This window comes from Nonomuraea sp. bgisy101, assembly GCF_057708945.1.
This window is the reverse complement of sequence record NZ_JBYITD010000028.1, coordinates 55227-111987: the sequence shown is the minus strand read 5'-3', so window position 1 is coordinate 111987 and position 56761 is coordinate 55227. Positions and strand designations below refer to the sequence as shown.

At 69.3% G+C, this 56761-nt stretch carries 50 protein-coding genes, 2 tRNA genes and 1 pseudogene (2 of these 53 only partly in view); 19 read left to right on the top strand and 34 right to left on the bottom strand.

Annotation, left to right across the window (positions count from 1 at the left end; translation table 11 throughout):
• Nucleotides 1-587 carry the 5' portion of a DUF2268 domain-containing putative Zn-dependent protease gene (locus tag AC3EO4_RS40195; protein WP_379580730.1) on the bottom strand. It extends 298 nt beyond the left edge of the window, so only the first 587 of its 885 coding nucleotides appear in the window; it begins with the start codon at nt 585-587; its stop codon lies off the left edge, out of view.
• 419 nt (nt 588-1006) lie between these two features.
• On the opposite strand from AC3EO4_RS40195, the gene AC3EO4_RS40190 reads away from it, so the two are divergent.
• On the top strand, nt 1007-2056 hold the full coding sequence (locus AC3EO4_RS40190) for a glycerophosphodiester phosphodiesterase (RefSeq protein WP_431900688.1): 1050 nt from the start codon (nt 1007-1009) through the stop codon (nt 2054-2056).
• A gap of 221 nt (nt 2057-2277) precedes the next feature.
• Here AC3EO4_RS40190 and AC3EO4_RS40185 read toward each other — a convergent pair whose 3' ends face one another.
• Both AC3EO4_RS40185 and AC3EO4_RS40180 read right to left on the bottom strand, forming a co-directional pair.
• Nucleotides 2278-2445: a DUF488 family protein gene (locus AC3EO4_RS40185; protein ID WP_379580728.1), complete on the bottom strand. Its 168-nt coding sequence runs from the start codon at nt 2443-2445 to the stop codon at nt 2278-2280.
• A gap of 220 nt (nt 2446-2665) precedes the next feature.
• On the bottom strand, nt 2666-3061 hold the full coding sequence (locus tag AC3EO4_RS40180) for a RidA family protein (protein ID WP_379580790.1): 396 nt from the start codon (nt 3059-3061) through the stop codon (nt 2666-2668).
• A gap of 120 nt (nt 3062-3181) precedes the next feature.
• Here AC3EO4_RS40180 and AC3EO4_RS40175 point away from each other — a divergent pair, with 120 nt between their 5' ends.
• Complete coding sequence (locus AC3EO4_RS40175; protein ID WP_379580727.1) at nt 3182-4156, top strand: helix-turn-helix transcriptional regulator; 975 nt, start codon at nt 3182-3184, stop codon at nt 4154-4156.
• A 542-nt stretch (nt 4157-4698) separates the two neighbouring features.
• Here AC3EO4_RS40175 and AC3EO4_RS40170 read toward each other — a convergent pair.
• On the bottom strand, nt 4699-5319 hold the full coding sequence (locus AC3EO4_RS40170; RefSeq protein WP_379580726.1) for a TetR/AcrR family transcriptional regulator: 621 nt from the start codon (nt 5317-5319) through the stop codon (nt 4699-4701).
• Between the two features lie 255 nt (nt 5320-5574).
• Between AC3EO4_RS40170 and AC3EO4_RS40165 the strand changes: the two genes are divergently transcribed.
• Complete coding sequence (locus AC3EO4_RS40165; protein ID WP_379580725.1) at nt 5575-6711, top strand: FAD-dependent oxidoreductase; 1137 nt, start codon at nt 5575-5577, stop codon at nt 6709-6711.
• A gap of 21 nt (nt 6712-6732) precedes the next feature.
• Here AC3EO4_RS40165 and AC3EO4_RS40160 read toward each other — a convergent pair whose 3' ends face one another.
• A complete protein-coding gene (locus AC3EO4_RS40160; RefSeq protein ID WP_379580724.1) occupies nt 6733-7644 on the bottom strand; it encodes an AraC family transcriptional regulator in 912 nt (303 codons plus the stop codon).
• 189 nt (nt 7645-7833) lie between these two features.
• Between AC3EO4_RS40160 and AC3EO4_RS40155 the strand changes: the two genes are divergently transcribed.
• Nucleotides 7834-8667 carry an IS630 family transposase gene (locus tag AC3EO4_RS40155; protein WP_379580723.1) on the top strand — a complete coding sequence of 278 codons (834 nt, stop codon included), beginning with the start codon at nt 7834-7836 and terminating at the stop codon, nt 8665-8667.
• 226 nt (nt 8668-8893) lie between these two features.
• Here the strand turns inward: AC3EO4_RS40155 and AC3EO4_RS40150 are convergent, their stop codons facing one another.
• The gene (locus tag AC3EO4_RS40150; protein WP_488186374.1) at nt 8894-9460 is read right to left on the bottom strand and encodes a TetR/AcrR family transcriptional regulator; all 567 of its coding nucleotides are present in this window, start codon (nt 9458-9460) and stop codon (nt 8894-8896) included.
• A gap of 91 nt (nt 9461-9551) precedes the next feature.
• Here AC3EO4_RS40150 and AC3EO4_RS40145 point away from each other — a divergent pair, with 91 nt between their 5' ends.
• From AC3EO4_RS40145 to AC3EO4_RS40130, 4 genes are all read left to right on the top strand, one after another.
• Complete coding sequence (locus AC3EO4_RS40145) at nt 9552-10394, top strand: SDR family NAD(P)-dependent oxidoreductase (protein ID WP_379580720.1); 843 nt, start codon at nt 9552-9554, stop codon at nt 10392-10394.
• A 303-nt stretch (nt 10395-10697) separates the two neighbouring features.
• Nucleotides 10698-11555: an alpha/beta fold hydrolase gene (locus AC3EO4_RS40140; RefSeq protein WP_379580719.1), complete on the top strand. Its 858-nt coding sequence runs from the start codon at nt 10698-10700 to the stop codon at nt 11553-11555.
• Between the two features lie 18 nt (nt 11556-11573).
• Nucleotides 11574-12851, top strand: coding sequence for an FAD-dependent monooxygenase (locus AC3EO4_RS40135; protein ID WP_431900683.1), 1278 nt, complete (start codon nt 11574-11576; stop codon nt 12849-12851).
• A 916-nt stretch (nt 12852-13767) separates the two neighbouring features.
• A complete protein-coding gene (locus AC3EO4_RS40130; protein ID WP_431900681.1) occupies nt 13768-14070 on the top strand; it encodes a hypothetical protein in 303 nt (100 codons plus the stop codon).
• 124 nt (nt 14071-14194) lie between these two features.
• On the opposite strand, the gene AC3EO4_RS40125 is transcribed toward AC3EO4_RS40130, so the two are convergent.
• The 3 genes from AC3EO4_RS40125 to AC3EO4_RS40115 all read right to left on the bottom strand — a co-directional run bounded on the left by AC3EO4_RS40125 (nt 14195) and on the right by AC3EO4_RS40115 (nt 15851).
• Nucleotides 14195-14266: transfer RNA gene (locus tag AC3EO4_RS40125), tRNA-Pro, on the bottom strand.
• Nucleotides 14267-14278: 12 nt separating this feature from the next.
• A tRNA-OTHER gene (locus AC3EO4_RS40120) sits at nt 14279-14352 on the bottom strand.
• 83 nt (nt 14353-14435) lie between these two features.
• Nucleotides 14436-15851 (bottom strand): hypothetical protein, encoded by a 1416-nt coding sequence (locus tag AC3EO4_RS40115; protein WP_431900679.1) that lies wholly within the window; start codon nt 15849-15851, stop codon nt 14436-14438.
• Between the two features lie 378 nt (nt 15852-16229).
• On the opposite strand from AC3EO4_RS40115, the gene AC3EO4_RS40110 reads away from it, so the two are divergent.
• Nucleotides 16230-17210 carry a serine hydrolase domain-containing protein gene (locus tag AC3EO4_RS40110; RefSeq protein WP_431900676.1) on the top strand — a complete coding sequence of 327 codons (981 nt, stop codon included), beginning with the start codon at nt 16230-16232 and terminating at the stop codon, nt 17208-17210.
• 352 nt (nt 17211-17562) lie between these two features.
• Here AC3EO4_RS40110 and AC3EO4_RS40105 read toward each other — a convergent pair whose 3' ends face one another.
• The 4 genes from AC3EO4_RS40105 to AC3EO4_RS40090 form a co-directional block, all read right to left on the bottom strand.
• Nucleotides 17563-18411 (bottom strand): CU044_5270 family protein, encoded by an 849-nt coding sequence (locus tag AC3EO4_RS40105; protein WP_431900674.1) that lies wholly within the window; start codon nt 18409-18411, stop codon nt 17563-17565.
• Nucleotides 18404-18976 (bottom strand): RNA polymerase sigma factor, encoded by a 573-nt coding sequence (locus tag AC3EO4_RS40100; protein WP_431900672.1) that lies wholly within the window; start codon nt 18974-18976, stop codon nt 18404-18406. The genes AC3EO4_RS40105 and AC3EO4_RS40100 overlap by 8 nt, the downstream gene beginning before the upstream one ends.
• A 956-nt stretch (nt 18977-19932) precedes the next feature.
• Nucleotides 19933-20676, bottom strand: a complete 744-nt coding sequence (locus AC3EO4_RS40095) for a DUF3592 domain-containing protein (RefSeq protein ID WP_431900669.1) — start codon at nt 20674-20676, stop codon at nt 19933-19935.
• Nucleotides 20677-20960: 284 nt separating this feature from the next.
• Nucleotides 20961-21419 carry a MarR family winged helix-turn-helix transcriptional regulator gene (locus tag AC3EO4_RS40090; protein WP_379580710.1) on the bottom strand — a complete coding sequence of 153 codons (459 nt, stop codon included), beginning with the start codon at nt 21417-21419 and terminating at the stop codon, nt 20961-20963.
• Nucleotides 21420-21502: 83 nt separating this feature from the next.
• Between AC3EO4_RS40090 and AC3EO4_RS40085 the strand changes: the two genes are divergently transcribed.
• On the top strand, nt 21503-21907 hold the full coding sequence (locus tag AC3EO4_RS40085) for a hypothetical protein (protein WP_431900667.1): 405 nt from the start codon (nt 21503-21505) through the stop codon (nt 21905-21907).
• Between the two features lie 337 nt (nt 21908-22244).
• Here AC3EO4_RS40085 and AC3EO4_RS40080 read toward each other — a convergent pair whose 3' ends face one another.
• Both AC3EO4_RS40080 and AC3EO4_RS40075 read right to left on the bottom strand, forming a co-directional pair.
• On the bottom strand, nt 22245-24884 hold the full coding sequence (locus tag AC3EO4_RS40080; RefSeq protein WP_431900664.1) for a hypothetical protein: 2640 nt from the start codon (nt 24882-24884) through the stop codon (nt 22245-22247).
• 289 nt (nt 24885-25173) lie between these two features.
• The gene (locus AC3EO4_RS40075) at nt 25174-25653 is read right to left on the bottom strand and encodes an AAA family ATPase (protein ID WP_379580707.1); all 480 of its coding nucleotides are present in this window, start codon (nt 25651-25653) and stop codon (nt 25174-25176) included.
• A gap of 76 nt (nt 25654-25729) precedes the next feature.
• On the opposite strand from AC3EO4_RS40075, the gene AC3EO4_RS40070 reads away from it, so the two are divergent.
• On the top strand, nt 25730-26122 hold the full coding sequence (locus tag AC3EO4_RS40070; protein WP_379580706.1) for a nuclear transport factor 2 family protein: 393 nt from the start codon (nt 25730-25732) through the stop codon (nt 26120-26122).
• Between the two features lie 666 nt (nt 26123-26788).
• On the opposite strand, the gene AC3EO4_RS40065 is transcribed toward AC3EO4_RS40070, so the two are convergent.
• From AC3EO4_RS40065 to AC3EO4_RS40055, 3 genes are read right to left on the bottom strand one after another with little or no spacing between them, the layout of a single operon-like run.
• Nucleotides 26789-27115: a DUF1048 domain-containing protein gene (locus AC3EO4_RS40065; protein WP_379580704.1), complete on the bottom strand. Its 327-nt coding sequence runs from the start codon at nt 27113-27115 to the stop codon at nt 26789-26791.
• Nucleotide 27116: 1 nt separating this feature from the next.
• Nucleotides 27117-27473: a DUF1048 domain-containing protein gene (locus AC3EO4_RS40060; RefSeq protein ID WP_431900660.1), complete on the bottom strand. Its 357-nt coding sequence runs from the start codon at nt 27471-27473 to the stop codon at nt 27117-27119.
• Nucleotides 27470-27796 carry a PadR family transcriptional regulator gene (locus tag AC3EO4_RS40055; protein WP_431900658.1) on the bottom strand — a complete coding sequence of 109 codons (327 nt, stop codon included), beginning with the start codon at nt 27794-27796 and terminating at the stop codon, nt 27470-27472. Before AC3EO4_RS40055 ends, AC3EO4_RS40060 begins: the two co-directional genes overlap by 4 nt.
• Before the next feature lie 67 nt (nt 27797-27863).
• Between AC3EO4_RS40055 and AC3EO4_RS40050 the strand changes: the two genes are divergently transcribed.
• Entirely contained in the window at nt 27864-28151 is a 288-nt protein-coding gene (locus AC3EO4_RS40050) for a hypothetical protein (RefSeq protein WP_431900656.1), read from the top strand.
• A gap of 321 nt (nt 28152-28472) precedes the next feature.
• Here AC3EO4_RS40050 and AC3EO4_RS40045 read toward each other — a convergent pair whose 3' ends face one another.
• Nucleotides 28473-30134: a TROVE domain-containing protein gene (locus tag AC3EO4_RS40045; protein ID WP_431900654.1), complete on the bottom strand. Its 1662-nt coding sequence runs from the start codon at nt 30132-30134 to the stop codon at nt 28473-28475.
• 781 nt (nt 30135-30915) lie between these two features.
• On the opposite strand from AC3EO4_RS40045, the gene AC3EO4_RS40040 reads away from it, so the two are divergent.
• Both AC3EO4_RS40040 and AC3EO4_RS40035 read left to right on the top strand, forming a co-directional pair.
• A complete protein-coding gene (locus tag AC3EO4_RS40040; protein WP_431900652.1) occupies nt 30916-31131 on the top strand; it encodes a hypothetical protein in 216 nt (71 codons plus the stop codon).
• 493 nt (nt 31132-31624) lie between these two features.
• On the top strand, nt 31625-32464 hold the full coding sequence (locus AC3EO4_RS40035) for an alpha/beta fold hydrolase (RefSeq protein WP_431900650.1): 840 nt from the start codon (nt 31625-31627) through the stop codon (nt 32462-32464).
• A gap of 30 nt (nt 32465-32494) precedes the next feature.
• On the opposite strand, the gene AC3EO4_RS40030 is transcribed toward AC3EO4_RS40035, so the two are convergent.
• The 6 genes and pseudogenes from AC3EO4_RS40030 to AC3EO4_RS40005 all read right to left on the bottom strand — a co-directional run bounded on the left by AC3EO4_RS40030 (nt 32495) and on the right by AC3EO4_RS40005 (nt 38031).
• Nucleotides 32495-33151 carry a hypothetical protein gene (locus AC3EO4_RS40030; protein WP_431900647.1) on the bottom strand — a complete coding sequence of 219 codons (657 nt, stop codon included), beginning with the start codon at nt 33149-33151 and terminating at the stop codon, nt 32495-32497.
• Between the two features lie 292 nt (nt 33152-33443).
• On the bottom strand, nt 33444-34214 hold the full coding sequence (locus AC3EO4_RS40025) for a DUF899 family protein (RefSeq protein ID WP_379580695.1): 771 nt from the start codon (nt 34212-34214) through the stop codon (nt 33444-33446).
• Entirely contained in the window at nt 34211-34687 is a 477-nt protein-coding gene (locus AC3EO4_RS40020) for an aromatic-ring hydroxylase C-terminal domain-containing protein (RefSeq protein WP_431900645.1), read from the bottom strand. Before AC3EO4_RS40020 ends, AC3EO4_RS40025 begins: the two co-directional genes overlap by 4 nt.
• A gap of 87 nt (nt 34688-34774) precedes the next feature.
• The gene (sigJ, locus tag AC3EO4_RS40015) at nt 34775-35665 is read right to left on the bottom strand and encodes an RNA polymerase sigma factor SigJ (RefSeq protein WP_431900642.1); all 891 of its coding nucleotides are present in this window, start codon (nt 35663-35665) and stop codon (nt 34775-34777) included.
• 412 nt (nt 35666-36077) lie between these two features.
• Nucleotides 36078-36779: pseudogene (locus AC3EO4_RS40010) on the bottom strand (NAD(P)/FAD-dependent oxidoreductase); the annotation flags it as partial.
• 322 nt (nt 36780-37101) lie between these two features.
• Complete coding sequence (locus tag AC3EO4_RS40005; RefSeq protein ID WP_379580691.1) at nt 37102-38031, bottom strand: oxidoreductase; 930 nt, start codon at nt 38029-38031, stop codon at nt 37102-37104.
• Nucleotides 38032-38113: 82 nt separating this feature from the next.
• Between AC3EO4_RS40005 and AC3EO4_RS40000 the strand changes: the two genes are divergently transcribed.
• On the top strand, nt 38114-38731 hold the full coding sequence (locus AC3EO4_RS40000; protein WP_379580690.1) for a TetR family transcriptional regulator: 618 nt from the start codon (nt 38114-38116) through the stop codon (nt 38729-38731).
• A 4-nt stretch (nt 38732-38735) separates the two neighbouring features.
• Here AC3EO4_RS40000 and AC3EO4_RS39995 read toward each other — a convergent pair whose 3' ends face one another.
• Nucleotides 38736-39941 (bottom strand): MFS transporter, encoded by a 1206-nt coding sequence (locus AC3EO4_RS39995; protein WP_431900639.1) that lies wholly within the window; start codon nt 39939-39941, stop codon nt 38736-38738.
• Between the two features lie 123 nt (nt 39942-40064).
• On the opposite strand from AC3EO4_RS39995, the gene AC3EO4_RS39990 reads away from it, so the two are divergent.
• Nucleotides 40065-40985, top strand: a complete 921-nt coding sequence (locus tag AC3EO4_RS39990) for a GlxA family transcriptional regulator (RefSeq protein ID WP_379580688.1) — start codon at nt 40065-40067, stop codon at nt 40983-40985.
• Between the two features lie 932 nt (nt 40986-41917).
• Here the strand turns inward: AC3EO4_RS39990 and AC3EO4_RS39985 are convergent.
• The gene (locus AC3EO4_RS39985; RefSeq protein WP_431900637.1) at nt 41918-45046 is read right to left on the bottom strand and encodes an AfsR/SARP family transcriptional regulator; all 3129 of its coding nucleotides are present in this window, start codon (nt 45044-45046) and stop codon (nt 41918-41920) included.
• A gap of 123 nt (nt 45047-45169) precedes the next feature.
• Here AC3EO4_RS39985 and AC3EO4_RS39980 point away from each other — a divergent pair, with 123 nt between their 5' ends.
• Together AC3EO4_RS39980 and AC3EO4_RS39975 are read left to right on the top strand one after the other, a co-directional pair.
• Nucleotides 45170-46315 carry a serine hydrolase domain-containing protein gene (locus tag AC3EO4_RS39980; RefSeq protein WP_431900634.1) on the top strand — a complete coding sequence of 382 codons (1146 nt, stop codon included), beginning with the start codon at nt 45170-45172 and terminating at the stop codon, nt 46313-46315.
• A gap of 25 nt (nt 46316-46340) precedes the next feature.
• Nucleotides 46341-46892, top strand: coding sequence for an SDR family oxidoreductase (locus tag AC3EO4_RS39975; protein ID WP_379580685.1), 552 nt, complete (start codon nt 46341-46343; stop codon nt 46890-46892).
• 51 nt (nt 46893-46943) lie between these two features.
• Here the strand turns inward: AC3EO4_RS39975 and AC3EO4_RS39970 are convergent, their stop codons facing one another.
• The 7 genes from AC3EO4_RS39970 to AC3EO4_RS39940 all read right to left on the bottom strand — a co-directional run bounded on the left by AC3EO4_RS39970 (nt 46944) and on the right by AC3EO4_RS39940 (nt 55208).
• On the bottom strand, nt 46944-47768 hold the full coding sequence (locus tag AC3EO4_RS39970) for a carbohydrate ABC transporter permease (protein WP_431900631.1): 825 nt from the start codon (nt 47766-47768) through the stop codon (nt 46944-46946).
• A complete protein-coding gene (locus AC3EO4_RS39965) occupies nt 47758-48687 on the bottom strand; it encodes a carbohydrate ABC transporter permease (protein ID WP_379580789.1) in 930 nt (309 codons plus the stop codon). The genes AC3EO4_RS39970 and AC3EO4_RS39965 overlap by 11 nt, the downstream gene beginning before the upstream one ends.
• Nucleotides 48687-49919: an ABC transporter substrate-binding protein gene (locus tag AC3EO4_RS39960; protein ID WP_379580683.1), complete on the bottom strand. Its 1233-nt coding sequence runs from the start codon at nt 49917-49919 to the stop codon at nt 48687-48689. The genes AC3EO4_RS39965 and AC3EO4_RS39960 overlap by 1 nt, the downstream gene beginning before the upstream one ends.
• Nucleotides 49920-49938: 19 nt before the next feature.
• The gene (locus tag AC3EO4_RS39955; protein WP_431900628.1) at nt 49939-51522 is read right to left on the bottom strand and encodes an FAD-dependent oxidoreductase; all 1584 of its coding nucleotides are present in this window, start codon (nt 51520-51522) and stop codon (nt 49939-49941) included.
• Nucleotides 51509-52504 carry a LacI family DNA-binding transcriptional regulator gene (locus AC3EO4_RS39950; RefSeq protein WP_431900626.1) on the bottom strand — a complete coding sequence of 332 codons (996 nt, stop codon included), beginning with the start codon at nt 52502-52504 and terminating at the stop codon, nt 51509-51511. The genes AC3EO4_RS39955 and AC3EO4_RS39950 overlap by 14 nt, the downstream gene beginning before the upstream one ends.
• Nucleotides 52505-52609: 105 nt before the next feature.
• Complete coding sequence (locus AC3EO4_RS39945) at nt 52610-54448, bottom strand: hypothetical protein (protein WP_431900624.1); 1839 nt, start codon at nt 54446-54448, stop codon at nt 52610-52612.
• Between the two features lie 367 nt (nt 54449-54815).
• Nucleotides 54816-55208: a VOC family protein gene (locus AC3EO4_RS39940; protein ID WP_379580679.1), complete on the bottom strand. Its 393-nt coding sequence runs from the start codon at nt 55206-55208 to the stop codon at nt 54816-54818.
• Between the two features lie 281 nt (nt 55209-55489).
• Here AC3EO4_RS39940 and AC3EO4_RS39935 point away from each other — a divergent pair, with 281 nt between their 5' ends.
• A protein-coding gene (locus AC3EO4_RS39935; RefSeq protein ID WP_431900620.1) for a leucine-rich repeat domain-containing protein crosses the window boundary here: on the top strand, nt 55490-56761 show its 5' portion. Its footprint extends 81 nt past the window's final position; the window shows 1272 of its 1353 coding nt (coding positions 1-1272); it begins with the start codon at nt 55490-55492; its stop codon lies off the right edge, out of view.

The window sequence follows — 56761 nt, the reverse complement described above, 5'->3', positions numbered from 1 at the left end:
TAGAGCTGTCGGGCGAAGGCGTCGGCCAGGCCCTCGGAGACGATGTGGTCGCCGACCGTGACGGTCATCGGGTCCCACACAACCCCGCCTGGGCCGAACCGCAGGTTGTGGTTGAGTTCGTGCACGGCGGTGGCCTCCAGCCGCTCCACGTTCTCGGGGAAGGGCCAGAGCGTGATCACGATGTGGCCCGAGATGCCGCCGAACCCGGTCACTCCTTGGCAGGGGCCCATGAAGTGCTCGTCACCCGGATCGCCGAGCACGAACAGAACGGTGATGTCCGGGGCCTCCAGCCGCGGCGTCGCCTCCAGCAGTACGGTGAGAGCCTCGTCGAGGGCGCGTTGCATCCGCTCCCAGGCCCCGGCGGCCGCCAGGGTTTCGAGCGCGTCGAGGCAACGCTCCTCGTCGCGGTCGATGGGGAAGCCTGACGCTCCGAGGTGCATGGCCACCAGGTCGACCTCGCCGGGGTGGTAGCGGTACATGCCCCTGATGGGCTCCAGCATCGAACGCAGCAGGTCAACGCGGTCCGCGACCGGGGCCAGCAGGATCCGCCTCATGGCGGAGTAGGTGTCAAGAACAGTGATCGACATGGCCCCGATGCTAGAAGTTGACGCAGCGTCAAGGTCAAACCCGCGGCGCTCTCCGTCGAGGTACTGCCGGCATGCCGACACCCGGTCCCGTCATGACCCGCCCAGCCGTGCATCGGCCGCGCCTGCTCGGGAGAGCCCGCTGCCTGCCCCCCAGTGGGCCGGCGATGGAATCGACGCCGTACGGCGCGTCGTGGTCGAGGACGCACGCGATCACCAGGTCGGGGGCCTCGACCGTCTCCCGCGGTGACGCGGCCCGCGCGGCCCCGCCCGCCCGCCTTCGACCCGGGCGGCCGAGCAGGTGACCGGTATCGGCCGCTCCGTCTCCAGGCTCTCCTGATCGGCATTCCTCACGGAGGCTTCGTCTCACGCTCACCTCCAGTACGTCCGGCCGCCTCGATGATCGCCGATTATCAAGACCCATGAAGAGATCGCGTGTGGGCACGATTGCCACGATTGTCAGTGCCGCCGTCGTGGCGTTGCCGGGGGCGGCGCATGCGGGTGGGGTCAAGCACACCTTCGACCTGCAGGCCCACCGGGGTGGGCTGGGCCTGGTGGTGGAGGCCACGCTGCCCGCGTTCGCCAACGCGCTCGAGCTGGGGGTCAGCACGCTGGAACTCGACGTGCAGATCACCGAGGACGGCCAGGCGGTCGTCACGCACGACCGGCGGATCAGCAACAGGAAGTGCAGGGACACCGCGCCTGCCGTACCGGGAGATCCCGAGTTCCCCTACGTCGGCAAGTACATCAACACGCTCACGCTCGAGCAGGTCAGGACGATGGACTGCGGCTCCATGACGCTGCCGGAGTTCCCAGCTCAGCGGCCGGCGCCCGGCGCCAGAATGGCGACGCTGCGCGAGGTGTTCGAGCTGGTCGACCGCTACCGTGCGCGCCGCGTCATGCTCAACGTCGAGACCAAGGTCGAGGCGGGCGCGCCGCACGAGACGGCGCCCAGGGAGCAGTTCGTGCAGGTGACGCTGGCGGAGATCCGGCGGGCCGGGTTGCTGCGGCAGGTCACCGTCCAAAGTTTCGACTGGGGAGCGCTGATGCGGATGCGCCAGGTCGAGCCGAGGCTGCCGATCGTGGCCCTGACCAACCGCGACTTCCTGCAGACCGGGAAGCCGGGCGCTTCGCCGTGGCTCGGCGGCATCGACATCGACGACTTCGGCGGCGACCCGCTCAGGGCCGTCAAGTCGTTCGGCGCGGACGCCTTCTCGCCGGTGCACGGGTTCCCGCAGAACGGCAAGGTGACGGACCCCGGCTACCAGCCCTACGTCACCAAGGAGATGGTGGATCAGGCGCACGGCCTGGGCATCAAGGTGATCCCGTGGACCATCGACGACGAGCCCACCATGAGCAAGCTCATGGACGACGGCGTGGACGGGATCATCACCGACTACCCGGACCGGTTGCGGCAGCTCATGGCCGAGCGCGGCTTCAAACTGCCCAGGCAGTACCGCGTCAAGGAGTGACGGTCCCGGCGCCGGCAACCGCTTCGAGAAGGCCGGGCGCCTTCTCGTCCCCGGGCCTGCCTGCCGGAAGTAGGACCCCCGCGTCACGCAGGGACTCCACGGCGCAGGGTTGCCCTGCCCAGCCAGTGGTTCGAAGGGCTGCTCGCCAGACGCATCAGCGACGGCTCGGCCGCATTCAGCGGTCAAGCCGTCGCCAGCGCCCTGCCGCTTCGCCGAAGCGATCAGGACCGACCCTTCGTCGCCGCTCTGTTTCCTTCGCTTCCCTTCAGCGGCTGGGCGATCAATGAGCGGTAGCAGGCCTCAGGGTCGCGCTCGACACAGAGCGGCGCTGTGGTCCCGCTGCTCGACAGCGCCGACACGATCGGCGTGAGATCGGCGGTGTCGAGCATCTCGGTGGTGTAGCCGCCTGCAGCCGGAGTGAGTTCGCCCAGGCGTCCTCGGGTCCACGGACACCACGGACACCACGGCGCCGGCGTACGTCCGCATGTCGCAGCCGTTGCAGGAAGGACTGGCCGCCGAAGCCATGGACGCCGATTGTCACCATTCTGAGCACCGCAAACCACTACTCGTGCCGCCTCCGGCAGCCCTGCCGGAGGCGGCGGGGTCGCTTCACGCGACGGCTGTCCCCTCGAGCTCCACCATCAGGTCGGGGATCGCCAGCCGTGTCACCCCGAGCATCGTGGTGGACGGCGCCACCCTGGCGGCGCCCAACCGCGCCGCCAGCACGCCATAGTGCTGGAAGAGCAGATCGACGTCGGTGGTGTAGACGTTGAGCCGGACGAGGTTCGCCAGAGACATGCCGGCCTCGCCGAGCACGGCCTCCAGGTTGTCGAGGCTCAGCGCCAACTGCGCCGCCATGTCATCGGCATGTTGGGGCTTGCCGTCGCCGCTCATCGCGGTCTGCCCGGAGACGTACAGGGTCCGGGTGTGCCCGGAGACGATCTCACCCTGGTTGTACCCCAGCTCCGTCGACCACGCCCACGGGTTGACCGCCGTTCGCTCCATTGCCACATCAGCTCCATTCGATTCGTCGACATGACGTACGCCACCGGCTTTGACGTCGTGTCGACAAGCCTCCCGGCAAATCACGACATCCTGTGTCGTGTATCCCGGTAGAGTTTTCGTGTGCGCGCCGACCGGTTGGTCTCGCTGGTGCTGCTGCTGCGACAGCACGGTCGGCTGTCCGCGGTCACGCTGGCCCGCGAGCTGGAGGTATCCACCCGCACCGTGCTGCGCGACATCGAGGCGCTGTCCGCAGCTGGCGTCCCGGTCTACGCCGAACGCGGCCGGCACGGCGGCTTCGCGTTGTTGCCCGGTTTCCGGACCGAGCTCACCGGACTGAACCACGACGAGGCCCTTGCCCTGCTGATCGCCGGATCGCGGCGCGGCGCGCAGGCATTCGGCCTCGGCTCGGCGCTCGCTTCGGCGATGCTCAAGGTGGTTGACGCGCTGCCCGAAAGCTATCGGGACACCGCGGCCGGCGCGTCCGAGCGATTGCTCATCGACCCGGAGACCGACCTCCTCTCGCGCCGGCTGGTCGCTGAGGAGGTGCCCGACACCGTGGTGGCCGAGGTCCGGCGCGCGGTGCTCGCCGGACACAAGCTGCGCATCCACTACGCGGCTGTGGACCAGACCCCGAAGTGGCGCACGGTGGACCCGATCGGCCTGGTCACCGTACGCGACCAGGGCTACTTGCTGGCCACGAGGTCTGGCGCGGACCGCACCTACCGGCTGTCCCGGGTCTTGGCCGCCAAAGAACTCGCCGAACCCGCACAGCGACCAGACCGGGTCGATCTGGACCGGGCCTGGCAGGAGCGCAGCACGCGGTTTCGGACCGGCGGCGACCAAGTCAGCGTGCTGGTCCGGGTGGACCCGGCGCGGCGGGAGGACCTGGTGGGCACCGCGCTGGCCGTCCGCACCGAAGAAGCCGACTCAGACGGCTGGCTGCGGCTGGAGGTGACCTTCCAAGACTCGAGACACGCCGAATGGGCGCTGTGGCAGCTCGCCACGGACGCGGAAGCCCTGGCCCCGCAGTGGTTGCGCACCTCCCTGCGCAACCGCGCCGCCGCGATCGCCACCCGTTACGGAGTGTCGTCCTGAGAGTTGTCGCCTTCCGCGGGCCGCCGCCGAGTCGCAGTGCTGGTCGCCCTGCCGGTTGTAGCGCACGGAGGCCTCAGTGACGGCCCGCTCCGCGGCCGGCGCGTCGATCACCGAGCCGCCCGTGTCAGCCACGCTGGGCGGCGCGGTGACATGCAGGCTGTGACCCTGTCCGCGGCGCCCGGTCCGGTCAGTGTCTGGGGCACGCCGGGGACGGACGCCACGGACGCGCCCTGGCCAGAGCTGGGCGAGGTGGCGTGGGCGCTGTCTCCGATGAGCACCACCGAGCCGTTGTGCCAGATCGGGGTCGAGGGCAGGTCGTTGGCGTTGCCGGGCCCGTACTGCAGGTCGCCGGCCTCGACAGGTGCGGCGACCGGCGACGACCCGCGTGAGCAGGGTGGCGAGGTCGGAGCGCTGGATGGTACGGGCGGCGGTGCCGTCGGGCAGTACACCGTTGGAGACCTTTGCGAGAAGGGGCCGAACTCGCCCGACCGGATGCCGAGGAGGTCAGCGCCGCCCTCGGCCCGGTCCGTCCGGAGCTCCCGTCAGATGGCGGTCGCGGAACCGTTCGCGGACGCGGTGGTGGGAGCGCTCGGTGGTTGCCAGCCGTGGGTGAGGATGTCGAAGCAGGTCTGGATGGCGGCTGTGAGGTCGCGTCGTCCGCGGACGAGGGCGGGGATGTCCAGGACGTAGCGGGCGAGGGTGGCACAGGCGAGGTCGTCGTGGTCGACGCCGAACTCCTCGGCGATGACCGCGGCGAGGGCGCTGGTGTGCCTGGTCCACATGCGTTCGGAGTAGGCCCGCAGCTCCGGGGTGGAGTCCACGAGGCGGGTGAACGCGGCCCGCTGGGGATGGGTCTCGATCGGCGGCAGGGTGTCCAGGGCGTGCTCGCGGAGGGCGTCCAGGATGCTCTGGCCCGCGGGACGTTGCCGTACCACGGTGATCAGTTCGGCTTCCTGGTCCTGGTCCTGGTCGAAGACGAGCGCCTCTTTGCCGGTGAAGTGCTTGAACACCGTGGTCTTCGACACGTCGGCGGCGTCGGCGATGTCGCTGATGCTCACCTGGTCGTAGCCGCGCTCCAGGAAGAGCTCCAGGGCGGCGTCGGCGATCGCTTGCCGGGTGGCCGCCTTCTTGCGTTCGCGGCGGCTGACAGGGGACACGGTCATGGGGCAAGCCTATACGATTGCAGCCTCAGCCAACTTGTGGCTTGAGTTCATTAGTTGACTCAGTTCACTTTACTACTTAGTCTTCGTTGCGAGGGGCGGCGAGCACCTCGCGCGGCACACCTCCCAGGCATGTCCGCCGCTTGGCCGGGCTGCCAGTCGCGCCCCCGCCATCACGGGCATGCGCGAGCGCCGAGGTCGACAGCGCCGCGCTCACCCCTTGAGCCCGTGTCCCGTTCTTCGAAAGGAATTTCCGCGATGACCTCTCCCGCACCCGCGAAGGCCCGTATCAGCGTCATCGGCGCCGGCCCCGGTGGCCTGGCCTGTGCCCGCATTCTGCAGAGACACGGCCTGGCGGTGACCGTCTATGACCGTGACGCGGACCGGAACGCCCGCGACCAGGGCGGCACGCTGGACCTGCACGCCGATGACGGCCAGATCGCGCTGCGCGAGGCCGGCCTGCTGAAGGAGTTCTTCGCGCTGGCGCGTCCGGAAGGGCAGGAGATGCGGCAGATGACCTCCGCCGGCGAGATGGTGATGCATCACGTGCCCGAGGAGGGAGAGCGCTTCAAGCCGGAGATCGACCGCGGCCAGCTCCGCGACCTGCTGCTGGACTCGCTGGAGCCGGGCACCGTGCGGTGGGGCCGCGCTCTCGACAGGGTCGGCGGGCCCGCCGACGGGCCGCGGCTGCTGCACTTCACCGACGGCACAGCCGTCGAGACCGACCTCGTCATCGGCGCTGACGGCGCCTTCTCCCAGGTCCGGCCGGCCGTCTCGCCCGCCGTCCCCGCATACACCGGGGTCAGCTTCCTGGAGGCGTGGTTCAACGACGTCGACGCCCGTCATCCCGAGATCGCCGACCTGGTCGGCCATGGCGGCGCGGCCGCGGGCGACGGCGACAGAGGCCTGTTCGCCCAGCGCAACAGCGGCGACCACACCCGCGTCTACATCATCCGGCGCGTCCCGATCGACTGGATCAGCCAGAGCGGCCTTACCGTCGCCGACACCGAAGGCATCCGCGTCAAGCTCCTGAAGGAATACGCCGACTGGTCTCCCCGCCTGCAGCGGCTGATCAGCGACAACGACGGCCCCTACGTCGACCGCCCCATCTTCGCCCTCCCGGTCCCGCACACCTGGGAGCACAACCCCACCGTCACCCTGATCGGTGACGCCGCCCACCTCATGCCCCCGCTCGGCGTCGGCGTCAACCACGCCCTGCTCGACGCCAGCGAACTCGCTCTCGCCCTGGCCGGCTCCGCCACCCTCGACGAGGCCATCCGCACCTACGAGGCGACCATGCTGCCCCGCTCGACTCAGACCGCCAAGCTGCTGGAAGGCGGCGCCGAGCAGTTGCTGTCTCCTGAGGTCCCCGACTTCAGTGACGACGAGCACTGAGGAGGACTCGACCGCGCGACATCACGCTGAGCGGGCCTGCCTGGCCACCGCCGGCCGGCGACCGTGCCGGAGATCCGTGGAGACGTGAGGCTTGGCGGGTGTTGCGCGGCTGGGCCATGCGATGTCGTCAACGGCGAGAAACGGCTCGCCGGCCACGGTCGCGGGGGTCGCCCCGGTGAACGCCACGACGTCCCGATGCAGGTGGGACTGGTCGGCGTAGCCAGCGTCGGCCGCGACTCGGGCCGCGCCTTCACCCGCGACCAGGCGGTGGGCGGCATGGTCGAAGCGGACCAGCTTCACGGCGCGCTTGGGCGGCAGGCCGAGCTGCGACCGGAACCGGGACCACAGCCGCTTGCGGCTCCACCCGACCTCGGCCGCGAGTCCGTCGACCCGGGCCAGGCCACGGCTGCCGACGATCCGGTGCCAGGCCCAGGCCACCTCCGGATCCACTGGCGGCCCCGCCTCATGCCGGCGGGCGAGCAGCGCGTCCATCAACGCGAAGCGATCCTGCCACGACGAGACCTCGCCCAGTTGCTCACGGATCCGGGACACCTTCCGGCCCCACAGATCCTCGAGGGCCACCACGGCGCCGTCCAACTCGGCCGGAGAAACGCCCAGAACCGCGCGTGCGATCACCGGGGACAGGCGCACCTGCACGCACTCGACGTTCTCACCCCACACCCGGACCGCGCCGCCGGACCCGAGCCCGGGCCCGGCGACCATGCTTCCCCGCTGCTGCCGCCCGGCGGCACAGTCAAGGACGGGCGAACCGGCGCCGAACTCCAGAAGCAGCGTCACGGCCGGGTGCGGGACCATCCGGAGCGCGTCCAGGTCACGGACACGGAACCCGGCCATGGTGACACCGGCCACCCGGCTGGGCCGCCGCGGGCACGCGACGCCCCACACAGCCGTATCGTGCACGAACGTCCGCACCGTCCCATGCTAGTGCCGCACCATCTTGGGTCTGCCTCGTTTCGTGGGGACACGACGATCAAGATCCCACCGTGGTCGGCGTGATCGCCTCAGACTCTGTTCGCGGCTGAGCGGGTTCGCGTACGCGAGATCGATGACGACGAGGGGAACCGGCTGCTGCGCATCGTACGGCGTGGCACTGGCTCGGTGGTGACCTGGCGGCGAGCGCAGATGGTGCTGCTGTCGGCCCAGGGCATGACCACCACGCAGATTGCCAAAGTGGCCTTCACCAGCGAAGACCGGGTCCGTGATGTGATCCACAACTTCAACACCGATGGATTCGACTCGCTCTACCCCAAGTACAAGGGCGGCCGGAAGCCGACGTTCACGCTCCCGCAGCGCGTGGAGATCAAGAAGATCGCCAAGTCTCGTCCTGCCGAGCACGGGTTGCCGTTCTCCCGGTGGAGCCTTGCCAAGCTGGCCGATTTCGTGGTCGCGGAGGGGGTGATCGAGGACATCAGCCATGAGGGCCTGCGCGAGCTTCTACGTGCTGAAAATGTCTCATTTCAAGCCATAAAGACCTGGAAGGGCTCCCGCGATCCCGACTACGCGACCACGAAGGCCCGCATCGAGCACCTGTACGCCATCGCCGGCGGCGAGGTCGTACCCGAGCCCGGCGAACCCGCCGTGATCTTCTGCATGGACGAGTTCGGGCCGCTCAACCTGCAGCCCCGCCCTGGCCGCCAGTGGACCGACGTCGGCGGCAAGGGCAAGGATCCCGATCGCGAACCTCGGCCCAGGATGCGCGCCACCTACACCCGCGCCCAGGGGATACGGCACCTGTTCGCCGCGCTAGACCTGGGCAAGGACAAGATGTACGGGCACGTCAAGAAGCGCAAGCGGCGCGGAGAGTTCCTGGAGTTCTGCCGCCACCTGCGCAGCCTCTACCCGCCCGAGGTGCGCATCGCGATCATCTGTGACAACTTCAGCCCGCATCTGACGACCAAGAAGGACAAGCGGGTGGGAGAGTGGGCGGAGGCGTGAGATCGCCTACACGCCCACCAACTCCTCGTGGCTGAACCGCATCGAGGCGCAGTTCACCGCGTTGCGCGAGTTCACCCTCAACGGCACCGACCACGCCAGCCACCGAGAGCAGGGCAGCATGATCCGCCGCTACATCGCCTGGCGAAACCGCAACACCGACAACCCTCGCCTACGCCGCATCGTGAAGAGGGCAAACGCGGCCTGACCCTCTGTGATGGGGCTTAGCTTAGCTGGTCAAGGTGGCGACCAGCCGTGCGACCAGCGTGCGCGTCTCCTCAAAAGAGGCGTCGCGCAGGGCGGGGCTGTCGAGGAGCGAGCGCATCACGCCCATGCCGAGCAGTAGCGCGCCCACCAACTCGGCCCGCAAGGCGGGATTTTCGCCGCCCATCCGCTGGGCGAAGTCAGGTAGGTAGCCCTCGCAGATCTGCGTACGCAACTGGTCGCGGATGGCCGGGCGTCCCGCGGAGCGCAGCATCACCAGAAGCGGGTGCTCGCCGTCGAACTGCTCCCAGTCGGCGAAGACGACATCGTGCAGCAATGTGTCGGTGATGTGGGTGAGCGGACGCGTCGGATCGTCCGTGAGGCCGGTCGGGATCTCCTTGCGCACGGCTTCCTCGTGGAGTTGGTCCTTGGAGCCGAAGTAGCGGAAGACCAGAGCTGGGTCGACACCTACATCAGCCGCGATGTCACGCACGCCTGTGCCGTCGAAGCCCTGTCGGGCGAAGCGCAGGCGTGCGGCGTCGAGCAGCGCGGCGCGGGTAGCAGCTTTGTCGCGGCGTTTTGGCTGGTTCATGAAGTCATCATAAGTCATCGAACGTTGACTTAGCTCACCCGCCAGCCCTAGCATTCTTGTCATCGGTCGATGACTAAGGGGGAGCTTAGGAATGCGCACATATGTGGTTACTGGCGGCACGGATGGCATGGGCAAGGGCCTGGGGCTGCATTTCCTGCAGCGTGGAGACAGGGTGATCGCTGTGGCCAGCGGGGAAGCCAAGGGACGTGCCTTCCTGGCCGAGGCGCACCGGCTCGGCGCCGAGGGCAGGGCCGTGTTCCTCCGGGCCGATCTGAGCACCGTCGCAGGAATGCGGCAGGTGGTCGAGGAGGTGATGGCGACCACTGAGGCCGTGGACGGGCTGGTATTCGGAGCCCAGCGCTTCCGCCCCAAGCGCGAAGAGACGGCGGACGGGCTGGAATTCACGTTCGCACTCGCTTACCTGAGCCGCTTCGTGATCGGCCACGGCCTGATGGGACACCTGGAACGCGCCGAGGCGCCCGTCGTGATGAACATCGCCGGACCCGGCGGCTTGCCGGGTCGCATCAACTGGGACGATCTCCAGTGGCGCGAAGGCTACACGGGGATGCGCGCGGCGATGCAGTCCTCTCGCTGCAACGACCTGCTGGGAGCTGCTTTCCCCGCCCGCTACCCGGCCGCCCGCACGCGCTATGTCCTCTACAACCCCGGCTTCGTGAACACGGGCATGGCCGATCCGCTGCCGCAGCCCAAGCGTGCCGTTACCAAGGCGCTCGCCCGGCTCTTCGCGATGCCGGTCGACAAGGCGATTGTGCCGATCGCCGCACTGCTGGATGCCGCGCCGGGACCCGCCGTCACCGCCTACATGCGCGGCACGCCATTGTCGCTGACCGGCAAGGATTTCGACCTGGCCACTGCAGCGCGTCTCGACCGCATGACGACGGACCTACTTGAACAGATCACCGCAACTCGGTAACGCACTGTGGCGATCCCATAGATAAGCGCGAGGAGCGAGTTCCCCGCACAGCTTTCCACGGCGGAGAGCTTACGCAAGCGGATGATCCTCAGCAGCCTGCGACCCTCATTGTCACTAATCCTACGGACCCGCACTCGTGCAGCCGTGCCCGCAGTGTGAGGCGATCACACAGTGCCCCAGCCGACCAGGGGCTGATGCGGCATGTCCCAACAAGGCAAACGTGACCTGTCACGGCACTAGCGAGCCGACGGAGGGGAACATTTGTCCAATCCGCCGGCGCGTACCGGCGGCGACAGTGGGCTCATGACTGTTTCTGACGGCGGACCGCACGTGAACGGCGGCGCCGAGGCCACCGAGAGTTCGACCCTGCCTATGGACGACGGCGACATCTACGTGTGCCAGGACGGCCCCCGCGACGCCCCCGCACTCCTGCTCCTCCACGGGTCCGCATCCTCGACCCGATCGTGGGACCCGATGGTTCCCCTGCTGACCGGATCTCACCGCGTCATCCGGATCGACCTGCTCGGGCACGGCCGCTCGGCCAAACCGGCCGACCGCAGCTACGCGCTCCCGGACCAGGCACGCAGGGTCGGCGCGGCCATGGACCGGCTCGGTGTCGAGCACGCCGTAGTCGTCGGCCATTCCAGCGGCGGCGCGGTCGCCACCGCCCTCGCCGAACAGCGCCACGACCTGGTGACCGCGCTCGCGTTCATCAACACCGGCCCCAGCCTGGACGCCTTCATCGCACCGGAGTCCGCCGCATTCGGACCGTCGCAGTGGCCGCCGACCGACGAGCAGCTCCGCCAGTTCGCGAGCACCGGTTTCAGCCGCGCGGGCTACCGGATCCCACAAGAGCTCCTGGACGAGGTGCGCGCCATGACCTACCACACGCTCACCACGACGATGCAGGCCACCCGCCACTACATGGAACAGCAGGCGCTCCCGGACCGGCTGACGGTCCTGGGCAAGCCGCTACTGGTGATCTTCGGCGAGGACGATCGCAGATGGCGATCCTCATCCGCCTCCGACTACCGCGCGGTTCCGGGCGCGCAGGTCGTGTTGCTGCCCGGTCTCGGGCACTCGCCCCTGCTCGAGGATCCGCCGCGGACCGCCACTCCCCTGCTGGCCTTCACCGCGAGCCACGCCGTACGGGTGGACTGAATGACAAGGAGGGACCCCGTGCGGATTCTCGTCTCCGGCGCCAGCATCGCCGGTCCGGTGCTGGCGTACTGGCTCACCAGGCACGGCTTCGCCGTCACCGTCGTCGAGCGCGCGCCGACTCTGCGCAAGACCGGCGGCCACGCGGTCGACCTGTTCCGGCCCGCGATGAACATCTCGGAGAAGATGGGCGTGCTCCCGCGCGTCGAGGAGCGGTCCACCGGCACCGACCGGATGACCGTCCATCAGGAGGACGCGCGGCGTCCCGTCCGGGTGGACCTCTCCAAGATCTTCAGCGCCACCTCCAACCGGCACGTCGAGATCATGCGCGACGACCTGAGCGAGATCTACTACGACGCCACGCGCGACGACGTCGAGTACATCTTCGGCGACTCGATCACCGCGATCTCGCCCGACGGCGAGGTACGGTTCGAGAACACCGCGCCGCGCCGTTTCGACCTCGTCGTCGGCGCGGACGGGCTGCACTCCAACGTGCGCCGCCTGGTCTTCGGCGACGAGTCCCGCTTCAGCGCCTTCACCGGCGCCTACCTCGGGGTGCTGACCCTGCCGAACGTCTCCGGGCTCGACGGCGAGCTCCTCATGCACGTCGGTGTCGGCCGCACCGCCGGCATGTACGGCGCGCGGCACCTCGACGACGCGCGGGCGTTGTTCCTGTTCCGGAGCGAGCGCGAGCTCGACCACCACCACCACGACGTGCCCCGGCAGAAGGAGCTGCTGCGCGGTGCGTTCGACGGCATGCATCCCGACGTGGACCGCTGGCTGGACGAGCTCGACCGCACCTCGGCGTTCTACTTCGACTCGATCACCCAGCTCCGTATGGACACGTGGTCACGAGGGAGGGTGACGCTCGTCGGCGACGCGGGCTACTGCCCCGGCCCGGCCGTCGGCAGCAGCACCAGCCTGGCCGTCGTCGGCGCATACGTCCTCGCCGGGGAGCTGGCGCGGGCGGGCAGTGACCACGAGCGTGCCTTCCCCGCCTACGAGCGCGCGATGGCGCAGCACGTGCGCGGCAGCCGCGCGGCCGCGCTCAGCGCGACGAAGACCCTGATCCCCGCCTCACGCCTCGGCGTGCGGGGACTGGCCCAGGGCGCCCGCCTGATCTCCGCCCTGCCCGCGGGGCTCAGCCGCGCTCTCCTTCGTCTCACCACCAAGAGCGCACGCCTCCACGACTCCATGACCGTCGACGACTACCCGCCGTCGCCCACCGCATCACGAGGCCTGGTCGGCCTCGCGGGCGACCCCGGAGGCGGCCTCGGGAGCGGGCTCGGGGTGGAGTGAGGAGTGCTCGCCCGCCTCCGCCGACTCGCCCTGCCGGACCGGCAAAGGCAAGCTGGCCGTCCAGTACCACACCGCCCGCTTCCGGCTTCGTTCCCTCCCTCGCCAAGGCGCTCACCGGGGCGACCCCGCCCCTCCACAAGCTCGGCACGCTCTGGATCGAGCTGCCCCGTCCCGCCGCGGCCAGAGCCGGACCAGCAGGGCACATACGGGATCGGCCTCCACGGTCCGCCAGTCCCTGGACACCCAACTCGACGCGCTCAACGCCGCCCGCATCTTCTCCGAGAAGATCTCCACCCGCCCGAACTCGACAAGGCCGACACCCCTCCCCGGCCACGGTCCTGCGCACGTTCCGCGACCATGACGAAGCCGCAACAACGGCCACCGCCTCGAGCATGACCAGGAGTCCGAGAGCTGCACAGAATGACGGACCTGGCCTCTATGGTCCCAACATGAAATCCGCTTCGGCGAACATTTCGGGCTCGTGGCTGGAACAGCTGACCGGCGCCTTTGAGATCCTGCTCGGCTGTCAGCTGACGAGTTTCGACGCCGACGCCGTCTACGCGACGTTCTTCGGCGGCAACCTCATCAACGAGCTCGGCTTCGCGCAGGACACCGTCTGGGTGAACCCTGCTGCCCTCCGCGGTGCCGAGCCGGTCGTCTGGGACTGCCCGATCTACGACCTGGAGGAGCCACTACTGGAGTTCGACGCGAGCCGGTCGGTCTTCGGGTTCGACAAAGCCGGGCTGCCGCCGGAGTTCGAGGCGGATCTCGCGGCGGGTGCTTCGCGGGCCAGCTCGTCCTGGGCGGCGACCTGGCTCCCCTGCTGGCGCGGTACGACCTCGCCGCGTCCGATCTGCGCGACACCTGGACCGTCTGCCACCCGCGGCTGGTCTCAGACGGCACTCTCTTCGACGCGATGCGGGTCGCCACCGCGCTCGGCACGAGCCCCGAAAGCCTCCTTCCCCTCGAGGCGGAGGCGACCGAGAAGTGGCAGGAGGCGCTGGCCGACCTCACGCCGCCTGAGCTGTTCGCCCACCTGAGTTTCTTCTGCACCGGAGGCGAGGAGGGGCTGATGTACCTGCGAACCGAGCGGTCGGGCGGCGACCTGCTCGCCGACGAGGGCTGTACGCTGATCGCCAACTGGGAGGAGGGGCAGAGCCAGGTCGAGTTCGCGGTCGTCCAGGTCGGCGAGCTCTTGGCAGGGCCACGCCCGTCCTGAGAACACACGGCGGGCCGGCAGCGGCAGACCTGTCAGGGCTCGACGGCCGACGGAGCGAGGCCCCTGCCGTCGTCGCGGCGGGCGTGATCGAGCTTGGCCGTCGCCCACGGCAGATCTGGAAGGGCCTCGCTGGCCGGGCTCGAACCGGCGTCCACCCGGTCCCGAGCCGGGCGCTCTACCTCTGAGCTACAACGAGGCCACCTCCAGGCACCGCCGACCGGGCTCGAACCGGCGACCACCTGGAAGAAGAGCCAGGCGTTCTACCACTGAACTACGGCGCGCCCAGCCCAGTCTGCTCGGTCCCTCCCCGGCAGTGCCACCGGTTATCGGCGGGCGTTTCCCGCCGCGAGGGCGACACCACTCCCCTACTCTGTGGGACGGCCTGTCGTGGGCAGCTCGCTTACCACGATCCCGGAGGCCAGCCCGTGGCCGGCGTCTGCGGCGAGTTCTGGCTTGACGTGCTTGCCGCTGAACACTCCCGCCCGCCGAAGCAGGGACGCCCAGACCGGATCGGCGATGCTCACGCCGTGCACCAGCTCGGGCGTCGGCCGGAACACGGCCACAACGCGCCGGGCGGCAGGCGCCGTCCAACCGGATCCCTCCGGGTCGAGCCCGGCCGTACGGCAGGCGGCCTCGACGTCGGCGCGGGTGCAGGCGCTGCTTCCGTCCAGGACCTCCCAGGGCGGCGGCAACGCGGCCCACACCGCGGTGTTGGGGTCGACGCCGTCCCCTGCGCTGTGGTGCCAGGCCGCCAGGTCGGCCGCCATCAGCCGCATGACCTTGCCGGGGCAGGCCACGTCCAGCAGGTCCAGCGCGTCCAGCGAGGCCAGGCAGGCCAGCCACCCCGCTCGGGCGGCGTTGTAGGCGACCGCCAGGTTGTTCCACGTGGTGGAGTCGTCGCCCGGCCGCACGATCATCGAGATGCGGTCGGTGCCGGGATTCCAGCGGTCGCGGAGCATGCCTGCGCTGTGCCGCATGACCGCCGACCACTGGCCGAGAAGGCGTCCCCGCTCCTCCTCGGTCAGGCGCTCCAGGACGTCAGGTGTCGCCCGCACCTGGGCGATCATCCACCAGTCGCTGGAGTCCGTGCACCGGTCGAGCAGGACGGAGGCGATCTCATCGAACGGGTTGTCCCGCCCCGACAGGGTGAACTCCCGGCGCAGCTTGCGCCGCGCGGTGTAGTAGGCGACGTAGCACGCGGCGTCGACGTCGGCCAGGAAACGCTCGCGCGGGATGTCGGCGCCGAACCCTGTCACGCCCAGCATGAGCAGCCGCCGCTTGTCCTGTTCGACGCCCAGAGTGTCCGCCTTGGCCGCGAGCCTGCGCAGCGTGCGAAAGCGGCGGTTGTACTGTCGCTTGGACAGCTCTATCCCGGCCGCGTCCCGGGACTCGCGGTTGAGCCGGTCGGCAAGGAAGTCGGTACGGTCCGGCGCCCACCGGATGGCGCTCCCTATGGTCGTCGCGAACTCCAGCAGCGACCTCGGGTCGTCGGGGTCGACCTCCACGGAGCGTTCAAACAGCCGGGTTGCTGCCGTGACTTGCCGCGCACCGCCGACCGGCCGGGCGTAGTCCGTGGACATCGAGGAGAACCATGCTGCGTTGCGCGAGGAGTGCCTGGCCGCGCGCTGGAGCACCACCCGCTCGCGCCTGGACAGGTTCCCCTCCAGCGCCTGCAGCACCAGATCGGCGACATCCTCGGGCCGATAGCGTCGATCCAGCGAGTCGTACAGCTCGAGCAGGATCTCGCGGCATGAGCGGTCTCGGTCCTTGCGGAACTTCATGGCGGCCATCATCGCCGCCGATCGCCAACGACCGCGATCGGATTTCTTCCGTTGCCGAGCCGTGCCCGTCGATCTCCGTACCGGTTCCTTCGCGTCGCTTCTGCCCGGCGAAGCAGCCCGGCGGGACGCCGCAGCACCGCTCCCCAGCCGATGCCGAGTGCCGCCGCCACGTGGCGACCTCACCGACAAAAAGCTGTCGGTGAGACCTGCGTCAAACGCCTCAGACGAGAGGCGTTCGACCTGCTCATCGCGTTGTCCGCGCCGAACCAAGGATGGCGTGCGCCGTAGTGGCACCGGCCGGTGATCGCGTGGCATGCGAAGCACCCGCCTCACATAAATAGGTTCGGCATTGGCGCGGGCCTGGGTTAGTCTGCGGCAATGCCGCAGGGGGACATCGACAAGATCGCTAAGGAAACCGGCTTCTCCGGTGTGGTCTGGGTCGACCGGGCCGGCCAGGTCGAGTTCGCGAAGGCCTACGGGCTGGCCAACCGCACCTACCACGTTCCCAACACCCTGGACACCAGATTCGGCATCGCCAGCGGCAGCAAGGGGTTCACCGCCCTGGCCGTGCTCTCGCTGGTCCAGGACGGCGTGCTGGAGCTGAGCACCACCGCCCGATCCCTGCTCGGCAAGGATCTACCGCTGATCGCGGACGACGTGACCGTCGAACATCTGCTCACACACACCTCTGGCATCGGTGACTACCTGGACGAAGAGGCCGACACCGAGATCACCGACTACGTCATCGGCGCGGCGCACGAGCTGACGACCACCGAGGCTTTCCTGCCCCTGCTGGACGGGTATCCCACCAAGTTCCGGGCCGGTGAGCGGTTCGGCTACTGCAACGGCGGTTTCGTGGTCCTCGCCCTGCTGGCGGAGCGGGCGGGCGGCGTCGGCTACCACGACCTGGTCCGGGAACGGGTGCTCCGCCCGGCCGGCATGACCAGAACCGACTTCCTCCGCTCCGACGAGCTGCCCGCTGACGCGGCCGTGGGTTACCTGCCACTGAACGGGGCGGACCGCTCCAACATCTTCCACCTGCCGGTGCTGGCCACCGGCGATGGCGGCATCCACGCCACCGCCGCCGACATCGCCACCTTCTGGCGCGCGTTCTTCGCCGGCGACATAGTGGATTCCGTCGACGAGATAGTACGGCCGCGCTGCGACGTACCCGAAGAATCCATGCGCTACGGTCTCGGCTTCTGGCTGCACAAGAGCACCGACACGGCCATCCTGGTCGGGTACGACGCCGGCGCGTCGTTCAAGTCCACCCACGACCCACACACCGGCACCACCTGCACCGTGCTCTCCAACACCTCCCCCGGCGTCTGGCCCATCGCCCGCGTTCTCGCACTTTGAGGACCGACACGTCGTACCGGTGAATGGCATCGTCCTGGATCCCCTCCATCCGGGGACGCGGTCTTATCCCGAACGATGCCACAGCCGCCAACGAGCGGCCCCACCATGACGACGGCCCCGACTGGCGCGATCGATTCCGCCGACGCCCAGCTCGCCGCGCACCCGAGAGGCAGTGGGCAACCCCCGACGACGTCATGGACGTCGCCCCATCGCCCTATCGAGCTGGCTGATGCGCGCGGCCGCGGAACCGCACTTCCGTGGCGTTCCCTCGCCACCCCCGTGCCCCCCCATCCGTTCGCCATACCAGGGAAGGGCAAGGCTCGGCGGCTGACGAGCGTTGACCTGGGAGTCCCTATCGGGGAGGCTGATCCGTCCAGCCGGTGGTCACCCCGATGGATCTCAGGCCCCACGACACGCTTCCGTCGTCGCCGTAGAGATAGTTGGTACGAGTCACCCGAGCGGTCTCGGGATCGACGACCAGCTTGATCTCCGGCCCGCCGTCAGGATTGGGGAACCGCAGTCCCTGCCCGTCCTCGACCGCGCCCGTGCTCTCGACACCCGGCGTCGCGGCGAGCGCCCGGAACGCCGCGGAACGGACCTCCGACGGCGTCGGCAGTTCCGAGATCAGCGCGACGAGGGAGAACAGCGGGTCGCCGCGCTGCTCAGACGCGGTCATGGCACCGTCACGCCCCTGCAGCCCGGCGATCCGCGCCGTCAACTCCGCCGGCTCCGTCGGCAGCCTTTCGAGATCCTCGATGCTCACCTCGGCACCCTTGAGCCGGAGCGGGGACGGGTCTGGCACGATGACGCCGGGAGGGTCGTCCGGCTCGCCCTTGGACCAACGCCCGCCGTCACGCGTGGTCCAGCTCTCCGTCCGAGGAATGTCCACGTCCCGGTACTCACGGATGACGTGCCAGTACGTCCCGGAACCTTGGGGCGTGCGTTCGGCACTGGCGGCGGCCATGAGCAACACCTCCCTGCCCGAGACCGGTATGCCGTCGGGCGTGGTCCCGCCCGTGACGAGCACGGCGACGACCGCCGCAGCGGCGGTGGCCAGGGCGAGCGTGGGCATCAGCCACCCGATCCGCCGCCGCACGCGGCCTCGCATCCGGTCATGGAGTCGGCCTCTGCTGCGAATGATCGCCTCGGTGGGCGGCTCGGGCTTGGTCAGCAGGGTGGCGAGCGCGTTCAGGTCATCCATGGGCTGTCTCCTTGTCGATGAGGGCGTGGATCTTCGCGCGCGCTCGGCTGAGCCTGGAGCCCACCGTGCCGGCGGCGATGCCGAGCGCCTGGGCCACTTCGTCGTAGCTGAGCTGGCCCAGGGCCACGAGCAGCAGGACGTCGCGCTCGCCGCCGGACAACGCGGCCATCGCCTTGGCCAGGTGCGGCTGCATGCGTTGGGCGGCGACGGAGGCGACGACCCGGTTCTCGTGGCCTTCCAGGGCGGGTTCCGGACCAAGCCGGGCCAGGGCCCTGTAGTGGCGGGTCTCCTTACGCCGGTGCCTGGCGATCAGGTTGGTGGCGAAGCCGAACAGCCAGGGCCGCAGTCCCCCGCGCTCCGGGTCGAATCGGTCGCGCTGGTCGAAGGCCAGCAGGAACGTCTCGGCCGTGATGTCTTCGGCGATCTGCGTGTCCAGTCGGCCGGCCACGTACAGGTAGATGTCGCGGAAGTAGCGGTCGTGCACGACGGTGAACAGGTCGGGGTCCCGCCGGTACCGGGCGACGAGTTCGGCGTCGGTCATCTGTTCGCCCGCTTCGGCGATCAAATTCTTGTCTCCGTCATCAGGCTGCCTTCATGTGTGGTGCACGGTCACTCATCCTTCGCCGCACGCCGGAATCGTCTTCCCGTGGGCCCCACCGCCCTTTGAGGAGGCCTCACCGTCCCTGCAAGGTCGTACGGGCCGGATCGCCCTGATGCGGGGTTGAGGAACGAGCGGACAGCCGTTGGCGCCTCGTCGTTCCCCTGCGTCGCGACTCGGACGGACCGCTGGTCAGGCTCCGTCGCAGTCACCCGCGGCGTCGCAGGATGACCCTCGTCATGTTCGCGCAGCATGCGCGGGACGGTGGCCAGAGAGGAGCGTCGGCCCGATACCGTGGCCTCGCGAACCCCGCAGCCTGGGCCACCACGCGGATCCCGCCATGGTTCATCACGCGGCACGTCGACGACTACGAGTGGCAGCCTCTCCTCCCGGAGCTTGACTTATCGGAGGGCGGACTGGGAATACTGCCGACGCCGCCCTCACGAGGCCGCGCAGCGGCTGCTTGAAGGGCTCGTGCAGCGAGGTCGCCACGTACACGGGGTTGTACAGCACGTACCTCGTGCATTTCGAGACGTGGGCCGCCCCCAGCAGCTCGCTGGCCCTGGCTCCCTGCATGGTCGCGGCGAGCGACCGGGTACTTGTCCTGCAGTTGGAGGTCGTCCCAGTGGATTCGGCCGCCCCGCCCAGCGCTCGAAGCCCTCCTCGGTCCCCACTCGGGTCGGGTTGAACCGGAACGCGGCGAGGATCAGAGCGTCGATCGCCGGGTGCTCGGCGTTGAGCCGTTCCACCAGGTCGCGGGTCTGGTGGAGAGAGCTGAGGTCAGACCAACGGACGGCCTGCCCCTCCGCCCTCCCCCGCGGATATGCCGCCGGAACCCGAATCCGCTTGCGCCTTACGACGCCTTCCCTGTCGAGATCATGTTGAAGTTCGCCGCCGGGTGTCCATGTTCGGCGCGCCTCCTGTCACATTGCCTGACCGGGATGGCGATCTTGGCCCACCGCACGCCGGTGATGGAATCCCCGACGCGGGTCCGAGCGAGCATGAACGCCAGGCGACAGCACCATCGGCGGCATGGTGAGCGCCTGCGGCTCATCACGGTTTGCGTACGGCCGTCCGCGGCGGCAACCGCGACTGGCTGTGATGGCGGCGCCAGACGTGTAGTCCTCCCCTGCGAACCCGATCGTCATCGCGATCCCGAGAGGGATGCTGAAGTAGTGGTGGCTGATGTCGGTGATCTTCGCGTTGATGACGTAATCGGGCTGCTCCGGGTCATAGAAGACATCCAGTGAGCTCCCAACGGGACTGTCGCGCGCATCGACCGAATCCGACAGAGCGGCGCTGACCTCTTCTCCGCGGCTCGTCGTGAACTCCACGACCACACGATCTGGGGACTTTCGGTGATGCTGGGATTCGACGACGGTCGCCGTGGTCCGCACTCCGCGTGCGAGGACCTGCCGCGTCTGCCGCATCTCGTAGAACGAGAAAACGGTGACCCCGACCATGGCGAGCGCGCACACGGCGAGCACCAGCACCTGGAACGGCGCACGCTGCTCGCGGAGCTTGAAGGGGCGTGGCGACGCTCCCTTCGTGGTGAGCTGGTGGTGACGCCGCCGCCGCTGCCTGAGCCGTCGCTGACGCTGCTTCACTGGCCTCCGCTGATATGTCGCTTTTGTTGAAAAACGGGCGATGATCAGCTGGAGTTCCACCCGAGTTCTGAATGGGGGTCGACGCAGAACCATCGGACGCGGTACACGACCTCGGGCCCGACGACGGCTTGGCCGGCAGGCACCGGCAAGCACTGAGCACGACCGAGACGAAGGTGCGGCCGCCGACGCGCCACCCGGACGAGCGAGCAACCCGTGCTCGAGGCGGCCGCGACACGCCTCACCGTGCATGCCGCAGGCATGGCCGACCTCGTGGGGAAGGGCGAGCTCGCCCGCCCTCTACTCCGCGCCTGGACAGGCGGGCGCGACTGGGCGCCGCTGGACGGTCACAGCGGATCGCAGGTGGGGTCGTGTGTCTCATAGAGCCGGGCGAGCAGACGGTTGAGCTGCCGTTGTTCGGCCGCGCTGAGCGGCGACAGAAACTCGGCCTCCGCCTTGGCCAGCCGATCGAGCGCCTCATCCACCACCGTCGTGCCGGCATCGGTCAGCCTGACCAGGTACTTCCTCCGATCAGCGAGGTCGCGTTCACGGTGCGCGTAGCCCAGCCGCTCCAGCTTGTCCACGACCGCCACCATGGTCGTCCGGTCCATGCCGGTGAGCCGGCCCAGTTCGCGCTGGGACAGCCCCTCACCGTGGGCGACGCTCAGGACGCGCAGGTCACGGCCGGTGAGAGACCAGCTGTCCAGCGCGTCACCGATCACCGCGCGGGCGGCGTCGCCGAGGCGCAGCATCATGTGGCTGGTCGCCGAGGTGACCAACTGCGCGGCCGAGGTCGGTTCTCCCATGAGGGCAACATACGCCATGGCGCCAATCATCAGTTACTATGATCGTCAGCACAGCTGATGAATTGGAGTGTGCCGTGAGCTCAGTGACCACTCGTGAGACCGCCCTTCGCGTCGCCCTCGTGGCGATGGGGCTGGTCACCACCCTCCCCGCCCTCGCACTGATCACCTCGTACGCGCTGGAATGGACCTACGGGGTGATCGACCCCGAACCGATGACGCTGGCGCTGCTTCAGCACCGGGGCATGCTCCAACTGCTGCTGGGCGCGGCCCTGGTCTGGGCGGCCTTCTTCCCGCCGGCGCGGCGGGCTGCCGCGATCGCCGCGGTGGCCGGCAAGTCGACCTTCCTCCTGCTGATCCTGCCGGACCCCGACCTGCGTGCCGACCTCGCGCCCTTCAGCACGGTGGTCGATCTGACCTGCATCGTCGTGCTGTCGGCCTACATCGTCTGGAGCACCTCGGTCAGAGTCGAAGGCAGTCGACGCGCCTGACGAGACGGGCATCCACGCCCACAGGTCCTCCATGTGCTCGGAGTCGTCGCGCCGCGCGGCCCATTCAGCGCCTGCCGGACCAGCAGAACGCCGATGGGCCCTACGGTCGGTCAAGTGGCGTCCATCGAGTGATCAGCACCCCGCCGGTGAGGGCGACCAGGTGACGTCCCGCGCACGTAGGCGGAGGAGTGGACGCAGTCGCCGGTGCGCGGGTCGCGCCGGGGCACGATCGGCCCGGCCCGCCGTCCTCACCCGCAGGGCGAACCCGAGCCGGTGCGAGCGCGTACGCCGCAACGCGTTCATGTCTCGGGCTCGTTCCTCGCCGCGCGGTACGCACTCAGGCGGAGATCACCTCGTGCAGGCGCCGCGCCTCGTGGATCAGCAGGCTCGAGCCCTTGCGCGTGGCCAGCTCCGCCAGCCCAGGTATGTCGCCCCGCGCCCCCGCGCACACCGCGGCCCGCACGGCGACCTTGAGCAACTCGCCCAGCCCCGCCCTGGCCTTCTCACCCGGCCCCGGCAGCAGCAGCGGCAGCGCCTGCGCCAGGGCCGTCCACACCTCGGCGTGCGCCCCGGCCGCCGTGACCTCGTCGAGGATGCCGGTGATCCGGTTGAGCTTGACCTGCTCGTTGCGGACCATGTGGCCCACGGCGCGGCCGAGGTCGGCCGCGGGCAACTCCCCGTACGCGGCCAGCGTGATGATGGCGTCGGCGGCCAGGGCACGCTGGGCAGGGAGCTGATGTCCCATGCCGATGACGATCGTGCTCGCGGTCGCGATGCCCACAGGGCCGTCGCCGTGCGCCAGGGCGGCCACGACCTCCACCTGGCCGTCGGTGCTGTCCATGACCCACGGCAGGCACTCGAGTACGTGCGCGGCCACGACCTCTCGATGGGACGGCATGATGGGCGGCCACCACCCCATGTTCCGGGAGAAGGCGGGATAGCCGGTCTTGGGCGCCAGCGTCCAGAGCTCGGCGAGCCGCCCGGACACGCCCTCGGGCGGCGCGAGCCTGGCATGCGCCTCCCGCAGCGACTCGTGGTAGCTCTCCGGGCGGTCGAACGCCTCCAGCTCCCAGGTCACCACGGGGTCGGGCAGCCCGCCGTCACGCAGGCAGGCCGCCAGCCGCCGGCCCGCCTCCGACGGCAATCTCTCCGCCCGTACGACCAGCTCTGGATCGATCTGGCGCGGCAACCGCAGCAACGCCTGCAGGAAGTCGGACTCGAGCGGCTCGGTGTCGTCCAACCACTCCATGCGCGCGAGGAGGGTGGCGGCGTCGACGTGTCCTGTGGGCGAGGTCGGCGTGGCCAGCAGTAGGGGAATCGTCTCGCCCCGTTCGAACAGGGACATGACCTCACGGAAACGCCGCTGGACGAAGCGCTGCGGGGCGGGCTCGGAGCTCGGCCAGCGGCTACTGTCGTCGTTCAACATCGCGGTCAGCTCGCGGCCGTCCGCGGGCGACACGATGGCCAGCGCGCAGCGCGACAGCAGGCAACCGATGTCCTCGTCGAAGCCGGCGACGCCGTACACATAGGTTCTCGCCTCGAACGGGTGCTGCCAGTTCGTCCGCCACCAGGACTGCAACCCCGCCGCGACGGCGTCACGGTCCTGGTGGGTCAGCTCGACCAGGGCGGCGAGGATGCGCTCGAACCGCGCGGGATCCACCGGCCAGAGCGGCTTGTCCAGCTCGGCGGCCAGCTCCGCCACCGAGCCGATGGGCGGGGCCAAGGCCGGCAGTGGCGTCGCGGTCAGCGCGGGAGCCGCCACGGGCTCCGGCTGAACCTCGTCCACCGCGCCGAAGGCGGCGGCCACCCGCTCCCGCAGGTCCGCGGGCAGCCGCGTGGCCGCCGCACGGATCGCCTCCCTGTCGGGTTCGGCGGTGTGCGGGGCGAGCCTGACCGCGACCCGTACCGCACGTTCGCGCAGGCTGGGTGTGTCCACGTCGAACACCGGCGCCAACGCGGCCACCGCGACGCCGCCCTTGGACAGGGGCGCCTCGCCGATCCACTTCACAGCGGCCGCCATGTTCTTCTTCTCCGGCCGGTACGCCAGCGCCTGGACCGCCTCGGCGAACAGCTCATCGTCGAGCACTCCCGCGGACTCCGCCCGATGCAGCTCATCCAGCGCGAGCTGCACGACGGGCGAGGACGCTGACGGCAGCAGCCGTACGAAGTCGACCACCGGGATCTCGGCCACCTCCGGCTTCAGCTCCCGCCACAACGCGACGAAGGGACCGGCCTCGGCCGCATCGCCTCCGGCCAGGAACCGGCTTGCGCAGCCGTCGAGCAGCGCCTGGCGCGGCACGCGGCCCGCCCCGGCCAGCGCGACCAGCTCCCCGATGATGGTGTGGCTGTCCGCCCAACCTCGGTTCCAGCCCAGCCCGTCCGCCACGCCCTCTGCCCGGAACAGGCGCGGCAGCATGTGATCGAGCAGCCGGTCCTCGGCGAGCACGGGGACTCCTCCGTTCATCCGCTGCCGCTCGGCCGTCCGCAACACCCACCCGGACACGAACGCGTCGTTCTCCGGCGGCTCGGCGTCCGTCTCGATCACCAGCGCCGCTGCCAGGTCCCAGTTCGCCAGCGCCTGCACGCGCCGCCACGTCGAACCGGTGGTCGGCCGCAGCCGCCGCACCAGGCGGACGGCCAGGTCGCGACGCCACTTCTCCGGCCGGTTCCCGAGCACGGACATGACCCGTGCGGCGTCGACTTCCGGCTCCACCCAGCGCAGCTCCCGCCGGTTGAGCCAGGTCGCCACCTGCTCCGCCCCGCTCAAGCAGGCCGCCCCGGCCAGACGGTAGAGGGGCGCCAGCTCCCGGACCCGCCGTTCGGCCTCGAACCCGGCGCGCCCGCGTTCGCTCAGGTGAGCGGGCAAGTGCTGGGCCACCGCGCGCTTGTCGTCGTCGCCGAGGCCGTCAAGGAACGACACAAGGCTCGCGACGGAGCCGGCCTCGATGCGGTCGAGCACCTCCTGCACGGGGTTCATACGGGTGCCTCGATTCGGGCCGGGCATACCCTGTTCTCGATCACGGGCCGCAGCCTATTGATCCGCACCGACAATCGGAGAGGCGCGTTTCCGGAGGAGCTGGGCCGCCGGCGTCAGCACCGCGAGGCGAGGGTGGCCACGACCCGGGACGCAGCAGGGCGAGCTGTGGGCCGGCGCGATCATCGCAATGACGACCGCCAGGCTGATTGCCAAAAGGGATCGCGGCGCGGGCAGCTGTGGGCGGCCTGCGAAGCGGTGGGGGTGGAACGCCTGTTCCCGCAACCCCTGGTCACGGCGTCGTTTGCGCCAGTCCTTCAAGCTGCTGGACGACCTTGTCGATCGGCGCAGAAGCGTCAATCTCGACAGTGGAGGTGGCCCTGAGCAGTGGCTCCACGTTGGCCAGGTCGCGCAGGACGGCAGCACGTTCCTCAGGGCGCTTGCCGAAGGGGTTGTTGGTTCGCGTCGCGATGCGGGCAAGCATGATCTCAGCGGGAGCGCTGAGCAGTACGACGTGGTCGAATTGCGGGTAGAACCGACCCTGATTGGACTTGCAACCGGCCACGAAGAGGGCGCCCTCACTGTGGTTGGCGAGCAGGTCGCTGATGGCCGACTCCCGCCACACCCAATCAGTGGATCCGTCGGGCAGGGTCACCCAGTGGCTCCACTGGTCGGTGTCGGTGTCGACGGCGCGATGACCCCGGGCCGCCAGCATCGCTGACGCCGTGGACTTGCCGGTGCCCGACATCCCTGTGACCAAGATCTTCGCCATCGGCCGAGACTACCGGACCGCCCGCCCCTGAGGCTGGCTTGACCTTGTCACCAGCGTCAACGTTTACCGTCGCAACATGAGCAGCTTCGATCGGGTCACCCTCCTCAAGCACGACCAGAGCTTCTTCGACGCCCTCGTGGCAAGCGATCTCGCCGTTCTGGAGGAACTGCTGGCGGACGACTTCGTCCTGGTCGGGGTCGAAGACGGGGCCGTCGCCGACAGGGGGATCCTGCTCGACCTGATGGCCTCCGGATCCCTCCGGTTTCCGCGGATCCACTCGTTCCCGGACGAGGCGATCGTCCGGGTCATCGGCACGGTAGGCATCGTCGTCGGGCGTACCGGCATGAACTTCACCAACCCCGACGGCACCACGTTCAGCGCCGGAAGCCGCTACACCCACGTCTACGCCGCCGACGCCCACGATACCTGGCGCCTCGTCTCCGCCCAGGGCACCGCGATCAGGGCTTGATCCCCCACTCGGGTGTGGAGGATGGGTTCGGGGGGTCTTGCCGGATAGCGGTCAGAGGGAAGCGGCCCGCGCGGGTAGCCGTTCCACTGCGCGGGACGCCACGGACGTCGCCTTCCTGCTGTGCATGACAGAGGGATCAGAACAGGCAGGCACGGCGGAAGGGCGACCTCGATGTCACCATCCACTCGGGGCATGTTGTTCTGGGCAGCCGCGATGCGGCCGATGGCACACGGTCTCTGTCCATACGCGTCGATCGTCTCCGCGGCTGTCGCCGCTGGGCGAGTTCACCCGGCAGGTCGCCGGTGGCCTCGCCGATTCCGGGTGTCCGCCGGAGTTCATTGGTGGCTCCGCGAGCGCCGATCGCGTGGACGCGGAGCTGGCCACTGCCAGTGGAGACGTCGACTGGGCCGTGCCGGTGAGGGGGCTGGAGTTCAGATTCAAGATGACCGAGGCCGCGCTGAGGCGCCGACCGAGACGGTCGAGGACGTCATTCATCCTCGGTGCCCGGCGGCTACAAGACTTTGGTGATGCTGCTGCACGAGTTGAAGGCCGCGGGATCTTCGTACCGGCAGCACAAGCAGCGCGTGTTCAGGGCCTGCTACACCAACCACCACCGCACGGGCTTGATTCAGATCATCGAGGCGCTGGAGTCCGGGTCGACGGGTGTTACTTCTCGGCCGTGCCGGGTTTCCCGCTGATGGACTCCTGATAGATGTCCGCGTAGGTGCGCGAGTCCTTGATCAGGTCGTCGGCGAAGGCAGCGACATCGTTGCCGATGAGTGCCAGGACTCCCCTGTTGGCCGCGACGCCCTCCTCGAAGAAATCGAGGATCCCTGAGAGCAGGGGCCCGTCAAGCAAGTCGATCGGTCCAACCTTGAAGAGGTACCTCTGAATCTCCTTGTAGACGATCTGATAGTCCGGCGGGAGCGCCTTGACCCGCGCCACGTGCGCCCGCCACTGCTTCTTGCCCTCGATGATGTCCTGGATGCCCACGTCAGCCTCCTAGCCGGCCCAATTTCCTTGCGACGTTCCTGTTCAACTGCTCGCGCCACCGGTCGCGATAGGTCCGGGCCCCTTCTCCGCCGGCCAGCGCCGCGCAGAAGCCCTCGATGTCGTCACCCAGCACCTCGTGAATGCTCTGCCCATCGGCCGCTGTCTCCTCGAGCAACCCCAGAGCACTGTCGAGAATCGGCATCAGGTTCCGGCCTGTGAAGTCCGCGTAGGGAGAAAGATGACCCTTGATCTCTTCCCACGCCGCCCGGTAGTCGGCCGGCAATGCCGCGGCTCGGGCTTCGAACGCCTTCCATTCCCTGGTGAGATCGCTGCCTGTCATGGTCTCCCAGAAGTTCATCTCCCGCCCTCCTTGAGCTTGTCGATTCGTGATGAGACGTACTCCCATTTCGCCCAGAACGTCGCGAGTTCTTTGCGCCCCGCGGCGTTGAGTGCATAGAACTTGCGCGGCGGGCCCAGCCCGGACGGTCGTTTCGTCACCTGGACGAGCCCGTTCTTCTCCAGCCGCAGCAGGATGGTGTACACCGTCCCCTCGACGACGTCGGCGAAGCCGAGTTCGTTCAGCCGACGCGTGATGGCGTACCCGTAGGTCTCCTCGCTGCCGATGATTTCAAGCACGCAGCCCTCAAGCGTGCCCTTCAGCATCTCCGTCAGGTCGTCCATCGTGGGTCCTTTTCAGTCCTCCTGGTACCTTGTAGTACCGAGTACCACTACACAGTACCACAGAGTAGTGAACGAATGCGAAGCGAGCGGCGAGCGCAGACCGCGGAAGCGATTCGAATCATCGACCCGCGACTGGATGCTCGACATCACCACCTGGCCCGGCGACGTCGACTCCTTCGTTGACGCCACGATCTGGCTGGTCGGCCGCATGCCGGCCGGCCCCGAGCACTTCTGCCGCAGTTACACCAGCGCCGAACTGGACAGGATCACGACCGCACGCCCGCGCAGCTCCACGCGCGTGGGCGCCGCGAGATGGGTTACCGAGTCCGCTACACACTCGCCACCAAGCTCGTGAACGAGCTCGTCGAGGCCGCCGACGGGAAGGTCCTCGCCAGGCCTGCTTGTTGGGCAGGTCCAGGTCCTCAAGGTTCAGCGCGAGCACGGCGCTGGCACGGGAGGCGGATTCGTAGAGCCTCCGCCACAGTGTCTTCTCCTGCAGCGGCACGTCCCGCCGCCGTTCCGTCGCGGCCAGCAGGGCGGGGGCCGGGCCAGCGCTGTTTGTAGCAACTGTTGCAGTCGCACAACAGCAGGGCGGGCACGGCCTTGAGATGGTTCATGATGTCGACCAAAGCGCCCTGCCCCTCCGAGGGGGCAGGGCGCCTTGGCGTGTCCGGGGTCAGCCGCGGATGAAGCCGTTCACGAGCATCGGCAGGGACGCGTCCAACCCGGCGATGTTGAGCACGCCCTCGTCGGCCGGGTCGCCGATCGTGTGCCCGGTCGCGGTCATCGACGCCACCACGAGGCGGGTGGCCAGGGAGACGGCGCGCCGGTAGGAGTCGAGCGCCTGCGAGGCGTGCGAGCGGCCGGCCCACGTCTCGTTGTCGGTGAAGACGACGACCCCGTCGAACGCCAGCTGCTCGTGCTCGGCCCACGTGAACGGCAGGCTCAGGTCGGTGCCGCCGCCCGAGGGGTGCCACGAGGCGATCTCGCGCAGGTTCGTGCGGGGGGTCACCCTCGACGCGTGCACGCTCGTGTCGACGTCGATGACGTGGACGTTGCCCTTCTCGATGCGGGCCAGCATGACGGCCATCGCGCAGCCCACCTCGTAGGCGGTGCCGAGCGGCGACCCGCCCGAGGTGATCCGGGACCAGCTCATCGACCCGGAGGAGTCGACCGCGACGAGCAGCCGCTTTCCGGTCGGCTCGACCGTGCCGAACGACAGCTCGTACGTCTCCTCCAGCGCGTCAAGGATCGCCGGAACCGGCGCCCACTGCTGGACGCTGGCGCGCGGGTTCGGCTGGGAACGGCCGGAGGCGTAGACGCGCATGGCCAGCCAGGCGTCCATCGGGTGGATGCGTGCCTTGAGCAGCTGGTCGCGGTCAGCCAGGCGCGCGGCCGCACGCTTGGTCGCCGAGCTCATCGGCTTGAGCGTGCCGATGCGCGTCATCCGCGCGAGGTTCCGCAGCAGCGCGGTCACGCCGACCGTGTCCACCAGGGCGTCCCACACCTCCGGCTCGCGCAGCATCGCGTCGGGCAGGAACTCCCACGGCACGCGTGCCTCGGTGACGACGCGGACCGCCTGCGCCGTGGTGGTGACGGCCTTGGCGGTCAGGAACCGGTCGACCGAATCCAGCACGTCGCGCGCCTCGTCGTCGGAGACGTTGCCCGCGATCCAACCGAGCAGCACCGCCCGCTCCGGGCTGTCCGCCTTCGGGTGGGCGATGCGCAGGACGTCGCGCAGGTCGAACGCCTCGCCCTGCGGCGTCTTGCGCTGCCGGGCCTTGACCGCACGGAACGCGACGTCGTCCGGGGCGCCGGTGAGGAACCACGAGCCGAGCGCCGTGCGCAGGCTGCGGCCGACGCGCGGCGCGGTGCCACGAGCGGTCGGCTTCCCGCCGAGGTTCTTGTAGTAGCCGAAGAACTGCGCGAGGTGGTCCGTGGTGCGCGCCACCTTGGGCAAGGCGAGCTTCGCGGCCTGCCGGGTGTCGGCGTCGCCGCGGGCGTACGCCGCCGCGAGCGCGAACAGCGCGGGCCGCTGCTTGGGGGCGCGCGGCGGCCGCGCGGTGGAGATCGCGGTGAGCAGGCCGACGACGCGCGGGCCGTCCTCGGTGAGGGCCTGGAACAGTACGCCGGCGTTGTCGGCGGTCAGCTTGTCCTCGCCGACGTAGTAGGTGCCGCCCGTGGTGCCCAGGATGAGGAAGTCCTCGAGCCGGGCCCACAGGTCCTTGGTGAAGACGTAGCCGCCCGCGTTGTTGCGCACCTGGTCGGTGCGGCCGGGCAGCCGCTGAGTCTGCGGGGTCGCGATGGTGGAAATGCCGGCGAGGGGGTCGCGGGACATGGGGCACCTCCTGGAGAGGGAGTCGACCCGCCCGGGCGGGCGGATGTGAGGGATAAGGAGGGCGGACGAGGGCGATGAAAGGCACAAATGTGTTGCGCCCGCCGGGCTTCCGGGAAGTCAGCCCGGATCAGGATTCGAACCTGTGGTGACCAGATAACCGGCGAGACTTCGACTCGTGCCTTCACCGCCCTCCCCGAGATCGTCAGCCCTGCCGATGGCACGGATGTGAGGCTCCTGCCGGGTGCCCAGCCGACCTGGGCCCGACGGTTCCGCCAGGAGCCGTCGCAGGACTCGAACCTGTACCTGGTTGCGGTAACCGGCGTGGATTCGACCCGTGCCCACCGGCACGGCTGACGAGTTGATGGTGAGGTCTGGTGAGGGCACGGATGTGGGATGTCCACCGGCGTTTAGGTGCTCTCCCAACTGAGCTACCGGAGCCGCAGCCCCGGGCAGGACTCGAACCTGCGACCACCCCGTTAATAGCGGATAACCGACGAACTTCGACCCGTACCTTCACCACACCCCACCGGGCTGTTCGCGGAGCCGGGGGCAGGAGCGGATGTGCGAAGCGACACCGGAGTGATCTTATTTGGAGTAAGAGATAACCGACGTCATTCGACCCGCGCCCACTCCGAGCCCGACGAACAGTCGAACGGAGCGATCTACGTGAAACGTTACATGTGATCATGTCGCGGATGCATCCGAGTTTCGAGTGGAGGCGGACCGCTCACGTCCGACGAGGAGAAGAACCTCTCCTTGGCCGACGAATCGGGTGGCATGGGTGCGGGTGCTGGGATGGCGGCGGGGGATCCGGCCGGAGGCCGATCACTTCGACGAGGTCGGCAAGATCGACTTAGCGTTCACCCTGGGCGGTATCGAAGCAGTCCGCGACCCAGAACCTGTTCTTGCCGACCAAATGGTCGATGCGGGACTGACGGCGGCCGTCAAGAACGACGGCCACGATCTCGAGCGTGGTAGCCCTGCAGCTCGCCGGTGAGAAGCTCCAGGCCGTCGTCGGCGGCACGGAGCTGCTCGGCGAGCTCGGCCAGGTCCGAACCGCGGCTGAGGCGCTTGTGCTCGTGGACCAGAGGTCCCCGCAGTACTCGGGAAGGATCGGGCGGATTGACGAGCACCGAACTCGATAGCAGAGGATGCCTGGTGGTCTCGCGGCGTGACCCCACTTGACCTTGACACGGTGACAAGGCCTTCACTGTCGCCGAGGAGGTGGTCCCGATGGCCATGCCGAAACAGGACGTGGTGGCGGTGCCCGCGGCCCGCTTGGACGAGCGGTTCTTCTCGCTGGGCACCCCGTTACGCGGGCGAGCTCATGTAGAAGTTCGTGCTGAAGCTTGCGGTCGTCGGCGACATCCCCTCATATCTGGCGGCCGGTTCTGCCCCGCGCGCTCGTCGGCGAGTCGAACAGGTCCGACCACGTGTGGTTTGGTTCCAGATCTCGATGCGCTCGACGCGCGGCTGGCGGTACAGGTGTCATGACCATGATCTACAAGTCCGAGGCCGGTGGACGCGAGCTTCTCGACCGCTACCGGCAGGTGCTGGACGCCTGGCCGGTTCCCGCCGAGCACGTGCGGGTGCCGACTCGCGAGGGCGAGACCTTCGTCCTCGTCTCCGGCCCGCAGGACGCGCCGCCCCTGGTGCTGCTGCACGGCTCGGGGGCGAACGCGTCGATGTGGCGAGGAGATATCGCCACCTGGTCTCAGCACTTCCGCACATACGCCGTCGACCTCGTCGGCGAGCCGGGCCTCAGCGCGCCCTCGCGCCCCGCCCTCGACTCCGACGCCGTATCACTCTGGCTGGACGACGTACTGGAAGGGCTCGGGATCATCAACGCCGCGTTCGTCGCCACGTCCCTCGGCGGCTGGACGGCCCTGGACTACGCCATCCGCCGTCCAGAACGAGTGACGCGCCTGGCCCTGATGTGCCCCGGCGGCGTGGGACGGCAGAAGGTCGGCTGGATCTTCAAGGCCCTGCTGACCCGCCCGTTCCGACGCGGCGGACTACGCGAGTCGGCGATGTCCGTTGCAGGACTGGACGCGGAGAAGGACCGGCAGGCGCTCGACGCCGTCGTCCTGACGTTCACGCACTTCAACCCGCGCAGGGAGAAGCTCCCAGTGTTCTCCGACGACGCGTTGCGCGGCCTCACCATGCCCGTACTCGTCATCGTCGGTGACCGTGACGTCATGTTCGACTCCCACCAGACCGCGCGGCGCGTCCGTGAGTGCATCTCGCACTCGACGGTGAACCTGCTCTCCGGGGTCGGTCACGCCGTCTTCGGTCAGGCCGAGCCAATCGCCGAGTTCCTCCGGGCCTGAGGTAGTTGTCGTCGGTCAAGGCGATGGCGATCACCCTGCGGCCGGCATCTGGATGTCGGGGAAGGCCTGTCCTGTTGCCAGCCGTTCGATGAGGGTTCGTACGGCCTCTTTCCCGCCGCTCGTTCCCGCCCAACGACTCACCTGACAGGCGGCTTTGGCGTACAACCGGGCATCCGCTGATGCCGCGCGCAGCCAGTCGTCCAGTGTGGCCGGCAGGGGCTGGCGGGAGTCGAGCAGGCAGCGGTCGCCGGTCGGGGCGAGGTATCGCGGGTCGTCGCTCACCAGGACGGCCAAGCCCTCGTCGAACCACTGCGGGACGTCGGCCCCCTTGAGACGGGCGTGAAGTTCCACGTGGGACAGTTCGTGCGAGGCGATCACGGGATCGACGCCGCGCGGGGACAGCATCACCGCCCGGTCGAGCACGGCGATGCCGCGTTCGCGACCGCCGCCGATCCTGCGGTAGCAGTCGTCGGACAGGCACACGAGGATGTCCGGAGCGCTTTTCCTTCCTCCGAAGAAGTCACCTACCCGCTTGTTCGCCTGCTCGATGACCTCAGCCACGTGCCGGCGTCGGTCCGATGGCAGGCCGGGTTCGGTGTACACGCCGGGCTGGAGGCGCACCAGGCCGTAGCAGCCGGGGCAGGTGGTGGACGCGACGGACGGAAAGGCGATCGCTGTCAGCGCCACGGCGGCGGTGAGAAGGACCGCGGCGACGGCGCCCGCGATCCACCAGCGTCCGGAGCGCCGCCGGCGTCGCGGCCGGTCCGGATGGCCCGTCTCCCAGGGTCGCGCCGAGCGTCCAGTCAATGTGGACCCCAGCCATTACCAGCGCTACCCGCGTCAGGGCGAACCGCTCGGGACCGATGCATGAGACATACTCTGGCGGCTGAGCCGCGCAGTTGCACCTCGAAGCAGGCGCCACCTGCCCGAGATCACAGGTCCCAGATGCTCCACACGTCATCCGTAGCCGGTCACGCGATCAGTGGCGGTGCGGTTGTTGATGATCACCGGACGAGGCGCCGAGGTCGTCGTCGCGTCCGGCCCGGATACGCGACCACTGGGCGGTCGGGCGGCCGTCCAGCCGGAACTGGCCACCCTTGGAACCCCAACGCTGCGGCCAGCCCTCCGGCGAGTCCTCCCAGAACTCCTGCCGGCCGTAGACGGTCAGATCCAGCAGTCCGTACGACGGTGCCATCGGTTCGTTGCCGCGGCCGGTGGTCCAGTAGGTCTCGTAAACCTTGTCATCGTCACGGAGATATGCCACCAGGATGCCGAAGTGCCGGTTCGCGACCAACCGGCCCACGGCGTCCTGCGGCACCGAGTACCAGGGAACCGTCCAGCCCATGAAGTCGCGATAGCGCGAGCTCTCCTCGTACGGTCCCTGACAGAAGGTTGCGTAGCTGACGTCCCGCGAGTGCAGGTAGGACAACTCGTTGATGTGGGTCGTGGAGAAGGTGCAGCCCTCGCACTGCTCCGCGGCGGGCCTGCCGGTGTGCCACATGTGGAAGTAGGCGATCAGCTGGGACCGCCCGTCGAAGATGTCGATCAACGGCACCGGACCGTCGGCTCCGATCAGCGGAGTCTGCGGATCGACTTCGACCATCGGCAGCCGACGTCGTTCGGCGGCCAGCGCGTCCCCGACCCTGGTGTGGGCCTTCTCCTTGACCCGGAGTTCGTCGATCTTCGCTTGCCAGGTCTGCCGATCGACGATCTGCGGAAGTGGGTGCTCAGCTGCTGGCGTCTCTGTCATGCGACCTGTCTAGCCAGTTGGAGAGCGCGACACAACACCTTCGACTGATCACGATCAGATACTGATCTTGGAAGCGCAGGAGGCCCGGCGCCGAGCGGCCTCGCCGACGCGACATCAACCCGCAGATCCTGTCCGGCAGTGCCTGACTTGGGACACGTCGCGGGTTCCGTCCTGTGGTCAGCTCGTTGAGCTGCGTGGTTTCGTCGTCGTGGGCTGGAGTTCGCGCACTGATCCGAGGTTGCCGTTGGCCGGTGGCGTACGTGCGCATCGTGAAGACCGGCCGGGCCGAGCCACGTCGTGAGGGCGGTCCGGAGAGCGTCCAGGTCCGGCCGCTCTCCGGCGCGGGTGACCCAGGCGACATGTCCGTCGGGACGCACATCGGGGTGACGCGTTCGGCGATCGCCACCGGACGTGTCACCAGCCGCGCCACACCCTCGCCAGCCCGCGCCCGGGCCGGCTCCGTCCCGCCGCATCCGCAGCGGCAAAGACGTGGGGCGCCGGCCCCGACCCGCTTGTGACAGACATGCGCGATTGCTACTTCGCTGCGGCGCCGACTCCTACTACCGGCTGATCTGACGCGGAACCGCCACCGCGAGAAGCTTGTCCGGGTTGCGAATGGCGTAGAAGTTGGTGATCTTCCCATCGGCGATCTCGATCAGGAAGACGCCTTCCAGGCGCTCGCCACTGAGTACCAGCGCGGGCGTGTTGTTGCAGTTGACCATCTCGGTCCGCAGGTCCCCCAGCCGCTCCAGGCGGAACATGCTCATGAGGACCGCGGCCACCTTCTCCGCGCCCACCACCGGCCGGCGCGCCGCGGTGGCCTTGCCGCCGCTGTCGGCGGTCCAGGTGACGTCCGGCGCGAGCAGCGAGAGCAGCCCTTCCACGTCACCGGTGGCCGCCGCGGTCATGAACTGCTCGGTGATCTGCGTGGTCGTCGCGGCGTCGACGGGCTCGAAGCGCTTACGCCGCGCCTGTATGTGCTCGCGGGCGCGGTGCGCCACCTGGCGCACCGTCTCCACGGATTTGCCCACCGCTGTGGCGATGCCGCGGTAGTCGAAGCCGAACACCTCGCGCAGCACGAACACCGCACGCTCGTCGGGGGTGAGCGTTTCGAGCAGCACGAGCATCGCCATCGACACCGACTCGGCGAGCAGTACATCGGCCGAGGCGTCGTTCGCGTCGAGCAGCAGCGGCTCGGGCAGCCACGAGCCGATGTAGTCCTCGCGACGGCGCGCGCTCGCCCGCAAGGCGTTGAGCGCCTGACGGGTCACCAGCTGTGCCAGATACGACTTGGTGTCCCGCACCGTCGCGAGGTCCACGTCGGCCCACCGCAGAAAGCTGTCCTGCAGCACGTCGTCGGACTCGGTTACCGAGCCGAGTATCTCGTAGACGATCGTGAACAGCAGCGGCCGCAACAGAGTGAACCGCTCGGCATGCTCGTCGGTGGTCACGGGGAGGTGACCACCCGCGCAGCGCCGACTGCCCCGGACGCGGGCCGCCCTTGGGCCAGCCCATGGAACCCGGCTCGCGGGCCTCACGGCGGATCCTCTTCGCCACCACGAACTTGCAGGTCACCTCCTTGATCGCCGCGCCCATGCGGCCACCGATGTAGAGGTTCACCGCGGTGTCGTCCCTGCGGGCGACCTGTCGTATACCGGCGCGCCGGCCGAGGCTGACGCACGCCCCCGTGAAGGCCAGGGTGATCACCGCCGGTTCGGTCCCCGCGATGCGGCTCAGCACGGTGTCGGCCGCCTGTGCCCCGAGCGGCCCTGCGGCGTAGCCGCTCATCCGCAGCGGCCGGCCCGACGGTGCGGCGGCGTCGCCCGCCGCGACGATGCGGTCGTCGTCGACGCTGGTCAGCGTCTCGTCGGTGAGCAGCCGGCCGAGCGTGTCGGTGCGCAGCCCGCTCGCGGCCGCCAGCTCCGGCACGCCGAAACCGGCCGTCCAGATGGTCAGCGCGCTCGGACGCACCGCAGCGTCGGCAGAACCGTCGACAAGGACGACCGCATCCGGCCGGACCTCGGTCACCAGGCCGGCCTCGAGCACGGCGACACCGTGCCGGATCAGCCACTTGGCGACGTATCGACGCCCCGGCGCGCTCAGATACGGTGCCAGGGTCCGGCCGCATGCCAGCGTGACCGCGCGTCCTTGTTCGGCCAGTTCGGCGGCCGTCTCGATGCCGGTCAATCCGCCGCCGACCACGGTGACCGGAGCATCGAGGGGCAACTCGTCCAGTCTTGCGCGCAGCCGCTGCGCGGACTCGAACTCGGCGATGTCGAACGCGAATTCGGCCGCGCCAGGCACCGATGATGGTGTCGCTGCGGTGCTGCCGACCGCGTAGATGACGTAGTCGTAGTCAAGGGCGCGGCCCGACGCCAGCTGCACGACGCCGGCGGCGGTGTCGATGCGCGTGGCGCTGTCGACGACGAGCCGGATGCCCTCGCCGAGCAGCGTGCCGTAGTCAATCGTGGCGTCGCCGGTACGGGCCACGAACTGGTGCAGCCGGATGCGTTCGACGAACTCCGGGCGCGGATTGACCAGAGTGATGTCGACGTCGGCGCGCATCCGCAGACGGTTGGCCGCGAGCGTTCCGGCGTAACCGCCACCGATGACCACGACCTGGTGGGGTGTGTTGTGTTCGGTCATGCCCTCAGGACACCGCGGATCGCTGAGACGTGACATGACGCGACGTGACACGCGTCACTCCGCTCAAGAGCGCGGGAACATCGCGGCCGAAGCCTTCGGCCCATCCCCAGCTGTGACACAGAACCGGGATTAGCTGTCGCGCTGCCGGCCCTGCGGACGCCCAGCTCGCCGCTCGGCCAGGTCATGTGTCACATCGACCGAAAGAGGCCGTCGTCGTGGCGTCCTCTCCCCTCCCCCAGGCTCAGCCCGCGGCTGGAAGCGCGAACCGCACGGCGGTCAGCCGTTCCGACAACTCCCACAGCCGGCGTCCGGTCCCGGCGTCGGTGGCGGCCGAGGCCAGTCGCACCCGTTTCGGCGCGCCACGCAACTCCCCCATGCCGTCCGGCCCGAAGAACTGCCCGCCGTCCGCATCGGGAGCGGTCGCCGCGTACAGCTGGGGCAGCGCACCCCGGTCCGGGGACTGGGCGAGAGGGGCGAGGATGCGGCCGTACAGCATCTTCACCATGCCGACCGGCGCACTTGTCTGCAGGTCGGTGGCGGCGTAGCCGGGGTGGGCGAGCATGCTGCGCACGGGACTGCCGGCTGCGGTCAGCCGTCGGTGGAGTTCCCAGCCGAAGACGGCGTTGGCGAACTTCGACTGGTTGTAGAACCGCATGGGCGCGTACGCGCGTTCTCCGGACAGGTCGTCGAAGAACAGGCGCCCCTGCCGGTGGTTGGTCGAGCTGATGGTGACCACGCGGGGGTCGTCGCCGTCGGCCAGGAGGTCGAGCAGCAGGCCGGTGAGGGCGAAGTGGGCGAGGTGGTTGACGGCGAACTGCAGCTCGTGGCCCTGCGCGCTGAGCGTCCGGGGCGGGGCCATCACGCCGGCGTTGTTGATGAGCACGTCGAGCCGCGCGTGGTCGGAACGAAACCCGTCGACGAAGGCGCGGACGGAGTCCAGGTCGGCCAGATCGAGGCGGCGCACCTCCAGGTGGGCCCCCGGCTGCTCGGCGGTGACCTGCTCGACCGCCCGGCGGGCCTTGTGCTTGTCGCGTACGGCGAGGACGACGTGCCCGCCCCTGCGGGCGAGCGCTCGAGTGGTCGCCAAACCGAGGCCACTGGTGGCTCCGGTGACGACGAACGTCCGTTCCGTCTGATCCGGAATGTGCTCGGCGGTCCAGTGTTTGGGCATGCGGCACACATTGCCGTCTATGGCATTGAGTGTCAAGGAGGACCCTAAGTGCCTCCAGTGGCATGGCATGTAGGCTGGGCCGGTGACCATCCGCCCTGAAGTGAGCCTGACCCAACGCAAACGTCAGCTCGTCTCGGACGAGCTGACGCAGGCGGCGCTGAATCTGCTGACCCGGAAAGGGTTCGACGCGGTCACGGTTGACGAGATCGTGGCCGCGGCGGGCGTCTCCAGGCGGACCTTCTTCCGATATTTCGCCTCAAAGGAGGACGTGGTCGTTCAGTTCCTGGCCGAGATGGGCGCGGGCATGCGCGCGGAGCTTGCGGCCCGCCCCTCCGAGGAGCCACCCTCGGCGGCGCTGCGACACACCGTCCGGGTCTCCGTCAACGCCTGCGCCGGCCATGCCGACCGGGCGCTGCGCGTGGTGCAGCTCATCCTGGGCACACCGACCCTGCTCGCCCGGTTCCTGGAGCGCCAGACGCAGTGGCGCGAGGAGCTGACGGTGGAGTTGGCCCGGCGGCTGGAGCTCGACCCCGCGACCGACATGTACCCGCAACTGGCGGCCGGGATGGCGTTGAACGCCTTCGACACCGTGTTGCAGCGGTGGAGCGACAGCGGCGGTTCCGAGGACCCCACCATCCTGATCGACCGGGCCTTCGCCGTGATCGCGCCGGCACTGGACACCGCGACGGGCCGCCGGTGACCAACTACGTCAACAGGCCGGCCGAGACCGAGATCGATCGGCCTCCGGCCTCCTGAGGTTCCCGGCCCAGCCGCCTGACCGGCTTGATCAACAGCAGCGCCGCAACCACGCCGACCGCCATCAGGGCCGACCCCAGCAGGAAGGCGCGCGGTTCGACCAGCGCGGTGACCGGACCGGCCAGCGCCTGCCCGACTGCCATGCCCGCGACCGACCCGGCCACCTGGTAGGCGTTGACCCGGTTCAGCACGTCCGGCGCGACCTGCGTCTGCACGCTGGTCGACCACATCACTGACCAGAACGCCCACGCGCACCCCCCGAGCAGGTGCCCGGCCATCAGCAGCGGCAACGGCAGCGCGAGCGCGACCGTCAGCGGCACCGCCACGTACCCGCTCAGCGCCACCGCCCCGGCCGCCAGCGGCCTGCGCGGCCTGAGCCTGATCGCCACCAGCCCACCCAGCACAGTGCCGAGGCCGAGCGCCGCCATCACCCAGCCGTAGTCGGCCCCGATGACCTGCGACGACAGCGGCACGTACGGCCCGACCACCAGAACGCCCCAGAACACCCAGACCAGGATGACCGACCACATCCAGCTCCTGGCCTTGAACTCCTCCCAGCCCCTGCGCAGGTCGCTCAGCACGTCGGAGGGCTCCGGCCTGGGTACGGTGACCCGGACCAGCAGCAGGCACACCCCGCTGACCAGGAAGGTCGCGGCGTCCACCGTGTAGACGACGACCGGCCCGGCGACGACGATGAGGACTCCGGCCAGCGCGGGACCCGCCAGTTGGGTGACCGCCTCGGCGATCTTCAGCGTCGCGTTGGCCCGCTGCGGATCCTTGGCGACCAGGGGGACCATGCCGTTGACTCCCGGTTCGAACATCCCGGCGGCCGTGCCCGACAAGAACGCCATCACCAGCAACAGGGCGTACGGCGGAGCACCATCCAGGAAGGCGACAGCCACGACCCCCTGGGTGACGACCCTGACCACGTCCGCGCCGATCATCAAGCGCCGGGCGCCGATCCGGTCGGCGACAACCCCGCCGAACAGCATGACCAGCACAGCCGACGCGGTCCAGAGCGCGAGCACGTAGCCGACGCCTGCGATCCCGTAGACTCTCCCGATCGCCAGCGCCGAGGCGACGGGCATCATCGCGTCACCGAGCAGCGAGATCGTGCGGGCCCCGAAGTAGAGGGTGAAACTCCTCGTCCACATGAGCCCCAATTCTGGATTTTTCCAGATCAGAGCACCGGTGTCCCAAATGACATCATTGGGTACATTTGCGCCATGCCCCTGGATTGCCCTGAAACGCCGCCGACGCCCCCCAACCCGCATCGCGTGGTCGCCTTGGTCGCACCAAACCAGGAGCTCTACCCGGTCACCTCCGCCTCAGCCGTCTTCGGCTACCACGGCCCCGACATCCCCCAGCACTACAGCTTCAGCCTGTGCGCCGAACACCCCGGCTCCCTCCCCACCACCCTCGGCGTCCCCATCCAGGTGGACAGCGGCCTCGAAGCCCTCGACGACGCCGACACCGTGGTCATCGCGGGCTGGACCGTCATCCCCTCGCCCGCGGTACTCCATGCGGTGTCCCAAGCCCATACCCGAGGCGCCCGCATCGTCGCCGTCTGCGCCGGAATCTTCATCCCCGCCGCTCTGGGCCTCCTGGACGGCCGCCGCGCCTCCGTCCACTGGGAACTCTCCGCCGAACTCGCCGCCCTCCACCCCCGCGTCATCCCCGACGACACCGTCATCTACGTCGATCACGGCGACGTCGCCACGGCCGGAGCCTCGGCCGCCACCCTCGACCTCTGCCTTCACCAGGTCCTCCAGGAGTACGGCGCGGCCCACGCCATGCGCATCGGCCGCCAGCTCGCCGCCGGACCGCACCGCGGGGGCTGCCAGCGCCAGTACCCTCCCCTCCCCACCACCGGCCCCATGCCAGACTCCCTGGCCCCCCTGCTCGAATGGCTCCTCTCGCGCCTGCCCGACCAGATCACCGTCGAGGACATGGCCGCCTACTCGGGCGTCTCCCCCCGCACCCTCACCCGCCAGTTTGCCGACCAGCTCGGCGTCCCGCCCGCCCGCTGGCTGCTGGAACGCCGGCTGGCCGCGACCCGCGCCCTGCTGGAGGAGACCGACCTGCCCGTCGAGACCATCGCCACCCGCGTCGGCCTCTCCTCGGCGGTCAACCTCCGCCGCCGCTTCCACACCGCCCTGCGTACCACCCCGGCCGCCTACCGCCGCTCCTTCCGCTGAAAGTCCCGGGCGGTTCGCCGCGACCACGAGCAATGGACGGGACCCGACCGCTGCGTCATCAAACCTGTCCGCCGACAAACCCGCCGTGTCCGCTGAGACCTACCGGATGGTCAAGAGCGGCGGAAGGCCTGCCACGCCTCGATCCACCCTGCCGGCCCCTGCGGTCCCGGCCGTCCTGCAATTTCCCAGCCCGTTGCCACAGGGACGCACACCATGGTGATGCCTCAGCAGCCCACACGAAAGGCGGAAAACTATAGCCACCACGACATCTTGGATCGTTCCATGGCGCCGGGAGAGCCTGGGGGACGTTTGTTTCCGTCACTCAACGAGGAGCCGACATGCACCCGATCAGGTACCGCCCGTCCACCGGCGCCCTCGAGGTCCTGCTGATGCTCTCCAACTACCTGCGGGACCTCAATGTCGAGAGCACCGGCCCCTTCCTGGCCCCGCACATCAAGAACTTCGGCTACGGCAAGGCGATCGAGCGGATGGTCCGCGAGAGCCTCAGGGAGATCAACACCAAGGCCGGCAAGGACGATGACCTGCGGCTGACGCTCAGGCTCAGCAAGGCGCAGGAGATGCTGGAGCCCTCCGCGACGGCGCGCAGAACAAGGCGGACTTCGCCGAGATCGTCAACGTCCAGCGGGAGTACGACTTCAACGAGATCCTGCCCGGCGGGAAGAAGACGCTCACGCTGGCCGGCGTGCTCGACGAGCTGGCCAAGCCCGACTGGACGGGCAACGCGCCCTGCATGAACTACGTGGGCGGCCAGGTCCAGGACTTCCTCGCTGAGCTGGCCGCCCGCCCGAAGCAGTAGCGAGACGGCTCCACCCGCGACCGGTTCCGGACCCGCTCCCCCCGCGGGCTGGAACCGGTCGCCTGCCCCGGCCGCTCAGCCGCCGTCCCGCTCCCGCAGGCTCTCGGTGGCCCGATCAGCTCGGTGACTCCATGACGGTGTTGATCAGGTTGTCGATCGCTTCACGCTGCGGCATGCCGGCGCCCCGGCGGTAGGCCCTGGCATAGCCGGTGCGGCCGAGCCGGCCCACCAGGGCGTCCACGAGCGAGCTCAGCTCCAGATCACCGCGGTCGAAGGCGCCGCGGATGACCTCGCTCATACCGAGCGCGGTGGCCGCACCCGCCGGATCGCCCTCGAGGGAGAGCAGCCGGGCCAGGAGCTGGGCGGCCAGCGGAAGGTCCATGTTCACCTGTGCCGCCTGGACGGCGCCGGGCAACATCTCGCGCGCCCGTGTGGCCTCACCGGCAGTGAGGAGGTTTGCCGTCCTGGCAGGCAGCAGCAGGCTGTGGCTCGTCTCGGTGGGAAGGGACGACTCGCGGGCGACCCTCTCCAGCCGGTCGAGTTCGCGATCGGCTCGGTCGATCTCGCCGCGGCGGCGGTACAGCTCTGCCGAGCAGGCATGGACCTGGATCTCCAGCATGGGCTGACCGCGGTCCCAGGCCGCCTGTCGCGCGGTTTCGAGGTCGTGCCCGGCGCCCTTCAGATCGCCTGCGCGCATGCGCTCCGTGGCGAGCCCGAGCCGGGATGAGATCTCCTCCTGCCAGGCGAGGCCGGTGCTGATCGAGATGCTGCGCTCGTAGTCGGCGACCGCTTCGTCGTGCCGGCCCTCGATGGCATGGATCTGCGCCGTGCCGTTCAGCGTCATCGCGGTCCACCACCGGTCGCCCACCTCCTCGAACGCGCGCAACGCCCTCGCCGCCGCGGTCGCGCCGCCCGTCCAGTCTCCACGGGTACGGCTGCGCAGCGCCTCGACCAGGTGGGTGTGAGCGATGGCCCAGCCGTCCGAGCCGTCCCGGACCCGGGTGATCTCCCGATCGACCAGGTCGTCCAGGCCGGCCATGAAGGCCGCCGTCAGCGTCATGGTCAGCAGCATCGGATAGCGCAGCAGCGCGCCCGTCCGAGCACAGTCCTCGACCACCGCCCGCAACTGCTCGGCGTCTGCTCCACCGGCCAGCAGGTGGATCGTGGTGAACGCGGCCCTGGCCGCCGGAGGCAGCGCGTCGCCGTACGTCAGCACCCTCGCCACGTAGCCATCGGCCCGGCCGTCATAACGCAGCGTGTCCCAGTACCAGTACAGCGGGCCGAGGATCCGGGCCGCCGCCTCGGCGTCGCCGTCGTCGATGGCCGTCTGGAGGGCGTGCACGAGGTTGTCATACTCGAACTCCAACACCCGCAGCGACGTCACCTGCTGGTGCGAGCGCAGCAGCGGCTCGTGTCGCTCGGCCAGGCCGGCGTAGTGGCGCGTGAGCTTGTGCCGTACGGCTTCGCGCTCCTCGGCGCAGCGGAGTTCGCCGGCCGCGTAGGCCCGGATGGTCTCCAGCATCCGGTAGCCGTCACCGGCCCGCTCCACGATGGACTTGTCGACCAGGCAATCCAGCAGATAGGCGACATCCGCCACGGAGTCATCCGAACACACCGCCTCGATCGGGCCGAGACCGGCCTTGGCCGGAAACATCGACATCCGGCGGGCAAGTGTCCGCTCTTGATCGGTGAGGAGGTCCCAGCTCCAGTCGATGACCGCTCGTAGGGTCTGCTGCCGCGGCTGGGCCGTCCTGTTGCCGGTGCCGAGCAGCCGGAAGCGATCATCCAGCCGCCGGGAGAGCTCGCCCGCGTTCATCGTGCGCAGCCGCGCCGCGGCCAGTTCCAGGGCGAGCGGCAGGCCGTCCAGCCGGCGCACGATGTCCACCACCGGGCCCGCCGTCGATTCGTCCAGCGCGAAGCCGGGCCGTACAGCGACCGCCCGATCGAGGAACAGCCGTACCGCGCTCGCCTGCGCGGCACGAACGGGATCGGCGTGTGCCGGGGGCAGGCCGAGCGGAGCCAGCCGGCACAGCGCTTCACCCATGACCTCCAGCGGCTCCCTGCTGGTGGCCAGGATGGTCAGGTTCGGCAGCCGCTCGAGCAACTGCCAGGCGAACTCGGCCACCGCTTCGGAGATCTGTTCGCAGTTGTCCAGCACCAGCACGCCCTCGCCACCGGAGAGCAGGGTGACCGATCGATCAAGCGGCGTCCCCCGCGGCAGGGCCTCTGCCGCGGTGATCGTGCCCAGCACCGCCTCGGGCACCCCGGCCGGCGTGTCCACCCCGGCCAGAGGGATGAGCCAGACGCGGCCGCGCCGATGGGCCCGATGCCGGCTCGCCGCCTCCACAGCCAGCCGGGTCTTGCCCACTCCTCCGGGACCCACCACCGTGACCAGCCGCGAGCTCTCCAACAGGCCGGCGAGCAGGTACAGCTCCTCCTGCCGGCCGACGAAGCCGGTCAGCGGGGCCGGCAGCCGGCCTGGGGCCGCCCGGGAGCGCTCCGGCAGCTCGCTCTCGCCGCGCAACACCGCCAGGTGCGTCCTGCGCAGCTCCTCGGAGGGGTCGACGCCCAGCTCCTCGGAGAGCGTGCGGCGCACCTTCTCGAACAGGGCCAGCGCCTCGAACTGACGGCCGGCCGCGTGCAACGCCCGCATCGTCAGTACGGCCAGCCGCTCGCGCAGCGGATGCGCCGCGGTCGCCGCCTGTAGATCTGCCAGGATCTCGACGTGGCTGCCCAGCAGCAGCTTCGCCTCGAACCAGTCCTCGGTGGCCGCAGCGCGCAGCTCCTGCAGGCGGGCGGCAGCCGTACCGGCGAAAGGAACGTCGAGCACGTCGGCCAGTGCGTCGCCCCGCCACAGCGCCAGCGCCTCACCCAGCAGCTCGGCGGCCTTCCGTCCTGCACCGGCGGCCAGTTCGCCGCGGCCCTGCTTGGCCAGTTCCTCAAAGCGGTAGGCGTCGATGTTCTCCGCGCGTACGTGCAGGCGGTATCCGCCGGAGGCCAGCTCGACGACCTCGCCCTCGCCCAACGCGCGCCGCAGCCGGTACACCAGCGCGTGAAGCGCCCTGACGCTCTCCCGCGGCGGGCGATCGCCCCACAACCCGTCGATGAGCGAATCGACCGGCACCACCTCGCCGCCCGCCAGCGTCAGCCTGGCCAGCAGCCCACGAACCCTGATCCCGCCGACGTCGATCGACGCCCCGCCGTCGCCGTAGGCCCGGACCGGCCCCAGCACCTCAATCCGCATGGCCACCAGGCTATGAGGACCCGCTTACAGGGACCGCGCCGCCTGTCGTAGCGCTGTAAGAGCGCTGTCATCGCCGATGGGCATCGTCGAGACCGTCAACGAAGGCTCTGCGAAAGGCACGACATGACAGGCAAGGGGCACGACAAGACGCAGCGGCTGCTGGAGTGGGCGGTGGCCGAGCTCGAGATCCCCGGCATCGTCGCCGAGGTCAAGGACGCGGACGGCACCTGGTTCGGCACCGCCGGAGTGGCCGACCTCACGACCGGGGCCCGGCGCGGGCCGGGGGAATCCCTGCCCGTCGGCAGCGCAGGCAAGGCCTTCACCGCCGCCGCGATACTCACCCTGGAGGCCGAAGGCCGGCTGGACATCGAGGACCCGGTGAACAGGTGGCTGCCCGGTGTGCTGGACGCGGGCGGCTACGACGGCGACAGGATCACCATCAGGCACCTGCTCAGCAACACCGGCGGCCTGTTCGCCACGGGCCTCGCGCCGGAACTGGTGGCCGGCTACGCCAACCGATCCCGTTTCGCCGAGCACCGCTTCGACGTCTGGACTCTCGAGGACCTGCTGCAGCTGACGGTGTCCCAGCCGCCGGTCGGTCAGCCCGGCGAGCGCTTTGTCTACGCCAACGGCGGTTTCTCCATCGCCCATGCGATCATCGAGAAGGTCACCGGCAACACCTATGCCGGCGAGGTCGAGCGCACGGTCATCCGGCCGCTCGGCCTGACGGCCACCTACGTGCGTCCCGGAGGGGACACGGGATACCGCGGTCCGTACCCCCGCGCGTACTCGACCCAGTTCTACAAGGACGGCGTCGACCCGGCAGCCGTCACCCCGGAGAACTGGGAGTCGATGATGGAGGAAGCCGGGCTCGAACCACTCGACGTCACCGAGTTCGACACCTCCTGGGAGCCAGGGAACATCGTCTCGACCACCGGCGACATGATCCGATTCATCGACGCCGTGGCCGGCGGCGGCCTGCTGCCACCCGCGCAGCACCGCAAGATGTGGACCACGGTCTCCACCGAGGGCGGCGGCTGGCTGCCGCACACCCGCTACGGCCTCGGCCTGTTCGAGCTCGACAAGGCGATGACGGACGGGCGTACCGCGCGCGGTGTGGCCGGCAGCTACTGGGGACACATGTTCTGCGCGCTGGGCACCCCCGACGGCGAGCACACCGTCGCCTTCCACACCAACACCGAGGTGAAGAGCTGGGACCTCCTCTTCAAGATCGCTGAAGCGGAGCTCGGCGTCACGATCGGCGCGTAAGCACGAGGCTCGGGCAGCAGGGCATATGCCCGCCCGGCTGCCCCTCCAGGTGCGGCAACGCTCTCAGGCAGGCCGGCCGGCGCGCTCAGCCGTCGGCCGGCGCCCGACAGACGCCGCGTTGGCCGGCCTGCTTCGACCTGGCACGAAACCCCGTGCCACCGGCTACATCGGTTCCGCCGTCGTGCGGCGACTGGAAGAGGACGGCCATGACGTCGTCGCGCTCGTCAAGGGCGGCACCGAGGTGCCGCCGGGCACGCCGACGCGGGTGGGTGATCTGACGGACCCGGACTCGCTGCGCGCCGCGGTGACCGACGAGATCGACGCGGTGCTGAACATCGCCACCCCTACCGGCGACTCGCCCCCGCATCGAGGAGCGGGTGCTGGCCGCCGCGGCCGTAGGCGAATCCTGTTCATCCGTCCTGACGTGGCCGCCGTCAACGTGCACCAGCGACCGATGGACCTCAAGGGCAACGTCCTCACCGATCTGCCCGAGGGCCGGCCGTTCTACGTCCTGGCCAAGGACGACGGCGACTGGAAGATCGCCGCTGCCCAGAACACCCAGGTCATGAAGGCCTGACAGCTCAGCCGTCCAGGTCACGGGCCCGCGCTCGGCGTCGGCCGGCGTCCTTCACCCCTTCAGGCCGGTGTGGGCCAGGCCCTCGACGAACTGCTTCTGGGCCAGGACGAAGACCACCAGCACCGGCAGCGCCGTCATGGAGGCCGCCGCGAGCTGGACGTTCCACATGGGACCGCCGTAGGCGTCGACGAACTGCGTCAGCGCCTGGGGCAAGGTGAACTTCTCCGGGCTGGAGAGGAACACGATCGGTTCCAGGTAGAGGTTCCAGCTGTGCAGGAAGGTGAAGATGGCCACGGCCCCGAGGGCGGGGCGGGCCAGCGGGAGGCCGATGCGCCGGAACGTGGCGAACCGCCCCAGGCCGTCGACGGCCGCGGCCTCTTCGAGCTCGTGGGGCAGCACGAGGAAGAACTGCCGCATGATGAAGGTGGCGAGCACGCTCGGCGCGCCCAGTACCGGCACCAGGATGAGCGGCCAGTGCGTGTCGGTCAGCCCCCAGCCGTGGAAGAGCTGGAACAGCGGCACGATCGTGACCTCGCTCGGGATCAGCAGGCCGGTCAGCACGATCACGAACAGCACGTTCGAGCCGCGGAAGCGGATCCGCGCGAAGGCGTAGCCGGCCAGCGCGGAGACCGCCAGCGTGCCGACGGTGACGACGGCGGCGATGTAGAGGCTGTTCCAGTACTGCTGCGCGAACGGCTGCAACTCGAAGACCTGTCGGTAGGCCTCCAGAGTCGGCCGCTCGGGCCACGGCGAGGGCGGGAAGGCGAAGATCTCGCTCACCGGCTTCAGCGAGGAGGTGGCCATCCACCAGGTCGGGAAGACGAACGGCACGCAGAGCACGCACAGCAGGCCGTACAGCAGCGTCTTACGCCTCATGGAACACCCACCTCCTGCGCATGCGCCACTGCAGCAGGGTGAGGGCGAGCACGATCACGAACAGCAGCACCGACAGTGTGGCCCCGTAGCCGAAGTGGTGGAACTGGAAGGCCTGCTGGTACAGGTAGTAGACGAGCACGGTGGTCGAGGTGCCTGGACCGCCCTGGGTGAGCACCGCGATCTGGGCGAACACCTGCAATGACCCGGCCACCGTGATGATCGAGGTGAGCAGCACGGTCGGGCTGATCATCGGCAGTGTGATCCGCCGGAACCGGGTCCATGCCGAAGCGCCGTCCAGCCGGGCCGCCTCGAACAGTTCCTTCGGCACGCCCTGCAGCGCCGCCAGGAAGAGCACCATGTTGAGCCCGACGTTCTTGAAGACCTGGACCACGATCACCGAGACCATCGCCCACGAGCCGGTGCGCAACCAGTTGGGCCCCTCGATGCCGACGACCTGCAGGATCGCGTTGATCCCGCCGTTCTTCTGCAGGAGGAACCCCCACACGATCGTCCACGCCACGAGCGAGACGACCACCGGGGAGAAGAACAACGTCCTGAACACCGTGGTGCCGCGCAGCCGCTGGTTCAGCAGGACGGCCAGCAGCAGCGCCAGTGACAGGTTGAAGACGACCAGCCCCACGGAGAAGAGCCCCGTGGCCGTCAGCACCGACGGCACGTTGGGGTCGCTCAGCAGCCGCTGGTAGTTGTCGGCGCCGACGAAGCTGAAGGTGTCGGCCAGGACGTTCCACTCGTTGAGGCTGTAGGAGAAGACCAGCGCCAGCGGCAGGAAGACGAAGAGCAGGCTGCCCACCAGCTGCGGCCCGATGAAGAGGTACCCGAGCAGGTGGTCGCGCCGCCGGGTGGTCCACCAGCCCGCACGGCTGGTGGTCTGCACCCTGCGAGCCAGAGACAGCGCCATCACTTGGCCAGCATCGGCTGGATGGCGGTGCAGACGCCGTTCATCACCGTCGCGACGTCGGCGTTCGGCTGCCACAGCTGGTCCAGCCCTGCGCGCACGGCCTGGCTGAGCTCCGCCTGCCCGGCGTGGCTGGGCTTGACGCGACCGGCGGCGATGCCGTCGACCACGACCTCCTGGAGCTGCTCCGGCTTGAGCAGGGGGTTGCTCTTGGCCAGCGAGTCGGCGGTCAGCAGCGGCTGCCGGGGCGGCGGGAAGAACTGGGCGAGCTTGGCGGAGTTGTCGGGGTTGGTGAAGAAGGACAGGAAGTCCGCGGCGGCCTGGGCGTTCTTGGACTTCTTGATCACTCCGACGCCCGCTTGGCCGATCACGCTGTACTGGCCCTTCGGGCCGGTGGGCAGCGTCACCAGGTCCCAGCCGAAGGCGCCGTCCTTGAGCAGCGAGGCGCGGGAGATCTGGGTGATCGTCATGCCGGCCTCACCGGCGAAGAAGTCGGCGGTGGTGCCGGGGGCAGGCATGGCCTTGTCGGTGAAGATCGCCTTGTGCAGGAAGCGCATCGCGTCGATCATCTCGGGCTTGTTGAAGCCGCAGGCCCTGCCGTCCTCGCTCCAGGCCTCGGCTCCCCAACCGCCCCAGACGGAGGCCAGGTTGTCCCAGCCCTTGTAGTCGAAGTCGCGCACGACCAGGCCGGCCTTGCCGGTCTTCTCCTGTACGGCTGACGCGATCTTGACGGCCTCCTCCCACGTCCACCCCTTCGCCGGCACGCTCTGCCCGGCCTGTTTGAGCAGGTCGGCGTTGACGAAGACGCCGAAAGGCGAGGTGGAGAAGGGATAGGCGTGAAGCGTGCCGTCCTTCTGCCACAGCCTGGTGGTGCTGGGCGCGAACTCCTCGGGCTTGACCAGGTTGTCCAGGGGGGCCAGCGCGCCGGAGCTGACGAAGTCGGGGGCCGAACTCTCGAAGACCCACGCCAGGTCCGGCGCGTTCCCGCCGGCGATCTGGGTGGTCAGCGTGGTCGTGTAGGTCTCCACCGGAAGGGTGTCGTACTTCACCGAGACGTTCGGATGGGTCTTCTTGTACTCGGTCGCGATGTCGTTGAACAGCTTGAGGTGGGCCTCGTTGCCGGTCCAGATCGTCATTCGCAGCGAGACGGGGCCGTCCTGTGGCTCCGCGGAAGTTCCGCAGGCCGCGAGGGCCAGCGCACCCGCCAGCCCGAGCGCGGTCACCTTGATGCGCATGTCGCTACTCCTAGGGGGGTTAATATCCGGAGATCTCCGGCCAGCGGAGCTCGATTCCCTGCGCTTCCAGACGATCCTGGAAGCAAGCCAGAAGGTCTGGATCGTTCCGGACGGCGCGCGGGAGCACCGACCGGTCCAGACAGAAGGCGGCCAGCGCGCCCGCGGCCTCGCCGATGTTCCACTCGACGGGGTGCAGCCGGTAGCAGCCGTTGGTGATGTGCGTGGTGCCGAGGTTCTTGCCGGCGGGCAGGAGGTTGTCCACGCGCCGCGGGATGAGCGCGCCCAGCGGGATCTCGAAAGGAGCGCTCGGCACGTCGATGTAGTTGTCACCGCCGGTCGAGGGGTGCAGGTCGATGCGGTACATGCCGATGCCGACCGAATCGCCGTAGCGGGCCCCCTTGACCACGTCCTGCTCGATGACGGTGTGCTCAGCCAGGATGCGGCGTGACTCGCGGATGTAGGGCGCCTGGGCCAGGCCGTCGGCCGAGCCGGTCACGTCACCGCGGAGCCTGAGTCCCGGCCAGCCGGTGCCGCCGTCGGGCCGCGGGGCCTCGGTCTGCAGCCAGTACAGGACCGACCGGGACAGCTCGCGCGCGGCGGCCACGTGCTCGGCGGCGTCGGGCACGTCGAAGGCAGGGCCGAGCACGTAGTCGATCATCGGCCAGTTGACGAGGCAGATGTCGCTGGCGTAGGCGCCCGGAGTGAACAGGCGGCGGGCGGCGATCCGGCGGAAGGTCCACAGGTTGCCGTCGCCGGGGTTGCGCCGCTGGTCGGCGCGGACCAGCAGCGGGTCGTCGTCCGGGTTGGGAGTGAAGCTGCGCTCGCCGATCTCCAGCGTGCGCGGGTTCGGGCTGCGCCAGCCCAGCAGCTTGCCGCCCCAGAAAGGCAGCTCGAAGTCGCGCCAGAAGTCGTACGACGCCGGCTTGTCGATGGTGTGGTCGCCGTCGACGTGGTCGATCGCGAAGCAGACCGAGACCGCCTGCATGTTGAGCGGTTGCGCCTCGGCGGGAGCGCTCGGCTCGCCGGTGTCGGTCTGCGACTCGAAGCCGGTGACGTACTCCGTGCCGGTGAGCGGCAGCAGCTCACCCGTCTCGGTGGCGTCCAGGATGTAGGGCGCGGTGACCACGACCTCGTCCGAGCCGTGGCGCAGCCGTACCGAAAGAACACGGTCCCCGTCGGTTTCGGCGGCCACCGGCTTGTACGGCTGCAGCACGGACAGCCGCCCGCTCCCGCGATAGGGAGCCAGCATGGACTCGATGACCGCCAGCGCCACCCGGGGCTCGTGGCAGATCGGGCTCACCCAGCCGGCCCCGGGGTTGAGCTCGCGCCATCCCCGCGCGGCCTCGGTGAGGGGGAGGTGCCGGCGGTAGTAGTCGCGGATGCCGTTGCGCAGCGCGCGGTAGCTCGCCGTGACGCCGAACTGCTCGACCCAGGTGTGCTCGTCCGGCGGCACCCCCTGGCTGGTCAGCTGCCCGCCCAGCCAGTCGTACTCTTCGGTCAGAACCACTTGTCTTCCGGCTCTGAGCGCCGCGAGCGCCGCTGCCACTCCCCCGAGGCCGCCTCCGACGACCAGCACCTCGGTGCTCAGCTCACGCAACGTCATTCCTTCCCAGGGTCGAGCCCTTGACGAGTTCGCACGGGAGCAGCCGCTGGACCGGGCCGCTGCCCTCGATGAGTTCGGTGAGGACTTCCACCGCCTGCTGCCCCATCTCTGCACGGGGGATGCGGAAGCCGGTGAAGTCGATATCGGTCGGAGCGGGCCTGGTGGGATCGCCGAGCGTGACGATCGACAGGTCTCCCGGTACGGCCAGGCCGCGCCTCTTGGCTGCCTGGAGGATGACCGCGCCGTCGGCGTACTCCTCCACGAAGATCGCGGTGGCGCCGGTGAGCAGCACGCCTTCGGCATCGGCCGGGGGAAGGGTGACGGCCTGCAGCCCCGCCGTCCCCTCCCTGAATCCGCGATGGCGGTCGGCGAACGACTCGGGGCCGGCGCCGTGCCCGACATACGCGAATTTTTCGTGACCTAGGCTGCGGGCCTGCTCCACCAGCTCACGCACCGCGCTGCCGTAGTCGGCGCCGACGTAGGAGATCGGGCCCCCGGCGTCATCGCGGCGGCCCACTGAGACGAAGGGATAGCCCTCGGCGACCAGCCGGGCCAGCTCCTCGCGGTCGAGCTCCCGGCCCAGCAGGACGCAGCCGTCGGCCAGGCGCAGGCGGTGGTCCTGGTGATAGATGCGCTTGCGGCCGTCCACCAGCGGGGCGCTGGTCAGCAACAGCAGATCGCAACCCACCTGCTCGGCGGACTCCTCGATGCCGACGAGGAACGGGTGGTAGAAGTCCCCCGTCGCACTCGGGAAGACCGGCTCGTAGGTGAAAACGCCGAGGATCCGGTTTCTGCCTGCCGCCAGCCGCCGCGCCAGCGGATCGGCCACGTAACCCGTCTCCCTGATGACGCGCAGCACCCGATCCCTGGTCTCCGCGGGGATCCTCGTCTCGGCTCCTGGACGGTTGTTCAGCACCAGCGAGACCGTGGTCTGGCTGACGCCGGCGAGCCGGGCGATGTCGCGCTGCGTGATGCGTCCCATCTCACCTTCCCTGAGGTAATGCGCATTAGCGGTGGAAGAGAGTGTTAAGCATGCGTTTCGTCACCGTCAATAGGCGGTGCGGGAGTAATACGAATTAGCACATGCTCAGAAGTCGAACGTGATCGTGACCTCGATGGCGCCGTCGTGCGGCACCCGAAGCACGTGCAGGCGCCGCTCTCCGTCCCTGAGGTAGGACACCGAGGTGACGGCGAAGGTGGCCGGCCGTGCCGTACCCCAGCTGAAGCGGACCACTCCCCCGGCACGGCGCAGCTCGAGCCCGTCCGCGGTCGCGGTCACCGAGCCGCCGTACGGCGCGGCCGTACCGTCGGTGAACGTGACCCGATCGGTGGGGTGCACGACGATCGGTATCTGTTCGGTGGCCGCCGAGACCGCCTGGACCGAGCGGCGGATCTGGCCGCCGGTGATCCGGACGTCGGTGACCACCGAGGAGTCCGGCGTGTGGAAGCGCAGCCTGTAGGGGTTGCCGCCCAGGAACTCCACGGGCATGGGGCCGTTGGCGTCCGGCCGCTGGCCGGGGAAGACCGTCGCCCAGCAGGCGTGGTTGTTGTCGTTCAGTGACTGGATGAGCGTCCCGGCGACCGGATGCCACAGGAAGCTCAGCCCGGTGCGGGAGAGAGTGGAGGCCCGCCTGGTGCCGAAATAGCCGCCCAGGTACAGGTTGGGTCGCCGGATGAAGAAGAACTCCTGCCCGTCGTCGCTGCGGATCTCCTCGAACCGATGGGAGCGAAGGTACGGCAGGCCGGCGATGGCCGCGTCCTTGCCCGCGCGAAGCGGGTAGCGCTCGCCGTAGATGGCGTGCGTGAGGATGCGCGGCGAGGTGTCCTGCTTGGCCAGCAAGGGAACCGGTGAGGGATCCGCGGCCCAGGCGGCGCGGGCGGCGGTCAGATCCTCCCGGGCGGACAGGAAAGCGGCCAGCGCGGGCACCTCCGGCACGAACTGGTTGGCGAGCGCGGTCCGCTCCGGGTCGGGCCGGACATCGTCGTAGAAGCGGGAACTGGTCCGCGAGGACGACGCGATGTTGGTCAGCCAGCCGGACCCGTCGGGCTCGCGAAGCAGGTTGTAGCCGAGCCACTCGGCGTACCTGGCGGCCATCTGCACCATGTGCGGATCGCCCGACTGGCGCCAGGCATCGGCCATCTCCGGGAGCATGACCTCGAAGTTGTAGTTCTGGTCCGGCCCCGACTTCTCGTAGAAGAAGCCGGCAGGGCTCTGGCCGGTCTGGGCCATGCGGGCGAAGGCGTCGGCGAGCTGCCGCTGCAGCGCCGGATCAGGGTCCAGTCGCAGGGTCAGGGCCGCACCCGCGAGTCCGGCCATGGTCTGGTTGGCGAAGGTCAACCTGCTCTGCCAGGCTGACTGGTTCGCCCCGTCGAGCAGCCAGGAAGCCGCCTTGTTGAGGGCCGCGCTCAACTGGGCCTGGCGGCTGGGCAGGATGTCGGCTCGGCGCAGCAGGGCGAGGGTCTTGCTGAGATACCCCAGCGCGAAGCCGGTGGGTGCGAGGCCGTGCTCGCCCCTGGAGTACTCGGGGAACGAGCCGTCGGCGTGCTGCAGGCTCAGGTAGTGGCCGAGTCCCGCGTCGAGGGCGGTCTGCAGCGCCGGTTCTCCCGAGTACGGGTTCCAGGCCCGCTGCTGGGTGAGGAACCAGACCAGCGTGTAGACGTGCTCCTGCACGCGGGCGTTGTACGGCGCTGCCGGGTTGCGCCACCAGCCGCCGGCGAGGAATCCGGAGGCGTCCATGTCGTGGACCATCGGGGCGAGGGTGGTCAGGTAGGTCGCGAAGCGCTGCTCGGCGGGTGCGAAGAGGCGGCGGTCGGGGGCTCCGGGAGGCAGCGTCGCGAGCGCGAGGGCCTCGGCGCGGCCGGTCGGCAGGGCGGCGAACAAGGCGGCCGCCCCGGCGCCGGTCAGGAGGGTTCGGCGATTGAGCATGGCGCTCACGGTCACTCAACGGGGTTGTGCGTGTCAATAAGCTAATACGAATTAGCGGCCTGGCTCGCGGGAACCGGTCGCCCGGTACGGCCGGGCCGCTCAGCAGTGCGTGCGCGCCGTGGCGGCCCCGGGCCGCCGGACCGATCAGCAGCGCGGCCGGGGAGCGCCCACCATCACATCGACCAGGGCGGCCGCTGTCCGGGCGGACGGGCAGAGGGCGCAGAAGATCGCCGGATAACAGCCATTCCACCCCGACGCCCCACCACTACCGAGGCGAATGATCAACTTGTGATCGGAGGTCGGGGCTCATCGCACCGACCCGAGCGGAGGGCCCGCAGGTGACAGCCTCACGATCCTGAGCACAGGGCTACCGGTGGCAGACCACTTCCAGCATGACGCCGTCGGGGTCCTCCCAGAACGTGGCGTAGTAGGCGGGGCCGTACTGCGGGAACTCCTGAGGCGCATGCAGTACGGTCGCGCCCTGGGCAGCCGCCCACTCGTGTAGGCGGTCCACCTCCTGGCGTGTCTTCACCATGAAGGCCAGATGCTGCAGGCCGGGACGGTGACGTGAATAACCGCCGTCCTCCGCTGCGGGGTAGAAGAACAGATAGGTGCCCGCCTTGCCGTCCGCCGGGCGGTAGGAGAACTCGTCGGCGGCGGCGAAGAAGCTCTCGAAGCCGACCTGGGGCAGGAACTCGTCGTAGTACGCCTTGGCGCGGACGAGATCGCTGACGTTCATGCCGATATGACCGAGGGGCATCTACCGATCATAGGAGGCCCTTGAGTCGGGTGGTGCTCTCAGAATCCTTCGCTCTGCTCGTCGTAGGAACAGGAGGTCAGGCCGGCGGCCCGCGCTCAAGACCCTGATCAGGCGAGTGCCTGCCGGAAGACGTCGGCCCGGATGACCAGCCGGTTCCGTCCCTCCGAAAGCCCAGCGCAGACCCACCTTGGCGGCTGGCGCGTTTCTTGACGCCACCCCGCCCCGCTGTTGTGATCACTTTCTTGATCGGACGTCGGTGCCCCGCCGTATGGTGTCGTGGCATGACGATCAAGCCGGAACCCCCAGACCTGACCGCCCAACGTCGCCTGCTGGCCTCCGCCTCCCCCACCCGCGCGTGGAAAGCCGTCCGCACGCTCGTGCTCGACGGCCGGGACGAGGCCCTCGCGCTGGCCGTCGAGTTCGCCGAGATCGCCGAACCGTCCATGGACATGCTGCTCGCACTCTGGTTCCAGGCGCCGTCCCCGGACGGCTTCGCCGAGCGCATCCTCGCCCCCGCCCTCGCCGCCGAAGGCCGTACCGCATTACAGCTGCGCAAGCGCGACTCCATCACCGGCCTGCGCCACCTGACCATGCTGCGGTCCCTGCACCTGGACCACTGCAAGAACCTGGCCGACCTTTCCGAACTCGCCGCGCTCACCGGACTGACCGACCTCGACCTGGACGGCTGCGCGGCCATCACCGACCTCACACCGCTGGCCGGACTCACCGCGCTGAAGAACCTCAGCCTCACGAGCTGCCGCGGGGTATCCGACCTCTCCCCTCTGCTCGGCCTGTCCGGCCTGCGCCGACTCGATCTGCGCAGCAGCGGCGTGAAAAGCGTCGAAGGAGTCGGCGACGCCTTCCCGGAGTTGGAATACCTCAGTCTCGACAACTGCCGGTTCGTCGAGGACGTGCAGCCTCTGTCCGGACTACGCCGCCTGACCGAACTGGAGCTGTCCCGCACCAAGATCCGAACCATCGCCGGACTGCGCGACCTCGGCTCCCTGACCGAGCTGGCCATGCACTGTCCCCGCCTGACCAGCCTCGACGGCATCGCCGCCATGCCCGCCCTGCGCAGGCTGTGGCTCAGCGGGTGCACCAACCTGAAGAGCCTGGACGGCCTCGGTCACCATCCCCACCTCACGAGCCTCGGCCTGCCGAGCGCGCCGCTCCCTGACCTGCGCCCGCTCTCGCGCCTGCCCGCCCTGAGCAAAGTCGCCATCGACAAATTCCAGAAGCTCGCCTCACTCGACGGGCTCGAGGGGCACCCCTCGATCACGGAGGTCGAGCTGTGCTACGCGGACGACCTGCGAGACTTCTCCGCCCTCGCCCACATGCCCGCCCTGCGTGAACTGACCCTTCAAGGCCTGAACCAGCTCAGCGACCTCACACCGTTCTCCGGACTCTGGCAGTTGGAGCGCCTCGATGTGGTTTTCACCGACCTGCGCACCCTCGGCGAACCCATGAACCTGCCTGCCCTGCGCACGCTGGACCTCTACGGCTGCCCCGCGCTGACCGACCTGGGAACCCTCGTCGACCTGCCCTCCCTCAAG

Coding starts and splice junctions, on each gene's coding strand:
- AC3EO4_RS40190 (WP_431900688.1), top strand. CDS start 1,007: ATGAAGAGATCGCGTGTGGGCACGATTGCCACGATTGTCAGTGCCGCC.
- AC3EO4_RS40185 (WP_379580728.1), bottom strand. CDS start 2,445: ATGCTCGACACCGCCGATCTCACGCCGATCGTGTCGGCGCTGTCGAGC.
- AC3EO4_RS40180 (WP_379580790.1), bottom strand. CDS start 3,061: ATGGAGCGAACGGCGGTCAACCCGTGGGCGTGGTCGACGGAGCTGGGG.
- AC3EO4_RS40170 (WP_379580726.1), bottom strand. CDS start 5,319: ATGACCGTGTCCCCTGTCAGCCGCCGCGAACGCAAGAAGGCGGCCACC.
- AC3EO4_RS40165 (WP_379580725.1), top strand. CDS start 5,575: ATGACCTCTCCCGCACCCGCGAAGGCCCGTATCAGCGTCATCGGCGCC.
- AC3EO4_RS40150 (WP_488186374.1), bottom strand. CDS start 9,460: ATGAACCAGCCAAAACGCCGCGACAAAGCTGCTACCCGCGCCGCGCTG.
- AC3EO4_RS40145 (WP_379580720.1), top strand. CDS start 9,552: ATGCGCACATATGTGGTTACTGGCGGCACGGATGGCATGGGCAAGGGC.
- AC3EO4_RS40140 (WP_379580719.1), top strand. CDS start 10,698: ATGACTGTTTCTGACGGCGGACCGCACGTGAACGGCGGCGCCGAGGCC.
- AC3EO4_RS40130 (WP_431900681.1), top strand. CDS start 13,768: ATGCGGGTCGCCACCGCGCTCGGCACGAGCCCCGAAAGCCTCCTTCCC.
- AC3EO4_RS40115 (WP_431900679.1), bottom strand. CDS start 15,851: ATGAAGTTCCGCAAGGACCGAGACCGCTCATGCCGCGAGATCCTGCTC.
- AC3EO4_RS40110 (WP_431900676.1), top strand. CDS start 16,230: ATGCCGCAGGGGGACATCGACAAGATCGCTAAGGAAACCGGCTTCTCC.
- AC3EO4_RS40105 (WP_431900674.1), bottom strand. CDS start 18,411: ATGGATGACCTGAACGCGCTCGCCACCCTGCTGACCAAGCCCGAGCCG.
- AC3EO4_RS40090 (WP_379580710.1), bottom strand. CDS start 21,419: ATGGGAGAACCGACCTCGGCCGCGCAGTTGGTCACCTCGGCGACCAGC.
- AC3EO4_RS40080 (WP_431900664.1), bottom strand. CDS start 24,884: ATGAACCCCGTGCAGGAGGTGCTCGACCGCATCGAGGCCGGCTCCGTC.
- AC3EO4_RS40075 (WP_379580707.1), bottom strand. CDS start 25,653: ATGGCGAAGATCTTGGTCACAGGGATGTCGGGCACCGGCAAGTCCACG.
- AC3EO4_RS40070 (WP_379580706.1), top strand. CDS start 25,730: ATGAGCAGCTTCGATCGGGTCACCCTCCTCAAGCACGACCAGAGCTTC.
- AC3EO4_RS40060 (WP_431900660.1), bottom strand. CDS start 27,473: ATGAACTTCTGGGAGACCATGACAGGCAGCGATCTCACCAGGGAATGG.
- AC3EO4_RS40055 (WP_431900658.1), bottom strand. CDS start 27,796: ATGGACGACCTGACGGAGATGCTGAAGGGCACGCTTGAGGGCTGCGTG.
- AC3EO4_RS40045 (WP_431900654.1), bottom strand. CDS start 30,134: ATGTCCCGCGACCCCCTCGCCGGCATTTCCACCATCGCGACCCCGCAG.
- AC3EO4_RS40035 (WP_431900650.1), top strand. CDS start 31,625: ATGACCATGATCTACAAGTCCGAGGCCGGTGGACGCGAGCTTCTCGAC.
- AC3EO4_RS40025 (WP_379580695.1), bottom strand. CDS start 34,214: ATGACAGAGACGCCAGCAGCTGAGCACCCACTTCCGCAGATCGTCGAT.
- AC3EO4_RS40020 (WP_431900645.1), bottom strand. CDS start 34,687: ATGCGGCGGGACGGAGCCGGCCCGGGCGCGGGCTGGCGAGGGTGTGGC.
- AC3EO4_RS40005 (WP_379580691.1), bottom strand. CDS start 38,031: ATGCCCAAACACTGGACCGCCGAGCACATTCCGGATCAGACGGAACGG.
- AC3EO4_RS39995 (WP_431900639.1), bottom strand. CDS start 39,941: ATGTGGACGAGGAGTTTCACCCTCTACTTCGGGGCCCGCACGATCTCG.
- AC3EO4_RS39985 (WP_431900637.1), bottom strand. CDS start 45,046: ATGCGGATTGAGGTGCTGGGGCCGGTCCGGGCCTACGGCGACGGCGGG.
- AC3EO4_RS39980 (WP_431900634.1), top strand. CDS start 45,170: ATGACAGGCAAGGGGCACGACAAGACGCAGCGGCTGCTGGAGTGGGCG.
- AC3EO4_RS39975 (WP_379580685.1), top strand. CDS start 46,341: ATGCCCGCCCGGCTGCCCCTCCAGGTGCGGCAACGCTCTCAGGCAGGC.
- AC3EO4_RS39970 (WP_431900631.1), bottom strand. CDS start 47,768: ATGAGGCGTAAGACGCTGCTGTACGGCCTGCTGTGCGTGCTCTGCGTG.
- AC3EO4_RS39965 (WP_379580789.1), bottom strand. CDS start 48,687: ATGGCGCTGTCTCTGGCTCGCAGGGTGCAGACCACCAGCCGTGCGGGC.
- AC3EO4_RS39960 (WP_379580683.1), bottom strand. CDS start 49,919: ATGCGCATCAAGGTGACCGCGCTCGGGCTGGCGGGTGCGCTGGCCCTC.
- AC3EO4_RS39955 (WP_431900628.1), bottom strand. CDS start 51,522: ATGACGTTGCGTGAGCTGAGCACCGAGGTGCTGGTCGTCGGAGGCGGC.
- AC3EO4_RS39950 (WP_431900626.1), bottom strand. CDS start 52,504: ATGGGACGCATCACGCAGCGCGACATCGCCCGGCTCGCCGGCGTCAGC.
- AC3EO4_RS39945 (WP_431900624.1), bottom strand. CDS start 54,448: ATGCTCAATCGCCGAACCCTCCTGACCGGCGCCGGGGCGGCCGCCTTG.
- AC3EO4_RS39940 (WP_379580679.1), bottom strand. CDS start 55,208: ATGCCCCTCGGTCATATCGGCATGAACGTCAGCGATCTCGTCCGCGCC.